This window comes from Billgrantia saliphila (assembly GCF_002930105.1).
In the GTDB taxonomy this organism is placed as follows: Bacteria; Pseudomonadota; Gammaproteobacteria; order Pseudomonadales; family Halomonadaceae; genus Halomonas; species Halomonas saliphila.
The window spans coordinates 1-55,760 of sequence record NZ_PJRN01000006.1; the positions used below are offsets into that span (position 1 = coordinate 1).

53 protein-coding genes and 1 rRNA gene (1 of these 54 running past the window's edge) are annotated in these 55,760 nt (G+C 65.4%); 31 read left to right on the forward strand and 23 right to left on the reverse strand.

Going from position 1 to position 55,760, the window contains the following annotated elements; translation table 11 throughout:
- The 5 genes from CYJ07_RS08150 to CYJ07_RS08170 all read right to left on the reverse strand — a co-directional run.
- Positions 1-916, reverse strand: a 16S ribosomal RNA gene (locus CYJ07_RS08150); the annotation flags it as partial.
- 680 nt (positions 917-1,596) lie between these two features.
- Entirely contained in the window at positions 1,597-4,470 is a 2,874-nt protein-coding gene (locus CYJ07_RS08155) for an FAD-binding and (Fe-S)-binding domain-containing protein (RefSeq protein WP_104203199.1), read from the reverse strand.
- Positions 4,467-5,135, reverse strand: coding sequence for a LutC/YkgG family protein (locus CYJ07_RS08160; RefSeq protein ID WP_104203200.1), 669 nt, complete (start codon positions 5,133-5,135; stop codon positions 4,467-4,469). The genes CYJ07_RS08155 and CYJ07_RS08160 overlap by 4 nt, the downstream gene beginning before the upstream one ends.
- The gene (locus tag CYJ07_RS08165; RefSeq protein WP_104203201.1) at positions 5,132-6,586 is read right to left on the reverse strand and encodes a LutB/LldF family L-lactate oxidation iron-sulfur protein; all 1,455 of its coding nucleotides are present in this window, start codon (positions 6,584-6,586) and stop codon (positions 5,132-5,134) included. The genes CYJ07_RS08160 and CYJ07_RS08165 overlap by 4 nt, the downstream gene beginning before the upstream one ends.
- Positions 6,583-7,338, reverse strand: coding sequence for a (Fe-S)-binding protein (locus CYJ07_RS08170; RefSeq protein WP_104203202.1), 756 nt, complete (start codon positions 7,336-7,338; stop codon positions 6,583-6,585). The genes CYJ07_RS08165 and CYJ07_RS08170 overlap by 4 nt, the downstream gene beginning before the upstream one ends.
- 312 nt (positions 7,339-7,650) lie before the next feature.
- Between CYJ07_RS08170 and CYJ07_RS08175 the strand changes: the two genes are divergently transcribed.
- The 3 genes from CYJ07_RS08175 to CYJ07_RS08185 are packed head-to-tail and all read left to right on the forward strand — an operon-like array spanning position 7,651 to position 11,735.
- Positions 7,651-8,424, forward strand: coding sequence for a GntR family transcriptional regulator (locus CYJ07_RS08175; RefSeq protein ID WP_104203203.1), 774 nt, complete (start codon positions 7,651-7,653; stop codon positions 8,422-8,424).
- Between the two features lie 10 nt (positions 8,425-8,434).
- Complete coding sequence (locus tag CYJ07_RS08180) at positions 8,435-10,360, forward strand: sensor histidine kinase (protein ID WP_231489571.1); 1,926 nt, start codon at positions 8,435-8,437, stop codon at positions 10,358-10,360.
- Positions 10,353-11,735, forward strand: a complete 1,383-nt coding sequence (locus tag CYJ07_RS08185; RefSeq protein ID WP_104203205.1) for a sigma-54-dependent transcriptional regulator — start codon at positions 10,353-10,355, stop codon at positions 11,733-11,735. The genes CYJ07_RS08180 and CYJ07_RS08185 overlap by 8 nt, the downstream gene beginning before the upstream one ends.
- On the opposite strand, the gene CYJ07_RS08190 is transcribed toward CYJ07_RS08185, so the two are convergent.
- From CYJ07_RS08190 to CYJ07_RS08200, 3 genes are all read right to left on the reverse strand, one after another.
- Positions 11,711-12,382 carry a metal-dependent hydrolase gene (locus CYJ07_RS08190; protein WP_104203410.1) on the reverse strand — a complete coding sequence of 224 codons (672 nt, stop codon included), beginning with the start codon at positions 12,380-12,382 and terminating at the stop codon, positions 11,711-11,713. The genes CYJ07_RS08185 and CYJ07_RS08190 overlap by 25 nt on opposite strands.
- Positions 12,383-12,500: 118 nt before the next feature.
- Positions 12,501-13,049, reverse strand: a complete 549-nt coding sequence (locus CYJ07_RS08195) for a gamma carbonic anhydrase family protein (RefSeq protein ID WP_104203206.1) — start codon at positions 13,047-13,049, stop codon at positions 12,501-12,503.
- 43 nt (positions 13,050-13,092) lie between these two features.
- On the reverse strand, positions 13,093-14,433 hold the full coding sequence (locus CYJ07_RS08200; RefSeq protein WP_104203207.1) for a sodium-dependent transporter: 1,341 nt from the start codon (positions 14,431-14,433) through the stop codon (positions 13,093-13,095).
- Positions 14,434-14,574: 141 nt separating this feature from the next.
- Here CYJ07_RS08200 and prlC point away from each other — a divergent pair, with 141 nt between their 5' ends.
- From prlC to CYJ07_RS08220, 4 genes are all read left to right on the forward strand, one after another.
- Complete coding sequence (gene prlC, locus CYJ07_RS08205; protein WP_104203208.1) at positions 14,575-16,626, forward strand: oligopeptidase A; 2,052 nt, start codon at positions 14,575-14,577, stop codon at positions 16,624-16,626.
- Between the two features lie 75 nt (positions 16,627-16,701).
- Positions 16,702-16,947, forward strand: a complete 246-nt coding sequence (locus CYJ07_RS08210) for a YheV family putative zinc ribbon protein (protein ID WP_104203209.1) — start codon at positions 16,702-16,704, stop codon at positions 16,945-16,947.
- Between the two features lie 484 nt (positions 16,948-17,431).
- Positions 17,432-18,421 carry a TAXI family TRAP transporter solute-binding subunit gene (locus tag CYJ07_RS08215; protein ID WP_104203210.1) on the forward strand — a complete coding sequence of 330 codons (990 nt, stop codon included), beginning with the start codon at positions 17,432-17,434 and terminating at the stop codon, positions 18,419-18,421.
- 91 nt (positions 18,422-18,512) lie between these two features.
- On the forward strand, positions 18,513-20,714 hold the full coding sequence (locus tag CYJ07_RS08220) for a TRAP transporter permease (RefSeq protein ID WP_104203211.1): 2,202 nt from the start codon (positions 18,513-18,515) through the stop codon (positions 20,712-20,714).
- An 86-nt stretch (positions 20,715-20,800) separates the two neighbouring features.
- Here the strand turns inward: CYJ07_RS08220 and sodC are convergent, their stop codons facing one another.
- Together sodC and metF are read right to left on the reverse strand one after the other, a co-directional pair.
- Positions 20,801-21,343: a superoxide dismutase family protein gene (gene sodC / locus CYJ07_RS08225; RefSeq protein ID WP_104203212.1), complete on the reverse strand. Its 543-nt coding sequence runs from the start codon at positions 21,341-21,343 to the stop codon at positions 20,801-20,803.
- A gap of 56 nt (positions 21,344-21,399) precedes the next feature.
- Entirely contained in the window at positions 21,400-22,254 is an 855-nt protein-coding gene (gene metF / locus CYJ07_RS08230) for a methylenetetrahydrofolate reductase [NAD(P)H] (protein WP_104203213.1), read from the reverse strand.
- A gap of 352 nt (positions 22,255-22,606) precedes the next feature.
- Here metF and CYJ07_RS08240 point away from each other — a divergent pair, with 352 nt between their 5' ends.
- The 5 genes from CYJ07_RS08240 to CYJ07_RS08260 all read left to right on the forward strand — a co-directional run bounded on the left by CYJ07_RS08240 (position 22,607) and on the right by CYJ07_RS08260 (position 25,200).
- Entirely contained in the window at positions 22,607-22,918 is a 312-nt protein-coding gene (locus tag CYJ07_RS08240; protein ID WP_104203215.1) for a hypothetical protein, read from the forward strand.
- A gap of 24 nt (positions 22,919-22,942) precedes the next feature.
- Entirely contained in the window at positions 22,943-23,284 is a 342-nt protein-coding gene (locus tag CYJ07_RS08245; RefSeq protein ID WP_104203216.1) for a hypothetical protein, read from the forward strand.
- A 94-nt stretch (positions 23,285-23,378) separates the two neighbouring features.
- Positions 23,379-24,308, forward strand: a complete 930-nt coding sequence (locus CYJ07_RS08250) for an AEC family transporter (protein ID WP_104203217.1) — start codon at positions 23,379-23,381, stop codon at positions 24,306-24,308.
- A gap of 67 nt (positions 24,309-24,375) precedes the next feature.
- On the forward strand, positions 24,376-24,726 hold the full coding sequence (locus tag CYJ07_RS08255; RefSeq protein ID WP_104203218.1) for a DUF6152 family protein: 351 nt from the start codon (positions 24,376-24,378) through the stop codon (positions 24,724-24,726).
- Between the two features lie 9 nt (positions 24,727-24,735).
- Positions 24,736-25,200: a hypothetical protein gene (locus tag CYJ07_RS08260; RefSeq protein ID WP_104203219.1), complete on the forward strand. Its 465-nt coding sequence runs from the start codon at positions 24,736-24,738 to the stop codon at positions 25,198-25,200.
- 12 nt (positions 25,201-25,212) lie between these two features.
- Here CYJ07_RS08260 and CYJ07_RS08265 read toward each other — a convergent pair whose 3' ends face one another.
- From CYJ07_RS08265 to metK, 4 genes are all read right to left on the reverse strand, one after another.
- Entirely contained in the window at positions 25,213-25,545 is a 333-nt protein-coding gene (locus CYJ07_RS08265; RefSeq protein ID WP_104203220.1) for a four-helix bundle copper-binding protein, read from the reverse strand.
- Positions 25,546-25,738: 193 nt separating this feature from the next.
- Positions 25,739-27,148, reverse strand: coding sequence for an adenosylhomocysteinase (gene ahcY, locus CYJ07_RS08270; RefSeq protein WP_104203221.1), 1,410 nt, complete (start codon positions 27,146-27,148; stop codon positions 25,739-25,741).
- 59 nt (positions 27,149-27,207) lie between these two features.
- Positions 27,208-28,899, reverse strand: coding sequence for an NAD-dependent DNA ligase LigB (gene ligB / locus CYJ07_RS08275; protein WP_104203222.1), 1,692 nt, complete (start codon positions 28,897-28,899; stop codon positions 27,208-27,210).
- Between the two features lie 97 nt (positions 28,900-28,996).
- The gene (gene metK, locus CYJ07_RS08280; RefSeq protein WP_104203223.1) at positions 28,997-30,217 is read right to left on the reverse strand and encodes a methionine adenosyltransferase; all 1,221 of its coding nucleotides are present in this window, start codon (positions 30,215-30,217) and stop codon (positions 28,997-28,999) included.
- 304 nt (positions 30,218-30,521) lie between these two features.
- Between metK and tkt the strand changes: the two genes are divergently transcribed.
- Positions 30,522-32,513 carry a transketolase gene (gene tkt, locus CYJ07_RS08285; protein ID WP_104203224.1) on the forward strand — a complete coding sequence of 664 codons (1,992 nt, stop codon included), beginning with the start codon at positions 30,522-30,524 and terminating at the stop codon, positions 32,511-32,513.
- A gap of 111 nt (positions 32,514-32,624) precedes the next feature.
- On the opposite strand, the gene CYJ07_RS08290 is transcribed toward tkt, so the two are convergent.
- The 3 genes from CYJ07_RS08290 to CYJ07_RS08300 all read right to left on the reverse strand — a co-directional run bounded on the left by CYJ07_RS08290 (position 32,625) and on the right by CYJ07_RS08300 (position 34,698).
- On the reverse strand, positions 32,625-33,677 hold the full coding sequence (locus tag CYJ07_RS08290; RefSeq protein WP_104203225.1) for a class I fructose-bisphosphate aldolase: 1,053 nt from the start codon (positions 33,675-33,677) through the stop codon (positions 32,625-32,627).
- Positions 33,678-33,800: 123 nt separating this feature from the next.
- Entirely contained in the window at positions 33,801-34,208 is a 408-nt protein-coding gene (locus CYJ07_RS08295) for an Hsp20/alpha crystallin family protein (RefSeq protein ID WP_104203226.1), read from the reverse strand.
- A 28-nt stretch (positions 34,209-34,236) separates the two neighbouring features.
- A complete protein-coding gene (locus CYJ07_RS08300; RefSeq protein WP_104203227.1) occupies positions 34,237-34,698 on the reverse strand; it encodes an Hsp20/alpha crystallin family protein in 462 nt (153 codons plus the stop codon).
- 214 nt (positions 34,699-34,912) lie between these two features.
- Here CYJ07_RS08300 and CYJ07_RS08305 point away from each other — a divergent pair, with 214 nt between their 5' ends.
- The 13 genes from CYJ07_RS08305 (at position 34,913) to CYJ07_RS08365 (ending at position 47,662) form a co-directional block, all read left to right on the forward strand.
- On the forward strand, positions 34,913-35,953 hold the full coding sequence (locus tag CYJ07_RS08305; protein ID WP_104203228.1) for a type I glyceraldehyde-3-phosphate dehydrogenase: 1,041 nt from the start codon (positions 34,913-34,915) through the stop codon (positions 35,951-35,953).
- 38 nt (positions 35,954-35,991) lie between these two features.
- Complete coding sequence (locus tag CYJ07_RS08310) at positions 35,992-37,155, forward strand: phosphoglycerate kinase (protein ID WP_104203229.1); 1,164 nt, start codon at positions 35,992-35,994, stop codon at positions 37,153-37,155.
- A gap of 83 nt (positions 37,156-37,238) precedes the next feature.
- Entirely contained in the window at positions 37,239-38,303 is a 1,065-nt protein-coding gene (fba, locus tag CYJ07_RS08315) for a class II fructose-bisphosphate aldolase (RefSeq protein ID WP_104203230.1), read from the forward strand.
- A gap of 181 nt (positions 38,304-38,484) precedes the next feature.
- On the forward strand, positions 38,485-39,546 hold the full coding sequence (locus CYJ07_RS08320; RefSeq protein ID WP_104203231.1) for a LacI family DNA-binding transcriptional regulator: 1,062 nt from the start codon (positions 38,485-38,487) through the stop codon (positions 39,544-39,546).
- Entirely contained in the window at positions 39,543-40,526 is a 984-nt protein-coding gene (locus tag CYJ07_RS08325; RefSeq protein ID WP_104203232.1) for a sugar kinase, read from the forward strand. The genes CYJ07_RS08320 and CYJ07_RS08325 overlap by 4 nt, the downstream gene beginning before the upstream one ends.
- 26 nt (positions 40,527-40,552) lie before the next feature.
- Positions 40,553-41,536, forward strand: a complete 984-nt coding sequence (locus tag CYJ07_RS08330) for a 2-hydroxyacid dehydrogenase (protein WP_104203233.1) — start codon at positions 40,553-40,555, stop codon at positions 41,534-41,536.
- Positions 41,537-41,637: 101 nt separating this feature from the next.
- A complete protein-coding gene (locus tag CYJ07_RS08335) occupies positions 41,638-42,714 on the forward strand; it encodes a LacI family DNA-binding transcriptional regulator (RefSeq protein ID WP_104203234.1) in 1,077 nt (358 codons plus the stop codon).
- 71 nt (positions 42,715-42,785) lie between these two features.
- The gene (locus CYJ07_RS08340; protein WP_104203235.1) at positions 42,786-43,799 is read left to right on the forward strand and encodes a TRAP transporter substrate-binding protein; all 1,014 of its coding nucleotides are present in this window, start codon (positions 42,786-42,788) and stop codon (positions 43,797-43,799) included.
- A gap of 54 nt (positions 43,800-43,853) precedes the next feature.
- A complete protein-coding gene (locus tag CYJ07_RS08345; protein WP_104203236.1) occupies positions 43,854-44,471 on the forward strand; it encodes a TRAP transporter small permease in 618 nt (205 codons plus the stop codon).
- Complete coding sequence (locus CYJ07_RS08350) at positions 44,471-45,778, forward strand: TRAP transporter large permease (RefSeq protein ID WP_104203237.1); 1,308 nt, start codon at positions 44,471-44,473, stop codon at positions 45,776-45,778. Before CYJ07_RS08345 ends, CYJ07_RS08350 begins: the two co-directional genes overlap by 1 nt.
- A gap of 54 nt (positions 45,779-45,832) precedes the next feature.
- Entirely contained in the window at positions 45,833-46,528 is a 696-nt protein-coding gene (locus CYJ07_RS08355) for an HAD family hydrolase (protein ID WP_104203238.1), read from the forward strand.
- Between the two features lie 108 nt (positions 46,529-46,636).
- The gene (locus CYJ07_RS08360) at positions 46,637-46,987 is read left to right on the forward strand and encodes a hypothetical protein (RefSeq protein WP_231489572.1); all 351 of its coding nucleotides are present in this window, start codon (positions 46,637-46,639) and stop codon (positions 46,985-46,987) included.
- A 96-nt stretch (positions 46,988-47,083) separates the two neighbouring features.
- Positions 47,084-47,662 (forward strand): COG4315 family predicted lipoprotein, encoded by a 579-nt coding sequence (locus CYJ07_RS08365; RefSeq protein ID WP_104203239.1) that lies wholly within the window; start codon positions 47,084-47,086, stop codon positions 47,660-47,662.
- Between the two features lie 295 nt (positions 47,663-47,957).
- Here CYJ07_RS08365 and CYJ07_RS08370 read toward each other — a convergent pair whose 3' ends face one another.
- A complete protein-coding gene (locus CYJ07_RS08370) occupies positions 47,958-48,392 on the reverse strand; it encodes a hypothetical protein (protein WP_104203240.1) in 435 nt (144 codons plus the stop codon).
- Between the two features lie 467 nt (positions 48,393-48,859).
- Between CYJ07_RS08370 and CYJ07_RS08375 the strand changes: the two genes are divergently transcribed.
- The 3 genes from CYJ07_RS08375 (at position 48,860) to CYJ07_RS08385 (ending at position 50,433) form a co-directional block, all read left to right on the forward strand.
- Entirely contained in the window at positions 48,860-49,558 is a 699-nt protein-coding gene (locus tag CYJ07_RS08375; RefSeq protein WP_104203241.1) for an HAD family hydrolase, read from the forward strand.
- Between the two features lie 89 nt (positions 49,559-49,647).
- Positions 49,648-50,022 carry a translation initiation factor Sui1 gene (locus CYJ07_RS08380; RefSeq protein WP_104203242.1) on the forward strand — a complete coding sequence of 125 codons (375 nt, stop codon included), beginning with the start codon at positions 49,648-49,650 and terminating at the stop codon, positions 50,020-50,022.
- A gap of 12 nt (positions 50,023-50,034) precedes the next feature.
- Entirely contained in the window at positions 50,035-50,433 is a 399-nt protein-coding gene (locus CYJ07_RS08385; RefSeq protein WP_104203243.1) for a YbaY family lipoprotein, read from the forward strand.
- Here the strand turns inward: CYJ07_RS08385 and CYJ07_RS08390 are convergent.
- On the reverse strand, positions 50,405-51,274 hold the full coding sequence (locus CYJ07_RS08390; protein WP_104203244.1) for an NAD-dependent protein deacetylase: 870 nt from the start codon (positions 51,272-51,274) through the stop codon (positions 50,405-50,407). The two genes, CYJ07_RS08385 and CYJ07_RS08390, sit on opposite strands and share 29 nt — an antisense overlap.
- A gap of 112 nt (positions 51,275-51,386) precedes the next feature.
- Here CYJ07_RS08390 and CYJ07_RS08395 point away from each other — a divergent pair, with 112 nt between their 5' ends.
- Positions 51,387-52,301, forward strand: coding sequence for a nuclease-related domain-containing protein (locus CYJ07_RS08395; protein WP_104203245.1), 915 nt, complete (start codon positions 51,387-51,389; stop codon positions 52,299-52,301).
- 6 nt (positions 52,302-52,307) lie between these two features.
- On the opposite strand, the gene CYJ07_RS08400 is transcribed toward CYJ07_RS08395, so the two are convergent.
- Together CYJ07_RS08400 and CYJ07_RS08405 are read right to left on the reverse strand one after the other, a co-directional pair.
- Positions 52,308-53,084 (reverse strand): ribonuclease T2 family protein, encoded by a 777-nt coding sequence (locus CYJ07_RS08400; RefSeq protein ID WP_104203246.1) that lies wholly within the window; start codon positions 53,082-53,084, stop codon positions 52,308-52,310.
- Positions 53,085-53,087: 3 nt separating this feature from the next.
- Positions 53,088-54,425 carry a deoxyguanosinetriphosphate triphosphohydrolase gene (locus tag CYJ07_RS08405; RefSeq protein WP_104203247.1) on the reverse strand — a complete coding sequence of 446 codons (1,338 nt, stop codon included), beginning with the start codon at positions 54,423-54,425 and terminating at the stop codon, positions 53,088-53,090.
- Positions 54,426-54,589: 164 nt separating this feature from the next.
- On the opposite strand from CYJ07_RS08405, the gene CYJ07_RS08410 reads away from it, so the two are divergent.
- Positions 54,590-54,769, forward strand: coding sequence for a hypothetical protein (locus tag CYJ07_RS08410; protein WP_104203248.1), 180 nt, complete (start codon positions 54,590-54,592; stop codon positions 54,767-54,769).
- A gap of 142 nt (positions 54,770-54,911) precedes the next feature.
- On the opposite strand, the gene CYJ07_RS08415 is transcribed toward CYJ07_RS08410, so the two are convergent.
- Both CYJ07_RS08415 and CYJ07_RS08420 read right to left on the reverse strand, forming a co-directional pair.
- Entirely contained in the window at positions 54,912-55,502 is a 591-nt protein-coding gene (locus CYJ07_RS08415; protein WP_104203249.1) for a hypothetical protein, read from the reverse strand.
- Between the two features lie 42 nt (positions 55,503-55,544).
- Positions 55,545-55,760: the 3' portion of a zinc-dependent alcohol dehydrogenase gene (locus CYJ07_RS08420; protein WP_104203250.1), read on the reverse strand. The gene runs 954 nt beyond the window's last position; the window shows 216 of its 1,170 coding nt (coding positions 955-1,170); the start codon falls outside the window, past its right edge — the gene reads right to left on this strand; it ends in the stop codon at positions 55,545-55,547.

The window sequence follows — 55,760 nt, forward strand, 5'->3', positions numbered from 1 at the left end:
TCATTTGAGTTTTAACCTTGCGGCCGTACTCCCCAGGCGGTCGACTTATCGCGTTAACTGCGCCACAAAGTCCGCGAAGGACCCAACGGCTAGTCGACATCGTTTACGGCGTGGACTACCAGGGTATCTAATCCTGTTTGCTACCCACGCTTTCGCACCTCAGCGTCAGTGTCAGTCCAGAAGGCCGCCTTCGCCACTGGTATTCCTCCCGATCTCTACGCATTTCACCGCTACACCGGGAATTCTACCTTCCTCTCCTGCACTCTAGCCTGACAGTTCCGGATGCCATTCCCAGGTTGAGCCCGGGGCTTTCACAACCGGCTTATCAAGCCGCCTACGCGCGCTTTACGCCCAGTAATTCCGATTAACGCTCGCACCCTCCGTATTACCGCGGCTGCTGGCACGGAGTTAGCCGGTGCTTCTTCTGTGGGTGATGTCCTTCCTGGCGGGTATTAACCGCCAGGCTTTCTTCCCCACTGAAAGTGCTTTACAACCCGAGGGCCTTCTTCACACACGCGGCATGGCTGGATCAGGCTTGCGCCCATTGTCCAATATTCCCCACTGCTGCCTCCCGTAGGAGTTCGGGCCGTGTCTCAGTCCCGATGTGGCTGATCATCCTCTCAGACCAGCTACGGATCGTCGCCTTGGTGAGCCATTACCTCACCAACCAGCTAATCCGACATAGGCTCATCCGATAGCGCAAGGTCCAAAGAGCCCCTGCTTTCCCCCGTAGGGCGTATGCGGTATTAGCCTGGGTTTCCCCAGGTTATCCCCCACTACCGGGCAGATTCCTATGCATTACTCACCCGTCCGCCGCTCGCCACCAGGGAGCAAGCTCCCCGTGCTGCCGCTCGACTTGCATGTGTTAGGCCTGCCGCCAGCGTTCAATCTGAGCCATGATCAAACTCTTCAGTTTAAGATCGTGCGGTTCTTGCTCGTCCGTAGACGAAAGCGAACCAAACTCGGCTCAAGGTCAAAGCTTCTCAAAAAGACCCGAAGGTCTTCGACGAGTCGCTTGCCTTGAAATGGTGTGACTTCTCACCACCTCATCGACAAGCGCCCACATGAATTACCTGATCGATTGTTAAAGAGCGGCTCCGAGCTCTCATAGAGAAGGGCGGAGCGTCTCGCTTGCCGTCGTGGCCAGTCACCGAAGTGGCGGCCCCGCCAGCGCCCTGCGAGGAAGGCGTATTCTACCGATCCGACCGAGCTTGTCAACTCCCTGCGAGGCCGTCACCGAAGTGAGCGTGGCGTCGAGGACCGGCGTCGCCGGCAGTCGCGAGAGCCCTTAGCGGGTCTCTGTCGAGAGCCCTCAGCGGGCCTCTCTCGAGTGGGGCGCATTCTACCGAATCCGCCGTGGGCGTCAAGGACGAATCTTGCGAAACGAGCCGAAAAATTCAAAGCGAGACAACCACTTACCACTCTTCCCACCGCTGGCAACGTGGCCCGTCGCCGGCAGCGGATGCGTACTTTACGGCTTTCCTCGCGCCCCTGCAAGGGTCGCCTGTCAAAAAATTTCAGGACGGTGACGGGGCGATGACGGCGAAGCTATCCACAGGCGGTGCGAAACGACCGCCTGTGAATATGCGAAGCGCATCAAGCCGCCGAACGCGCCCGGCTGGCCCGGTCCAATAACGACAGGATCGAGCGGTACGGGACACCGCCATGCAGCGAGAGTCCGATCTCGCAAGTGCGAGAATTGGAGTAGCCCGCATCGCACCCCTCCACCTGGTTCGCCAGCCCCTTCAGTGCCGAGGCGTTGAGTTCGGGGGTTACGAGCCCCTTATCGCCCGCGAAACCACAGCAGGTGATCTCGGCCGGCACTACCACCTCACGGGAGCAGGCACGCGCCAGCGCCACCATGCGCTCACCCAGCCCCATATGCGTACTCGAGCAGGTGACATGGACCGCCACCCGCTCATCGAGCGGCGTGATATCGAGGCGTGACAGTAGATGGTCGTGGGCGAAGGCTACCGGCTCCTGCATCGTGAGGCGCTCATCCAGGCGGCCTTGCATGTGCAGCACGCAGGGGCTGGTATCGCTGAGAATGGGATAGCGCCCGTTCTGGCTTGCCACCAGCAATTCGCGATTGAGCTCTCGCGCCTTGTGCGCGGCCTCGTCGAACTGACCCTTGGACTGGAACGCCATGCCACAGCAGAGATGCCCCGGCATTTCGGGCAGGATCACCTCGAAGCCGGCCTTGTCGAGCAACGCGAGGGTGATCTCCATGATCGAGCGGCGCTCGGCATCGCCATGCGCGGCGCCAAAGACGCGGGTGGCACAGGAGGGGAAATAGACCACCTTGTCCCGTAGGCTGTCATTGACCCGATCCCGGCTCAGCACGCGCACCGGGGCCGCCTTGGGCAAGGTGGGAATCCATTGCGGCACGCGCCCACCGCTGGCCTGGGTAATCGAGCCACTCACCTTGGAGAGCCCCTTTTCGCTCAGCAAGGCTCGCCCCGTGCTCGCCAGATTGAGCATGCCACGGGCAAAACGGGTCGTGCCCGAAAAATGCCTGCCGACTCGCCGCGCCATGTCGGCATGCTGCGCCAGCCGCTCGTGGCGCATCTCGCGAATCATTTCACCGGTATTGATGCCCACCGGACACTGGGTGGCGCATAGGCCGTCGACGGCGCAGGTTTCGTCGCCGGCATAGCGATAGTCCCTGCGCAACCGTTCCAGACGCTCGGCGTCCTGCTCGCCGAGGCTGCCGCCCAACGCCTCGAGTCGGGCCATTTCACGAGCGGCGACGATACGCTGGCGCGGCGTCAGGGTGAGGTCGCGGGAAGGGCAGACATGCTCGCAGAAGCCGCACTCGATGCACTTGTCGACGATGGCATCAGCAGCCGGCAGCGGCTTGAGGTTCTCCAGATGCACGCTCGGGTTGCGACTTAGGATGACGTCGGGGTTGAGCAGGTTCTCGGGGTCGAACAGCGCCTTGATCCGCCACATCAGAGCGTAGGCCTCGGGGCCCCACTCAAGCTCTACGTATGGGGCCATGTTGCGCCCAGTGCCATGCTCGGCCTTGAGCGAGCCGCCGTACTCTACGCCGACCAGCTGCGCGACCTCTTCCATCAGTGCCTGGTAGCGCTCCACCTCGCCGGGCTTTTCGAATCCTTGGGGGAAGACGAAATGCAGGTTGCCTTCCAGTGCATGGCCGAAAAGGATCGCCTCCGGGTAGCCGTGACGATGGAAGACCTCGGTCAGTGCCAGCACGCCCTCGTCGAGACGCTCGATGGGAAAGGCGACATCCTCGATGATCACCGTGGTACCGGTGTCACGCACTGCGCCGACGGCGGGGAAGAGCCCCTTGCGAATCTTCCAGTAGATCTCGTAGGTGCCCTTGTCACGGGTGAAGGCGACCGGCTCCAGGGTGTGGATACCCTCGAAGATGGCCTGCACCGCATCGAGCCTGGATTCGAGCTGCGCCTCGTCGTTGCCGCGCACATCGATGAGAAGCGCCGCCGCCCCGCCGGGCAGGGTCTTGAGCACTTCGGGCATGCCCGGCTTGTTTTCCACCGAGCGCAGCGCGGCGCGATCCATCAGCTCCACCGCGGAAACCGGGGCCGACTTGAGTGCGATGGTGGCACGGCAGGTCGTGGCCATGTCGGGCAGGAAAACCAGCGCCGCAGCCTTGTGCGGCTCGTCGACCACGGTGTCGTAGGTAATGGTGCTGATGAAACCGAGCGTGCCCTCGGAACCGATCAGCAGGTGCTTGAGAATCTCGATGCCGTCGTCGAAATCGACCAGGCTGTTGAGCGCATAGCCGGTGGTGTTCTTGAGCCGGTACTTGTGGCGAATCTTCTCGGCCAGTGGCGCGTTGGCCCGCGTCTCGGCAGCGAGCCGCTCGAGCCCCTCGACGAGTTCGGCGTGGCTACGGCGGAAGACCTCGCGACTGGCCGGATCGGCAGTATCCAGACGCGTACCATCGGCCAGGATCACACGCATGTCGCGCACTGTGCGGTAGCTGTTCTGTGCCGTACCGCAGCACATTCCCGAGGCGTTGTTGGCGGCGATGCCGCCCACCATGCAGCTGTTGATGGAAGCCGGATCGGGGCCGATCTTGCGCCCGTAGGGAGCCAGCAGCTGGTTGGCCCGCGCCCCGATCACGCCAGGCTGCAGACGGATCGCGCGCCCATTGTCGAGAATCTCGTGCCCCCGCCAACCCTCGCGCAGCTGGATCAGCACCGAGTCGGTTACTGCCTGGCCCGAAAGGGAGGTACCGGCAGCGCGGAAGGTCACCGGTAGCCCGCGCTGGCGACAACCGGCCAACACCGCCATCAGTTGATCCTCATCGGCGGGACGGACCACCAGCTTGGGTATCAGCCGGTAGAAACTGGCGTCGGTACCGTAGGCCAGGGTGCGCAGCGGATCGTCGATCAACCGCTCGGCGGGCATGACCGCGAGCAGCTCCTGCTTGAGCGCCTGCCAGGCGTCGGCCGTCGGCGGAGTGAGAGTCGCAGTGGTCATACACGCTCCTCGGCATTGCGCACCAGCACCACCAGCTCGCGGGGGCCGTGCACGCCGTAGGCCAGGGTCTGCTCGATATCGGCAGTCTTGCTCGGTCCCGAGACCAGCAGAGCATTGGTGGGCATGTCGTCGGCCCAGCCGTGGCGCTCGATCACATCGAAGAAGGTATCCTCGATGGTGTCGGCATCCAGCACGGCGATGTGAATCGGCGGCACCAGACTCAGCAGGCGCGGCTCGTCGGGCGTCGGCCACAGCCACAGGCTGCCGGTCTCGGCGATGGCGCCGCGGGTGGAGGTCAGCCCCGCCTCGGTGTCATGGAACTGCTCGCGCTGCCAGGCCTCGATGTCGCGATCGGCATCGATCAAAGCGACGCCCCGCTCGGCCAGAGCCGCACGGGCCTCGGCGGCGACGGGATGCTCCCGACCCAGCGCCAGGCGGCGAATGCCCTTGGCCTCGAGCACTTCGGCCAAGGTGGAAGTCCAGGCATCGCGGGAGGTATGGACCACCTCGCCGTGCACGGAGGTGATCCAGCGCTCGAAGCGGGCCAGCCGCTCTGCTTGTCCCCAGCCGCGCCCCGTGACCACGCCGAAATCGCTCTGGGGCGCCGTCAGCGGCCCGTCGGCGCGTTCGCGCAGGCGCTTGAGGATATTGTCGCGGGCGCTCATGAGCGTTCCTCCCCGCCGGCCCTTTCTGCCTGGTGACGCTTGACCAGAGCGTGCAGCGAGGTCTTCGCCGGCTTGGGTGCGGTACGATACTCCGTCCAAGCCCCCAGCTTGGCAGGCATCAATGCCTGCAGCTTGCCGACCATGGCCGTGCCGCTGCGCCAGACGCCCGGGTGCGTCGCCAGCCACTGGAAGCCCTTCCAGGCCGACGCTTCCTTCTTCGTTCGCTTGACCCCGGCACCGGGCACGTTGCCGCGCCCCTCGCCCACCGACTCGCGACGCAGGCGCACCAGCAGGTCGGGAATCGGTATCTTCACCGGACACACCTCACCGCAGGCGCCACACAGGCTCGAGGCGGTGGGCAGGTCCTTGGTCTGCTCCAGTCCCATCATGTGCGGCATGAGAATGCTGCCGATAGGCCCGGGATAGGTAGTGCCGTAGGTGTGGCCGCCCACCCGGGTATAGACCGGACAATGGTTCATGCAGGCGCCGCAGCGGATGCAGCGCAGGGTATCGAGCAGCTCATCGTCCTGATAGATATTGGAACGACCGCTGTCGACAAGCACCAGATGGACTTCCTTCGGTCCATCGTGCTCGCCCTCCTTGCGCGGCGAGCTGATCATGTTGAAGTAGGTGGTGACGTGCTGGCCGGTAGCCGAGCGGGTGAGCAGCGCATAGAGCGGCGGTACGTCGCGCAGGTGCTCGACCACCTTCTCGATGCCGGTCACGGCGATGTGCACCGGCGGCACGGCGGTAGTCATGCGGCCGTTGCCCTCATTTTCCACCAGACACAGGGTACCGGTCTCGGCAACGGCGAAGTTGACTCCCGAGATGCCCACGTCGGCGCCCATGAAGCGCTCGCGCAGCTGGGCGCGAGCCGCCGCGGTCATGGTGTCGACGTCGCGGGTACGCTCGATGCCCGTCTTGTCGTGCATGATCTCGGAGATCTCGTCGGTGTTGAGATGAATCGCCGGCATGATGATGTGCGAAGGCGTCTGCTCGTTGAGCTGAACCAGGTACTCGCCAAGGTCGGACTCCAGCGCCTCGATGCCTGCCGCTTCCAGATGGGCGTTAAGATGCATCTCCTCGGAGACCATCGACTTGCCTTTGATCACCGCCTTGGCCTCGTGGCGCTGGCAGATCTCGCGAATGATGCGGCACGCCTCGTCGCCGTTCTCGGCCCAGTGCACCTGGATGCCGTTGGCTTGGCAGTTAGCCTCGAGACGTTCGAGCAGGTCGGGCAGCCTGGCCAGCGCCCGTAGACGAATGTTGGCGCCCAGTTCGCGCAGGGTCTCGAGATCCCAGTCGCTGAACACATCGCGCCGCTTGGCCATCAGGCCGTCCATGGCGCGGCGGAAGTTGGCACGGATCTGCGGGTTGCCGAGGGCATCGTGAGCCTGACGATGAAAATCGCGCGGGGTGAAGGTCTGAACCGGTTCGTGCGCTGCGCTCATGAGGTCCTCCGCCACAGGTAACTGGCGATGTGCTCGCCCTCGACGCCTCTCTTCTGGTGCTCGAAGCGACCGGCGATGTTCATCAGGCAGCCGCAGTCGGAAGTTACGAAGCGCGTCGCGCCGGTGGCCTCGATCGCCTGGGTCTTGTCCTCGACCATGGCAGCGGAGACTTCGGGGTGGCGTACCGCAAAGGTGCCGCCGAAGCCGCAACATTCGGCGGCACGCGCCTGCTCCACCAATTCCACCTGGTCGAGACGGGCGAGGAGCGCCGGTCCGGTCTCGGTCAGACCCATTTCGCGTCGGGCGCTGCACGAGGTGTGCATGGCGATCTTTTCCGGGGCGCCGTGGTCCTCGAGCCGCAGGTGGCAGACATGTACCAGAAACTCGGTGAGCTCAAAGATCCGCCCCGCCACTTCATCCGCCTGGGCTTTGCGCTCGGTACCGGCGAACAGCTGCGGGTAGTGGATGCGCATCATGCCGCCGCAAGAGCCCGAAGGCACCACGATCGGCCAGGGCTCGGGGAACAGATCGAGCTGCGCCGATGCCACGGCACGCGCCTCGTCATGATAGCCCGAGGTGTAGGCGGGCTGGCCGCAGCAGGTCTGGTCCTGGGGAAAAAGCACATCGATGCCTTCGCGTTCCAGCAGACGAATGGCATCCAGGCCGGCCTGAGGGTAAAACAGATCGATGAGGCAAGTGCCGAAGAGATACACTTTCTCCGGTTTGGGCGGGTACAGCTTGACTGGCGTCATTAGGCTCCCTCGCTGTCGCCGCGGCGGCCACGGCAGTCGTCACATTCATGGTCTTGTTCTTTTTCGGTAAATTGGTTTTACCAATTTACCCACTAAAGTGGATGAACCTTAGGGTTCCGCCCCGTCAGTGTCAAACGCCAGCGGGGCTTTTGCTCACCCGATTCGTATAGACTTTGGTATAGCCTCCTTTGCCATTGGCGATGAATGGTCCAAGCGCGCTTGCTTCACCGAAGCACATCGTGGATTGCAAGGTCCGATTTTTCAGGCCAATATTGGTAAGACCAATTTTGTCTCATCGCCCCGGAACTCCGCATGACCTACCAGACCGTACGCCAGCCCCGCCTGGCCGATGTCATCACCGAACGCCTCGAAGCGATGATCCTCGAAGGCAGCCTGAAGCCCGGCCAGCGCTTGCCACCGGAGCGTGAACTGGCCGAGCGTTTCGGCGTATCGCGCCCTTCACTGCGCGAGGCCATCCAGAAACTGGCCACCCGCGGACTGCTGACCAGCCGGCAGGGAGGCGGCACCTTCGTCACGCATGAGCTCAACAGCGGCTACAGCGATCCCTTACTGGATATGTTGACCCGTCATCATGAATTCCATCTGGACCTGCTCGAGTTCCGCGACGCCATGGAAGGGCTCTCCGCCTACTACGCCGCCCTGCGCTCGACCCCCGCCGATCGCGCCATGCTGCTCAAGCGCTTCGAGGAGCTGGAAGCCTGCTTCGCCGGATGCGACCCCGAACTCGAAGCCAAGGCCGACGCCGCCTTTCACCTGGCGATCGCCGAAGCGGCACACAACGTGCTGCTGCTGCATACCATTCGCGGCATCTTCCACCTGCTGGAGAAGAGCATCGTCGACAACCTGGCCCACCTGTTCGAGAAGCCGCAGTCGCGTCCCGTGCTGATGAAGCAGCACCGCGCCCTGCTCGACGCCATTCTCGAAGGACGGGCCGAGGATGCTCGCGCGCGCTCCCATGAACACCTGGTCTTCGTCGAGGAGGAATTGCTCGAGATGGAGCGTGCCGAGACCCGCGCCCAGCGGGCACTGCGACGCGCCCAGGCGCTACCGGAAATCCAGCCCTGAGGATCGCCGCGTGAAAGGTCCGCACCGCCCGCCTCGCATCTCGGTTCGGCTGCGCCGGCTGCTGCTGTTACTGCTTCCGCTGGGCCTGGTCGTGGTCATGTGGCAGGCCGCCCAGATGGCGCGCGAACAGGCGTTGCAGACACTGATGCGCGAAGCCGAGAACGAGCTGCGCCTCTCCGCCGCCAGTCTCGAAGGTCACCTCACGCGCCATGACTACCTGCCTCAGCTGCTGGCCTCGCGGGAGATGGTGCGTCGCTTCCTGCTCAACCAGGGGCAACAGGATCCGATGCCGCTCAACCTGCTGCTCGACCAGTTCCGTGCCACCGCCGATGTTTCGGATGTTTACCTGCTGGATGCGAACGCGAATACCGTGGCGGCCAGCAACTGGCATCGACCCGACACCTTCATCGGCCAGAACTACGCTTTTCGCAGCTACTACCAGGACGCCATCGAGGGCAAACGCGGCCGCTTCTACGGCCTGGGCGTGCAGTCGCTAGAGCGTGGCTATTATTTTTCGGCTCCTGTATGGCTCGACGATACCGCCCCCGACGCCCGTCCCAGCGGGGTGATGGTGATCAAGGTGTTGCTCGACGCGATCGAAGAGAGCTGGGCCGAGCAGGACGCCGAGCTGATGGTGACCGACGAGGACGACATCATCTTCATGGCCAGCCACCCCGCGCTGCGCATGGCCGCCCTGCATCCGCTCTCCGAGGAGGAGCGGCAAGCGCTGCTGGCCACCCGTCGCTACGCCGACGAACCGCTCTCCCCGTCCGGCATCGAAGTCTTCGTGCAGCGCGACGACGGTAGTCAACTGGTGCGTTTCACTCGGGGAGCGCTGGACGGCAGCCGCTATCTCGGCCTGGCTCGACATATGGAGGCGTTCGGCTGGGACATGCATATCTTGAAGCCGCTGGATTCGGTCTACAGCGCCCAGTGGTTTTCCGCCCTGCTCGCCGGCGGCTTGTATGGCGTGGTCACGCTGGGGGGCGGCATCGGCTGGCAGCGCCTGCGCCTGCGCCGCGAGCGCGAGCTGTTCGCCGAGCGCGAACGGCAGACCCTGGCCCGTGCGCGGGACGAGCTGGAGCGCAACGTCGAACACCGCACCCGCGACCTGCTCGAAACCAACCGCCTGCTCTCCGACGAGATCGAGGAGCGACGCCGGGCCGAGGAGAACCTGCGCCTGACCCAGGACGAACTGGTACAGGCCGCCAAGCTCGCCGTGCTCGGCCAGCTCGCCGCCGGTATCAACCACGAGCTCAACCAGCCGCTGGCGGCGATACGCGCCTACGCCGAGAACGCCCGAGCCTTCCTCGAGCGCCAGCGGCTGGAGGCCGTCGACGCCAACCTGGCCCAAGTGGTGGAACTGACCGAGCGCATGGCGGAGATCAGTGCCCAGCTGCGCCAGTTCTCGCGCAAGAGCGACAGCTCGCTGACGGCGGTTTCGGTCCAGGCCTGCTTCGATTACGCGCTGCGTCTCTACCAGGCACGCCTACGCAGCAGCAATGTCCAAGTGGTGCGCCGCTGGGGAGAGGAGGAGGCCTGGGTGCATGCCGACCTGGTGCGCCTCGAGCAAGTGCTGGTCAACCTGATCGGCAATGCCCTGCAGGCAATGGCCGATAGCCCCGAGCCGGTGTTGATTCTCGGTGTCGACAGCGGAGAGCGTCAGGTAAGAATCAGCGTGACCGATACCGGCCCCGGCATACCGGAGCCACACCTTTCGCGCATCTTCGAGCCGTTTTTCACTACCAAGTCCCCCGGCAGCGGTCTAGGGCTGGGCCTGTCGATCTCGTCACGCATCATCGCCGACCTCGGCGGACGCATCGAAGCCACCAACCAGCCTGGCGCCGGGGCACGCTTTACCATTACCCTGCCGCGGGACGAAGGACCCGACAGCCAGCGTCTAACGCCTAACGAGGAGCAACGTTCCCATGCATGACCCGGCGGCCACTCCGGTCCTCATCATCGACGACGAGCCCCACCTGCGCATCACCGCCGGGCAGACCCTGGAACTGGCCGGCTACCAGCCGGAACCGCATGCCAACGCAGAGAGCGCTCTGGAGATTCTCACGTCCGACTTCGCCGGGGTGATCGTATGCGATATCCGCATGCCGGGCATGGATGGCATGGCGCTGCTGCGGGAAGTACGCCTGCGCGACCCCGACCTGCCGGTGATCCTGATCACCGGCCATGGCGACATCTCCACCGCCGTCGAGGCCATGCGAGAGGGCGCCTGGGATTTCCTGGAGAAGCCGTTCGCCGGCGAGCGTCTGGTCGAAATGGTGCGGCGCGGGGTCGACAAGCGCCGCCTGAGCCTGGAGAACCGGCGGCTCAAGGCCGAGCTGGAAGCGCAACAGGCCGCGCCCGGACCGCGCCTGGTAGGGCGCACCCCGGCCACCCAGCGGCTCGCCTCCATGGTGCAGCGCATCGCCCGAGTCGAAACCGACGTGCTGCTGTTCGGCGAGACCGGCACCGGCAAGGACCTGGTCGCCCGCGCCATTCATGAGCGCAGCCCGCGCGGCGGGCACCCCTTCGTCGCGATCAATTGCGGTGCCGTGCCCGAGAGCATCATCGAGTCGGAGCTCTTCGGTCACGAGAAAGGCGCCTTCACCGGGGCCGTGGAGCGGCGAATCGGCAAGTTCGAATACGCCAACGGCGGCAGCGTGTTCCTCGACGAAATCGAGTCGATGCCGCTGGCGCTGCAGGTCAAGCTGCTGCGAGTATTGCAGGAGCGCTGCATCGAGCGGCTGGGGGCCAACGAAGCCGTACCCCTGGATATTCGCGTGATCGCCGCCACCAAGGTCGACCTCAAGCTGGCAGCCGAGGCCGGGGAGTTTCGCGAGGACCTCTACTACCGGCTCAACGTGGTGACCCTGCCGATCCCGCCGCTGCGCGAGCGACGCGAGGACATTCCCCTGCTGTTCCAGCACTTCGCCGTGGTCGCCGCCAACCGCAGCGGACTGGAGGCACCGCCACTGGATACCTGCGACATCTCCACGCTGATGGCCCACGACTGGCCGGGCAACGTGCGCGAACTGCGCAACCTGGCCGAGCGTTACGTGCTGCTGGGCTCGGCCTTCGACTACCGCCTCGATGCCCTGCTCGAGGGCGCGGAGCCGGGCAGCGCCGAGCTGGCGCTGCCACAGCAGGTCGAGCTATTCGAGAAGAGCCTGATCAGCCAGTCGCTGGCCAACCATCGAGGACGCATCACCGAGGTCTGCGAGCACCTCGGCCTGCCGCGCAAGACGCTCTACGACAAGCTGCGCAAGTACAACCTGAAGGCCGAGGACTATCGCCACAAGGTAGCGCCCTGAGCCAGCAGCTCCATCAAGGGTGCCCATGGCGGCAACCAGGGCGTCAGCACAACCGCTATCCCCAGCATGGCCAGCGAGTTGCCCGGCGCCTTGAGGTCGAAAGGCTTGACCGCGGTACCGAAGGAGCGCTTGATGCGTGCCCCGGTGAGATCGACGCTGTACGCTTCGTCGAGTAGCAGGTGAATGATGTAGCCGACGGCCAGCGACACACCGTGCGTCCAGGCCAGCCAGGCTTCCTGCGTGAAGAAGCGATGGCTCAGCGCGGTGGTGATCAGGCCGCACAGGACGGCGGCCAGCAGCGAATGCCAGAGGCCTCGATGCACGGTGAAGCGACTGAATACACCGCCGGCCAGATAGCGCACGAACGCATAGATGACGCCGCATACCAGCAGAAGCGGCCCGAGTGCCATCCTGGCCTGCAACAGCAGCGCACCGACCACAACGGCCGGTATCGCCAACAAATTGAAGATCAGCCGGATCGCCTTGGAGCTATCCGCGTCGATATCGGGCAGGATGCCGCCGAAGGTAACCAACCCCAGCATCACCGCACCCTGCCATAGCTCCCAAAATCCCGCCTGCCAGCCGCCGTAGGCCAGCACGGCGCCACCAGCGGCGGCCACGCCGAGGTGGGTGTGAAAGTCGGCCATGCCGGACAAGCCCCGCAAACTGTATATATTTACAGATTATGACGTGTCGCAGCTCGTTAAAACAATGGCTTGCCTGACAAAGTGCAAGAAAAATCGTCACCGATTGTAGCGCTGCCGCTCAGTCCCGAGCGGCCAGATACTCGTCCTTGAGCTTGACGTAGTTGCCGGCGGTATAGGGGAAGAATTCCCGCTCCCGCTGCTTCAGCGGGCGCAGCGCCTTGGCCGGATTGCCAGCATAGACGAAACCGCTCTCCAGCCGCTTGCCCGGTGTCACCACGGCACCAGCGGCAATGATCACCTCGTCCTCGACGACAGCGCCATCCATGACGATGGCGCCCATGCCCACCAGGATGCGGCTACCCAGCGTGCAACCGTGCAGGATCGCCTTGTGCCCGATGGTCACGTCGTCGCCCACAGTCAACGGGAAACCGTCGGGGTTGAAGTCGCTGGCGTGGGTGATGTGCAGCACGCAGCCATCCTGCACGCTGGTGCGAGCGCCGATGCGGATCCGGTGCATGTCGCCCCGAATCACCGCCATCGGCCATACTGAACAGTCATCGCCCAGCGCCACGTCGCCCAGCACCATACTGGTCGGATCCACATAGACCCGCTCCCCCAGGGTCGGCCACTTACCCTGCCAGGAACGAACAGGATCGATTGTGTTCATGTCAGTCTCCCGGGCCGGCGGCATGCCGACCGTCTCAATGTCGTCACAGCAGCCCGGCGGCCAGTACCAGAGCCGCCAGGGGAATCGATATCCAGCGTACCATCGTCCGCCACAGGCGAAAGCCCGGCTCACCGACGCCCAGGGCAGCCTGCGCCTCGCGATGCGGCATCACCCAGGCGGCAAAGACGGCGATGAGCAGCCCCCCCACCGGCAGGAATATCTCGGTGGGGATGGTCGTCACCAGATCGAAGGCACTCATGCCGAACAGCGGCCGCCACTCGGCCAGGGTGGAGAACGAGAGCGCCGATAGCAGTCCCATCAGCCACACCAGGACGCCGACGATGGCCGCGGAACGACCGCGCCCGAGGCCACGCCCCTGTAGCGTGGCGACCATCGGCTCGGCCAGGTTGATCGACGAGGTCCAGGTCGCCAGCAGCAGCAGCAGGAAGAAGACGCTGAGCCACAGCGCCCCCCAGGGCAGCTCGGCGAAGGCGATCGGTAAGGTGACAAACATCAGACCCGGCCCTTCGCCGGGATCCATCCCCTGCGAGAACACCACCGAAAAGATGGCGATGCCGGCCAGCAGCGCCACCCCAACGTCGAGCAGCGCCACCGCGCCGGCGGCATGCGGCAGGCTCTGGCGTTCCGGCATGTAGGCGCCGTAGGCCATCAGTGCGCAGGCTCCCACCGCCAGCGTGAAGAAGGCATGCCCCATGGCGTGCATCACCACCATCGGGGTGATCGCCGCCAGATCGGGGCGGAACAGCCAGCTCAACGCTGTGCCGAAGCCGTCGGTGGTGGCGGCATAGCCCGCCAGCAGCACCAACAGCAGATAGAGCAGCGGCATCAGTAAATTGTTGAGCCGCTCGAGCCCCTTGGCGACGCCAGCAGCCACCACGGTCATGGTCATGAACAGGAACAGAGTGTGGTTGAAAGTCATGCGCCACGGATCGGCCAGGAACGCCTCGAAGCCGGCACCGATCTCGGCAGGGTTGCGGCCCACGAAACCACCATTGATGGCAGTAATGAAGAATTCGATCGACCAGCCCGAGACCACCGAATAGAAGGAGAGAATGCAGAAAACGGTGAAGGCGCCGAACAACCCCAGCAGTCCCCAGTGGCGGCTGGCGCCGGCCAGTGCGGCCAGATGGCCCAGCGACTGCACGGGCGAGCGCCGCCCGGCGCGCCCGATGAGGATCTCGGCCATCATGATCGGCAGCCCCAGCAGCAGCACGAAAACCACATACAGCACCAGAAAGGCGGCGCCGCCATTCTCCCCGGTGATGTAAGGGAAGCGCCAGATATTGCCCAGCCCCACAGCTGCGCCGGTCACTGCCAGAATGAAGGCTCGCCGGGTACTCCAGCGCTCCAGGGTTGCGTTCATGCCATCACCTCGACTTTCATGGAGGCGCAAGCCTATCAGGCCGCCCCGCCGCCACCAATCCTCGGCGGGCATTGAAACCTGCGGCCTCCGGCCGCATCTAATCGCTAACCCTTCCCTAGACGACCGCTACCCGAGGTGCGCATGTCCCACAACCCGCTGCTCGAACCCCACGACCTGCCGCCCTTCGATGAGATCAAGCCGGAGCACGTGGTCCCAGCGATCGAGAAGCTGCTGGCGGACAACCGTACCGCCATCGAGGCGCTGGTCGAGCGCGCACAGCGGGAGACGCCAACCTGGGGCAGCCTCGCCGCACCGCTGGAGGCGCTCAATGACCGGTTGTCGCGGGCCTGGTCGCCGGTGTCGCACCTCAACGGCACGATGAACTCGCCCGCCCTGCGCGAAGCTTATCAGGCCTGCCTGGCCAAGCTTTCCGACTACAGCACCTGGCTCGGACAGCACGAGGGGCTGTTCCGCGCTTGGCAGGCGCTGAAGGAAGGCCCCACCTGGGTCGAGCTGGACGAGGCTCAGCAGCGCAGCGTCGACAATACCCTGCGCGACTTCCGCCTGGCTGGCGTCGACCTGCCGGCCGACAAGAAACGGCGCTACGGTGAAATCCGGGCGCGCCTCTCCGAATTGGCCAATACCTTCTCCAACCAGTTGCTCGATGCCACTCAGGCATGGCACAAGGACATCGAGGACGTCTCGCAACTGGCAGGACTCCCCGAGAGCGCCCTGGCGACCCTGGCGGCCAATGCCGAGGCCAAGGGCATTAAGGGCTATCGCATCACCCTCGACTTTCCCAGCTTCTATCCGGTATTGACCTTCGCCGACGATCGCGGGCTGCGCCGCGAGGTGTACACCGCCTTCGTCACGCGCGCCTCCGACCAGGGCCCGCATGCCGGCGAGTACGACAACGCGCCGATCATCGAAGAGACCTTGCGCCTACGTCGCGAACTGGCCGAGCTGCTGGGCTTCGGCAGCTACGCCGAGTATTCGCTCTCCACCAAGATGGCCGAGTCGCCGCAGCAGGTGCTCGATTTTCTGGAAGACCTGGCGCGCCGCGCCGTGCCCCAGGCGCACGAGGAGTTCGCCGAGCTCGAGGCCTATGCGCGCGATACGCTGGACCTTCCCGAGCTGGCGCCGTGGGACATCGGCTATGCCAGCGAGAAGCTGCGCGAGGCGCGCCACGCCATCTCGCAGGAGCAGCTGCGCCCCTACTTTCCCGCCCCGCGCGTGGTCGACGGCCTGTTCCAGGTGATCGAGCGACTCTATGGCGTCACCTTCGAGGAGAAGAGCGACGCGCCCCGCTACCACCCCGAGGTTCGCTACTTCCACATCCTCGAAAATGGCGAGGCCATTGCCGGTTTCTACCTCGACCTCTATGCCCGCGAAGGCAAGCGCGGCGGCGCCTGGATGGACGAGTGTCGCGTACGCCGTCGTCACGAGGACGGCGCCCTGCAGTTGCCGGTGGCCTATCTCACCTGCAACTTCACCCGTCCGGTGGGCGACAAGCCCGCACTGCTGACTCACGACGAGGTCACCACGCTGTTCCATGAGTTCGGCCACGGTCTGCACCATATGCTGACCCGGCAGACCGTCGCCGATATCTCCGGCATCAACGGCGTGGCCTGGGATGCGGTCGAACTACCCAGCCAGTTCATGGAGAACTACTGCTGGGAACCCGAGGGGCTAGACTTGATCGCCGGCCACGTGGAGAGCGGCGCGCCGCTGCCCGCCGAGCTGCTCGAACGCCTGCAGGCAGCGAAGAACTTCCAGTCGGCCATGGGCCTTGGGCGCCAATTGGAATTCTCGCTGTTCGACCTGCGTCTGCATCATGAACTCGCCGCCCCGTCGGCGGCCGACGTGCAGGCCCTGCTCGACGAGGTTCGCGACGCGGTCTCGGTGGTGCCACGCGCCTCCTTCAATCGCTTCCAGAACGGCTTCAGCCACGTCTTCGCCGGCGGCTACGCGGCCGGCTACTACAGCTACAAGTGGGCCGAAGTGCTCTCCGCCGATGCCTGGAGCGCCTTCGAGGAGGCCGGTATCTTCGATCCTGATACCGGGCGACGCTTTCGCAGCGAAATCCTCGAACAGGGGGGCGCCCGCGACGCCGCCGAACTGTTCCGCGCCTTTCGCGGCCGCGAGCCCAGTGTCGAACCGTTGCTGCGCCACAGCGGCATCCGCGCCGCCTGACAGCGCTGACCGGGCGCGGTATCGTAAGGGCCTTGACTTGCCACCGGCGCCCGGTGGCCGACATACGGAGTTTACATGGCCGTTCAGAAACGTTTCATCGCCGGCGCCATCTGCCCCCGCTGTGCCGCCATGGACCGCATCCGGGCCTGGGAGCAGAACGGCATACGCTATCGCGACTGCGTGGCGTGCGACTTCTTCGAGCAGGCGCCCATCGAAGACGAGACAGCAGTAGAGCTCGAGACGCGCGTCAACCGCGAGCGTGAGGAGCAGCGGCGCGACACCATTCAGACCGTAAGGATTCTTGACCCCGGGAGCCGCTGACGTGGCAGCTCCCGCCGGCGCTTCGTCGCCATCACGACGGCGTCGGCTGGAATTGCTGAGGCTGGCCGTTGCCGTCGCGCCGGCATCTGGCTTGATGCGTTTCGATACTTCCTTCCCCCGAGACTCATTTCCAGCAGATGAGCGTCTGCACCAGGCCAGTCGCCTGATTACCGCCTCGGCGGACCCCTTCTCACTCTGAATCATCATCTCGCCATCAGAGTGTGTGGATTTCCGCATAGAGAGCAACCGCACGTGTGCGAGACTCCAGCCCCAACCGGCATTACAAGGTTCGACCTTGGTCGAAATAACGAATGGCAACATATTGTTGCTCATAGGTATGTCTCACAATGGCACAGCGCCTGCTTAGACCTCCTGCCATACGCGAGTCCGGCGCCCGGCGCGCCAGGACACGTTCTGCACCATACTAACTGACAGCGTGTCGAGAGGCCGCTGACGCATAATCACAACTGTAACGGAGATAGCCATGCGCAACGTCACTCCCAAAGTGCTCACCGGAACGCTGGCCAGCGCCCTTCTGGTCGCCGCGGCCTCAGCCTCGGCCCAGGACCGCTCCGACTGGCCGAGCAATTTCACCGTAGGCACTGCCAGTCAGGGCGGTACCTACTTCGTCTATGGCTCCGGCTGGGCCAATCTGATCGCCGACGAGCTGGGCATCTCCGGCGGCGGCGAAGTCACCGGCGGCCCCAACCAGAACCTGGCGCTGGTGCACACCGGTGATATCGCCCTGGGCCTGACCACCATGGGCCCAGCTGCCGAGGCGCTGGCCGGCGAGAGCCCGCTCGCTCCTGGCGTGTCCATGGACAACGTCTGCGCGCTGTTCCCGATGTACGAGACGCCTTTCTCCATCACCGCGCTATCGAGCAGCGGCATCGAATCGATCTCAGACATTCCCGATGGCGCCAAGATCGGCTTCGGCCCGGCGGCCTCCACCTCCGATACCTACTTCCCGCTCATCCTCGAGGAACTGGGGGTGAATTTCGAGCGTCGCAACGGCGGCTGGACGGATCTGGGCGGACAGCTGCAGGACGGCCTGCTCGACGTCATCGCCTTCGCTGCCGGTATCCCTGTGCCTGCGGTGAGCCAGCTCGAAGTGCAGACCGATGTGAACATCATCGAGTTCACCGAGGAAGAGCAGCAGCAGACCATCGAGAATTTCCCGGTTGCGGCCTTCCAGATCCCGGCCAGCACCTACGAGACCCTCGAGGAGGATGCCCGCGCCGTCTCCATGTGGAACTTCACCATTGCCGGCTGCGACCTGCCGGAAGACTTCATCTATGAAGTCACCAAGGTGAGCATGGAGAACAACGATCGCATGCGTGACGTGCACCGCAGCGCGGCCACGAGCACTCCCGAGCACCTCGACAAGAATAAGGTGCTGCCCTTCCACCCGGGCGCCGTACGCTGGTATGAAGAGAACGGCTACGAGATCCCCGAAGAGCGTAAGCTGAACTGAGGCACGCTTCGCTCCTGATGTCCCGCCTCGTGCCGCACGGCACGGGGCGGGGCCGGCACTCTACCGTCTAACACCCGAGGGTTAATTCCCCATGAGTCACACACCCGACACCCGCCCCGGTGCCGATGCCGATGCCGATGCCGTCGACACGGTTCCTGAGAGTATTGCCGAGGGGGTCGATGAAGATATCGTCGAGCCCAATCGTCGGCTCTACACTGGCTGGCAATGGATCCTATTTGCCGTCCTGGCCATTGTCTATTCCAGCTTCCACCTGGTGTCGCTGAACGTCTACCCGATGGAGACCTGGTCGTTTCGTATCGTGCACATTGCTGGGGCGCTCATACTAGGCTATGCCCTCTATGCTGGGAGCCGTTTCGCCGATTCGAAAGGTACCGACCGCTCACCCGCCTGGCTGGCCTGGGCGAGCTATGCGCTGCTGATTCCCGCCCTCTATGCCTTGGTCCAGGTCTTTCTGATGAACCAGACGATCAGCGGCGGTGCCATGCGCATCGACCCGCAAGTCGAGACCTGGCACTTCGGCTATCCGCTGGTTGCCGCTACCGTGGGTGGCATTCTGCTCGCCTGGAGCTATCGCCAGGCGCGGGAGAAACTGTCGCCCGCCGATCTGGTACTAATGGTCTGCGCCGTGGCCAGCGCCGGCTATCTGCTGGTGATCTTCAACACGCCGCTGCGGGCTTCTACCGGCACCACCTTCGCTCCGACCGGCATCTCCTGGGCGGCCCTGGCCGGCTCGCTGCTGATTCTCGAGCTGACCCGCCGCGTCGCCGGCCTGGCGCTGGTGACAATATCGGCTATTTTCCTTGCCTACGTCTGGGCCGGCCCCTACCTGCCGGGCTTCCTCGGCTATCCCGGCCTGTCGTTCAATCGTTTCTTCAGTCAGGTCTATACCGACACCGGCATCCTCGGCCCGACAACGGCAGTGTCTTCCACCTACATCATCCTGTTCATCATCTTCGCTGCCTTCCTGCAGGCCTCTAAAGTCGGCGACTACTTCGTCAACTTCGCCTTCGCCGCCGCCGGGCGCGCCCGTGGCGGCCCCGCCAAGGTAGCGATCTTCGCGTCCGGCCTGATGGGTATGATCAACGGCACCAGCGCCGGCAATGTGGTCTCTACCGGCTCGCTCACCATCCCGCTGATGAAGAAGGTCGGCTACCCCGGGCGTAGCGCGGGCGCCATCGAAGCCGCCGCCTCGACCGGCGGCCAGATCATGCCGCCGATCATGGGCGCCGGCGCCTTCATCATGGCCGAGATCACCGGCATTCCCTATACCGAAATTGCCGTGGCTGCACTGATCCCGGCGATCCTCTACTTCGCTTCGATCTACTTCATGGTGGACTTCGAGGCGGCCCGCAAGGGCATGCGCGGCATGCGGAAGGACGAGATTCCGCAGTTCCGTCGCCTGGTCAAGCAGGTCTATCTGTTTGCTCCGATCATCATCCTGATCGCCGCCCTGTTCATGGGCTACTCGGTGATTCGCGCCGGCACCCTGGCGACCGCCTCGGCCGCCGTGGTGAGCTGGATCTCACCCAACAAGATGGGGCTTGGTGCTATTCTCAGAGCCCTACAGCTGGCCGGCACCATGGCGATCCAAATCATAGCCGTGTGTGCCTGTGCCGGCCTCATCGTCGGCGTGATCTCGCTGACCGGCGTCGGCGCGCGCTTCTCCTCGCTGCTGCTGGGCCTGGCCGGGGTCAGTCAGCTGCTGGCGCTGTTCTTCGCCATGTGCATCAGTATCCTGCTGGGGATGGGCATGCCCACCACGGCGGCCTATGCCGTGGCGGCTTCGGTCGTGGCACCCGGCCTGATCAACATCGGCATCCAGCCGCTGGTGGCACACTTCTTCGTGTTCTACTTCGCGGTAGTGTCGGCGATCACGCCGCCGGTGGCGCTGGCCTCCTATGCGGCAGCTGGCATCTCCGGCGACAATGCCATGTCCACTTCCGTAGCGTCGTTCAAGATCGGCCTCGCCGCCTTCATCGTGCCGTTCATGTTCTTCTATAGCCCCGCCATGTTGATGGAAGGGTCCTGGCTGCAGATCCTGCGCGTCGGCGTCACCGCGACGCTGGGCATCGTGCTGCTCTCCGCAACCGTTCAAGCCTGGTTCTTCGGCCCGGTGAAGGCCTGGATGCGCCTGGTGATGTTCGTGGGGGCGCTGTTCCTGATCTATGGCGGCATCTATACCGACATCGTCGGCCTGGCCATCGGCGCGGCACTGTTCCTGTTCCAGCGCAGCATTCACGGGGGAGGCGCCAAACCCGTCACCTCGAGCTGACGCTACCCACGTAGCACTGCATAAAGGAAGGGCCCCGCCAACATGGCGGGGCCCTTCTCGTCATGGCGTACCCGAATTGCGACGAATCAGGACTCGATCACACCGCAGGCCATGCGGCTACCGCCGCCACCCAGCGGCTCGGGCTCATCCGAATAGTTGTCGCCCCCTTCGTGGATCATCAGGCTGCGGTCCTTGAGGTCCTCAACGCTGAGCCTCGGGGCCAGTACCGGCAGGGTCGCTTCTCCATTTTCGTTGACGATCAGTACCGGCAGGTCACCCAGATGGCCCTCGCCGTAGGGGCCCTCATGGCTACCCGCATCTTCGGGATCGTAATGACTGCCCGCCTTCCCGGCGGCCTGCATTTCGCCCGAGTCGTTCTCGCCCGGTTCACAGCTGGCGTTCTCGTGTACGTGGAAGCCGTAGACGCCGGGAGGCAGCTCGCTCAGGTCGGGAGTGAGAAGTAGGCCGTGATCGGTATCCTCGAGACTGATGGTCCCGATGGATTCCTCGATACCATCGGTCTTGACCCAGTTCATCTCGACTTCCTGGCTCTCCTGGGCCAGAGCCTGGCCGAGACCGGCGAGCAATAGAGAGGCAACGGCGGCCCCTGCAAGGTTGGCATGGCGCATCTAGCGTCCTCCTGTTCCTGGATCCATGGACATGCAGGAACAGGCTAGACCCAGATTCAGCGTGCCGCCAGAGGACTTCCCAGGTTGTCGAGAATCCGCAGGCACGGATCGGCCTGGTTGAGGGTATAGAAGTGCAAACCGGGGGCGCCGCCCTCGAGCAGCCGCTGGCATAGGCGCGACACCACCTCCGTACCGAAGTCGGCGATCGTCTCGCTGTCATCGCCGTAGGCTTCGAGTTGCTTGCGGATCCAGCGGGGAATCTCCGCCCCGCAGGCGTCGGAGAATCGCGCCAGCTTGGTGTAGTTGGTAATCGGCATGATGCCGGGCACGATGGGTGCATCGACGCCAAGGGCGCGGGCGCGGTCGACGAAGTGAAAATAGGCGTCGGCGGAAAAGAAATACTGTGTGATGGCAAGGTTGGCCCCGGCCTTCACTTTACGCGCGAAATTCTCCAGGTCGCGTTCGAAGCTCGGTGCCTGGGGATGGGATTCGGGATAGGCGGCCACGGCGATTTCGAAGTGATCGCCGGTCTCGGCGCGAATGAACTCGACCAGCTCGTTGGCATAGCGCAGCTCGCCGATGCCTCCCATGCCCGACGGGAGATCGCCACGCAGGGCGACGAGGCTGTCGATGCCCTCTTCCCGGTACTGCTCAAGCAGATCGCGCAGCTGCGCTTTCTCGCTGCCGATGCAGGAGAGATGCGGCGCCGTGGTGATGCCCGCTTCGCGTACCCGGCGAACCGTGCTCAGCGTCCGCCCTTGGGTCGAACCGCCAGCGCCATAGGTCACCGAGAAGAAGCGCGGCTCGCGCACGGCCAGCGCATCACGCACGCCGATCAGCTTCTCGCGTCCCACGTCAGTGTTGGGTGGGAAGAATTCGAAACTGATACCCAGCGGATGTGACGTACTCATGCCGACCTCTCTCCAATCCTGCCTAGGGCGTGCGCAGCTCCTGCGGCCCATGGCGTATTTCATTGCGTTGCCTGCATTCTGCCGTTCGGGTGACCCTCTGACCAATGAAAAGTTTCACCGCCACGCATGAGTTTCGGTCATATAGAAATCGGTTCTTATAGCCTGATCCGTTAAAAAGGACGCCCCGCCGCGGGGGTCGCCAAGGATGCAAAAAAGCCGAATCAGGTTACAAAAATTCATCCTGCCGATTTGACCGCCGGCCAAGGGCTGACGACCTTGAAAGGACTCCATGGCGTCACTGGCCTGGACAGGGAAAGACCTGGCAATCAACCGAGTGAACGAGGAGGGCACCATGACACAGGACATTCTCACCGGCACCCCTGTGTTCGATGACACGGGCGATCAGGTCGGCAAGGTAGCCGACACCAGCAATGCCGAGAAGATCGGCATCATTACCGAAACGGGAAGCCGTTTCTGGGTGCCCAAGCAGATGTTGGCTCATCGCGATCAGCGCTGGACTTTGGAACCGGGATATACCGAGATTTCCACGGCCGAAGCCGAGGCTCAACAGGATGAGCGCGACCTGGACGAGGCCAATGCGGAAACCTTCCCGGCAAGCGACCCTCCCTCCTTCACCATGGGTGACGAAGGCAAGGGCAACTGAAGCCACACGATGGAGGAGCGTCACATGGAAAAGCCACGCCATGACCCGTCGACCCGACAGAGTACCGACATACCTGAAGAGGAACGCGAAACGCTGCGCAAGGAAGCACGCCGGCTGACCGACCGCGACATCCCCGAGGAAGGTGCAGGGCACAAGGGAGGCCGCAGTGGGCCCGCGCAGGATGATGTCTATCGTCCCGATGCCAACGTCGACGATCAGAAGCACAGCGCCAAGAAACCGGGCATCGACACGCGGCGGGACGTCACTCCCGTTTCAGGCGCCCAGGCGACGCGCGACAAGACGGCTCACAAGGAAAATATCGACGACAAGGCGGAGCAAGCCAAATCGAATCGGCGTAACGGCTAAGGAGCGGGTCAAAGGCGGACTCGACACGCCTCGCTGACAACAGCGCAACCAACAGGCATCATATCGTCTTTCGGCTAGGGACCGGCAGGAGACGATGATCGACCCAAGCGCCCTCATGGGCCCGCTCTGGACATTGCTTGCCTTCGTCGGGCTGGGTTGGATTGCGGCCCGGCGCCTGGCCATCGATCCGCGCCCCATCGCCACGCTGCTGATCTATTTGATCGCTCCGCTGACCTTCTTCCGCGGGCTGGTGCTGGGAGGGCCCACACCCCAATACCTGTTGCTCACCGCTGCGCTGTTCTGCCTGGCCAGTCTGGTCGCCATTGCCGTTAACCCCATCGCCAGGCGCTTTTTCGCGCCTCAGGAGAGCGCCGTCCTGGCGTTCTCCTCCGGCACCGGCAATACCGGCTACTTCGGCCTGCCGGTCGCCATGGTTCTGCTGCCTCCGGAAGGAGTGACGCTCTATCTCTTCTGTCTGCTGGGCATCACACTCTATGAATTCACGGTCGGCTTCTACATCAGCGCCCGCGGCCAGTTCTCCGTACGTGAGAGCCTGGCCAAGATCGTTCGACTTCCGCTGATCTACGCCTTCGTCGCAGCGCTGGCGGTCAGTGGCTTCGGTATCGACCTGCCGGACGCGCTCATGGACAGCCTGACGGTGTTCCCCGCGACCTATACGCTACTCGGCATGATGATCATCGGCATGACCCTGGGTCGGGTCACGATCCGCGAGTTCGACCTGCGCTTCATCATCGGCTGCGTGGCAGTGCGCTATGGACTTTGGCCGCTGCTGTCGCTCGCTGCCGTGCTCCTGTTGCAGGTCTGGCTACCGGTATCGACCGAGCTTGCCTTGGCGCTGCTGCTGCTTGGCGTGGTACCCATGGCCGCCAACGTGGTGGTGGTGGCCATGGAGCTGGGCATCAAGCCCGAAAAGGGCGCCATGGCGGTGCTGGCTACGACCCTGGCCGCCCCGCTGCTGATTCCCTTCTATCTGCAGGGGTTGATGCGACTCGTGGGGCTATGAGCCATTGCCCTTGCAGCTCATCTCGGGAGGGCTAGCCTGAAGGAAACCCCACGGCAGGAGTCCGATCATGCGCCAATCGCTAACGTGGCTGCTCCCCTTCGTCATGCTGCTGTCGCTGTCCCCCGCCCAGGCCCACCATGGCTGGACCGGCGGCGAGACGATCGAGATAGAAGGCACGATCACCGCCGTACGCCTGGGCAACCCTCACGGCGAACTCACGCTCGACGTCGACGGCGAGTCGTGGACAGTCGAAGTCGGCCAGCCTTGGCGCAACGAACGCGCCGGCCTGGAAGAGGGCGACCTGGCCGAAGGCGTCGAGCTGCGCCTATCGGGCGAGCATTCCGGCGAACGCTTGATGAAAGCCGAGCAGCTCTGGATCGATGACGAGCACTACGTGCTCTACCCCGGAAGGATCTGATCGCACACCGTGGACGCCTTGCTGGCCTGGCTCGGCGAGACCGCCCTGGCCGAATGGATGCGCCTGTCGCGCTGGGGATACGCCGCGATCAATACCCTGCACGTGCTCGGTATTTCTCTGCTGATCGGCACCATCGTGGCGCTCGATCTGCGACTTTTGGGCTGTCGGCGGCAGCTGCCGCCAGGGGAACTGGGTCGCCTGTTGCAGCCGCTAGCGGTCGCAGGGCTGCTGCTCGCCATGGCGACCGGCTCCCTGCTGTTTCTCGCCGACCCCGGCGGCTACGCAGAATCGTGGCTTTTTCGTCTCAAGCTGGTGCTGATTGCACTGGCTGTCGCCAATGCCTTGTGGCTTGGCCTGGGGCCGGGGCTGGCAGGCGCCACACCCCGACGTTTGCGCCTGGCCGGCATGCTCTCGCTGTTACTCTGGCCGGCGGTACTGCTGGCCGGGCGCTTTCTCGCCTTCGTCGATGATTGACGGAGGGAGGGCTTAGTGTGATGCCATGGCGATGCACGCCTCGGCACAGCGGTGGCATGCCTCGGCGCACTGCTGGCAATGCTCGGCCTCGTGCTTGGCGCATTCGTCGCCGCATGCCTTGCAGATATCGGCGCACAGGCGGCAGAGCTGATTGGCGTACTCGCTGTCCTGGGCCATGAAGGAAGCTGCCAGGCGGCAGATCTGTGCGCACTGCATATCCAAACGGATACACTCCGCCATCATCTTGACGTCGTCTTCCTGCAGGCAAGAGGTGGCGCAACGATCACAGTAGGCCGCACACACGTGGCAGGCTTCGATACACGACTTGTAGTGACCAAAATCCATCTCGTTCACTCCTAATATCGGTTTTTTGGGCCGGTCTGGTGGGGGCTCGAAGAGGCCGCCCGGCGCCCCCTTCGAGTAAGAAGAAAGCTAGTCGACGCCAAGTTGGCTCACAAGCGAGCCGCCCAAAGCCCAAGGGGCGAACGCAAGACGCCGCCCCATGGGCGGCGTCTGCGAGGAGTGGCTGCCGGGAGCCTCAGTAGCGGTAGGCGTCCGGCTTGTAGGGCCCTTCCACCGGCACCCCGGTGTATTCGGCCTGCTGCTCGGTCATGCGCGTGAGCACCCCGCCGAAGCCCTCCACCATGTAGCGCGCCACCTCCTCGTCGAGATGGCGCGGCAGCACCGTGACCGCCAGACCGCCCTGCTTATCCGCCGGCGGCAGGTCGGCGAAGCGCTGCTGGTACAGATGGATCTGGGCCAGCACCTGGTTGGCGAACGAGCCGTCCATCACCCGCGAAGGGTGGCCGGTAGCGTTACCCAGGTTGACCAGGCGCCCCTCGGAGAGCAGCAGCAGATAGTTGCCGCTGGTCGGATCGAAATGCCCCGGCGTGCTGTCGCGATAGACCTTGTGCACCTGCGGCTTGACCTCCTCCCAGTGCCAGTGATGGCGCATGTAGGCGGTATCGATCTCGTTGTCGAAATGGCCTATGTTGCACACCACGGCGCCGGACTTGAGCGCCTCGAGCATGGCGGCGTCGCAGGCCTGGACGTTGCCGGTACAGGTCACCACCAGATCAATGCGCGAGAGCAACGCCCGGTCGACACTGTCGCTGCCGCGGTTGATGCCGTCGATATAGGGCGAGACCACCTCGAAGCCGTCCATGCATGCCTGCATGGCGCATATCGGGTCGATTTCGGCGATCTTGACGATCATGCCCTCCTGGCGCAGCGAGGCCGCCGAACCCTTGCCCACGTCGCCGTAGCCCACCACCAGCGCCTGCTTGCCTGCCAGCAGATGGTCGAGCCCGCGCTTGATGGCGTCGTTGAGCGAATGGCGACAGCCGTACTTGTTGTCGTTCTTCGATTTGGTCACGGCATCATTGACATTGATCGCCGGCACCCGCAGGTTCCTGTCGCGCAGCATCTCCTGCAGGCGATGCACGCCGGTGGTGGTCTCCTCGGAGATGCCGTGGATGGCGTCGAGCAGCTCGGGTCGCTTGTCGTGCAGCAGTGCGGTGAGGTCGCCGCCGTCGTCGAGCACCATGTTGGGCGTCCAGCCGTCGGACCCCTCCACGGTCTGCTCGATACACCACCAGAACTCCTCCTCGGTCTCGCCCTTCCAGGCGAACACCGGGATGCCGGCGGCGGCGATGGCGGCGGCGGCATGATCCTGGGTGGAAAAGATGTTGCAGGAGGACCAGCGTACCGATGCCCCCAGATCGATCAGGGTCTCGATAAGCACCGCCGTCTGGATGGTCATGTGGATGCAGCCGGCGATGCGCGCGCCCGCGAGGGGCTGTTCGTCGCGGTACTTGGCGCGAATCTTCATCAGCGCCGGCATTTCGGTCTCGGCGATGCGGATCTCGCGGCGCCCCCAGTCGGCCAGGCCGATGTCGGCGACCTTGTAGTCCTGCGCGGTCGGGGCGGAAACGGCGGGCTGATTCATGCGTTACCTCTCTCGAGCGAAAAACGGTAAGACTCACTATAGGCTGGGATCACGGAGGGCTACAATCCATCGCCGAAACCCGCCACCCCGTGAGCCGCAAGCCGTGAGGCCAGGCGCCGAATCTCGGGGTGAGCGAAGAACTCCACCAGCGCCGCGACACGACCGGGTCCCATCCCGTCCAGCGCTGCCCAGTCGCGGCGGTCGTATTCGGTCAAGGTCGCCCAGTCCGCCGGCAGGGCGGTCTCGAATCCCGGCGGTGCTCCAAGCGCTTGCAGCCAGCGTGACATGGAGGCCGCCCGAGCCGCATCGAAGGTAGCCGCCAAAGCCCCGCCACGAACGTCACCGATCCCATGGGCACGCCGCAGCGCCCGTTCATCCAGCGCCAGCCAGTCGAGCAGCGTCTCTACCAGCCCGGCCTCAATCAACGCTCGCCAGGTTCCTCGCCCCACTCCAGACAGATCAAGAGCCTCGGAGCCGGAAAGCCACGCCAGACGCTCCAGGAACTGCCCCTCGCAGCCCGGCGTCGCCTGCAGGCAGCTCAACGCATGGTAGGCCTCGGCATCGGGCGTCTCCACCATCGCTCGCTCGGGGACGCGCCAGGCCACGCCCTCCAGCCGTGGAATGGTCAGCCCCGCCAGGGCGATCACCACCTGATCGCCGGGACGGATATCCAGCTCCCGCCACTTGGCCAGGGAGCCGAGGCTGACTCGGCGGATCGTGCGTCCCTCCAGCTCCACCGGGTAGAGGTGCAACAGCGGCGTGACGCGCCCGGTGCGGCCGATACGGAACTCCACGCCGCGCACCTCGGCCAGCGACTCCCGGGGCGAATGCTTCCAGGCCACCGCCCAGGCCGGCGGCTCGGCCTTCCATCTCTCGCCGGACGGGCGCGAGGTCTGGCGCAGCACTACGCCGTCGGTAGCGAAAGGCAGCGGACTCCGAAACCAGGCGTCGCGCCACTGCTCGATACTCGCCAGGTCGGCCACGGAGTGGGTGAAGGTGACCGTGTCTACGAAACCCAGCGCTGCCAAGCCTTCCAGACGCGCCGGCATCGCAGCGGGGCCGTCCGGCCACTCCCAGACGAACAGCCCCACCTCGGCGGCTTCGGCAGCCGTAAGGGACTCGCGGGCCATCAGACCGATCACTCGAGCTCGAGCCCCGGCATCGCCGACCTCCGCTTGCACGTGGGCGTCTCTGCGCAGGTAGAGCTCCCCCTGCAGCACGGCGTCGTGCGCCTCGGGCAGGCGAGTCGGCACTGCCGGAAGACGCCTCACCCGCTCGGTCCAATCCTGCCCCCTCACACCATCGCCACGGCTGATGGCTTGCGTGAGTTCCCCCTGCGCATAGACCAGGGTCACCGCGACGCCATCGACCTTGGGCTGGATCCAGACATCGTCGCGGCGTGACATCCAGCGCCCCACCGCCGCCGCGTCGGCCAGTTTCTCGAGCCCCGTCTGGAGCACGGGATGAGGGACGTCGCCACGCGGATGCCTGGGTGTGAGCACCGCGGGCACATGCTCGGGATGACAGCGCCGCCAGGTCTCGAGCCGTGACCTGGCTTGATCATAGACGCTGTCGCTGACGGCGGACTCACCGCGCCGATAGTAGGCGTCATCCCATTCAGCGAGGCGCTCGACCAATGCCGCCACCGCATCGGGCGCGGGCGCCGCCTGACAGGATTCGTCCGCGAATGCCCCCAGGGATGGCCACCAGCCGAACAGGCAGAGCAGGCCGACGACGAGACGCTGAATCATGGGTAGCCTCCGAAAAAAGCTACCACCATAGCAACGAGCCCCGCGCGACGCTGTCGGCGGGGCTCGTCATGTAACGTAAGCCTGATCCTACAGGAGCTTACAGACCGGCGGCCTGACGCAAAGCCGCGGCGCGGTCGGTGCGCTCCCAGGGGAAAGCGGTGAAGGTCTCGGTATGCTCCTGCCCCTTGGTGTCCTTCCAGCTGTAGCTGGCCTCGAAGGGCTCGCGGCCGAAGTGGCCGTAGGCCGCGGTGAGCTGGTACATGGGGTGCAGCAGGTCGAGCATGCGGGTGATGGCGAAGGGGCGCAGATCGAAGTGCTCGCGCACCAGCTCGATGATGTGCGCCTCGTCCACCTTGCCGGTGCCGAAGGTATTGATCGATACCGAGGTGGGCTCGGCCACGCCGATGGCGTACGACACCTGGATCTCGCACTTGTCGGCGAGTCCCGCGGCCACCACGTTCTTGGCCACGTAGCGCCCGGCATAAGCGGCGCTGCGGTCGACCTTGGAAGGATCCTTGCCGGAAAAGGCGCCGCCGCCGTGGCGTGCCATGCCGCCGTAGGTATCGACGATGATCTTGCGCCCGGTCAGGCCGCAGTCGCCCACCGGACCGCCGATGACGAACTTGCCGGTGGGGTTGATGTGGAATTTGGTCTGCTCGGAGAGCCACTCGGCGGGGATCACCTCCTCGATGATCTCGCGCCGGACCATGCGCCGCAGCTCATCCTGATCGATCTCCGGGGCATGCTGGGTCGACAGCACCACCGCCTCGACGCCGCAGGGCATGCCCGACTCGTCGTAGCGGAAGGTGATCTGGCTCTTGGCATCCGGGCGCAGCCATGGGAGCAGACCGTGCTTGCGCAGCTCGGCCTGACGCTCCACCAGGCGGTGGGCGTAATGGATCGGCGCCGGCATGAACGAATCAGTCTCGTTGGTGGCGTAGCCGAACATCAGGCCCTGATCGCCCGCTCCCTGGTCCTCCGGCTTGCTGCGGTCGACTCCCTGGGCGATGTCCACGCTCTGCTTGCCGATCAGGTTGAGCACCCCGCAGGTCTCGCCGTCGAACCCCACCTCCGAGGAAGTGTAGCCGATGTCGATGATCACCTGACGCACCAACTCCTCCAGGTCGACCCAGGCGGAAGTGGTGATCTCGCCGGCGACGATGGCCACGCCAGTCTTGACCAGCGTCTCGCAGGCCACCCGGGCGTGCTTGTCGCGAGCGATGATGGCGTCCAGCACCGCATCGGAGATCTGATCGGCGATCTTGTCCGGGTGCCCTTCGGAGACGGACTCGGAGGTGAACAGGGAGTATTCGCTCATGCGTGTCGACCCTTCTGTGTATCGGCAAAGCGCAGCGGCGCCGCCCGAACCGGTTTGGCAGCCCGTGACCGCACGGTGCCTGGCTTCCTGGCCCGGCAGGCGCGCAGCGGTGGGGCCCGAGTTTACATGCTGGTCCCCCGAGAGGCACCCGTCATTTGATGCCCGGGGGCAAGTCGGCGACAATAGGCGGCCGAATTCGACCGCGCCGTGCCACCCTGCGGCGCCCAGCCAGAACGCTACCGGCGGGCTCGTCAGGCCGCCATTGACTTGCCCCATTCTGCCGCAGGCGAGGAGCTAACCCAACATGCCGTCCCGATTCGAACTGGCCAATGCCATTCGCGCCCTGTCCATGGATGCCGTACAGCAGGCCAAGTCCGGCCACCCCGGCGCGCCCATGGGCATGGCCGACATCGCCGAAGTGCTGTGGAACGACTATCTCAAGCACAACCCCAACGACCCGAAATGGCCCGACCGCGACCGCTTCGTGCTCTCCAACGGCCACGGTTCGATGCTGCTCTACTCCCTGCTGCACCTGACCGGCTACGAGCTCGAGCTGGAGCAGCTGCGGGCATTCCGCCAGCTGCACTCCAAGACCGCCGGTCACCCCGAGTTCGGCTATGCGCCGGGCATCGAGACCACCACCGGCCCGCTGGGCCAGGGCCTGGCCAATGCCGTGGGCATGGCCATCGCCGAGAAGACCCTGGCGGCACAGTTCAACCGCCCGGGACACGAAATCGTCGACCACCAGACCTACTGCTTCGCCGGCGACGGCTGCATGATGGAGGGCATCTCCCACGAGGTGAGCTCGCTGGCGGGAACCCTGGGCCTGGGCAAACTCACGGTGTTCTACGACGACAACGGCATCTCCATCGACGGCGAGGTCGAGGGCTGGTTCACCGACGACACCGCCAAGCGCTTCGAAGCCTACGGCTGGCACGTGGTGCCCAACGTCGACGGCCACGACCCCGAGCAGATCACGGCCGCCATCGAACTGGCCCGCAGCCACGACGACCGCCCCAGCCTGATCATCTGCAAGACCATCATCGGCTTCGGCGCGCCCAACAAGCAGGGCAAGGAGGAGAGCCACGGCGCCCCGCTGGGCGAGGAAGAGGTCGCCGCGGCACGCCAGCAGCTCGGCTGGCCGCACGCCCCGTTCCACGTGCCCGAGCCGATCTATCAGGCCTGGGACGCCCGCGCCGAGGGTCAGTCGCGCCAGGACGACTGGCAGGCCCGCTTCGCCCGCTACCGCGACGAACATCCCGAGCTCGCCCGCGAGTTCAGCCGCCGCGTGCAGTGCAAGCTGCCGGCGGAGATCACCAGCGAAGCCTTCATCGAGAAGATGCAGCAGAAGGGCGAGACCCTGGCCACACGCAAGGCGTCGCTGCTGTGCCTCAACGAGCTCGGCCCGCAGCTGCCCGAGCTGCTCGGCGGCAGCGCCGACCTGGCGCCCTCCAACCTGACCTTCTGGAGCGGCGCCAAGCCAATCTCCCGCGAGAACCCGGGCGGCAACTACCTGCACTACGGGGTGCGCGAGTTCGGCATGGGCGCGATCATGAACGGCATCGTGCTGCACGGCGGCTTCATCCCCTACGGCGCCACCTTCCTGATCTTCATGGAGTACATGCGCAATTCGGTGCGCATGGCATCGCTGATGGGCAAGCGCGCCATCTACGTGTTCACCCATGACTCCATCGGCCTGGGCGAGGACGGCCCCACCCATCAACCGATCGAGCAGCTGACCAACCTGCGCAGCACGCCCAACCTGTGCACCTGGCGCCCCTGCGACGCGGTGGAGACCGCCGCCGCATGGGATGCCGCGATCAAGCGCAACTCCGGCCCCACGGCGCTGGTGCTGTCGCGCCAGAACCTGCCGCACCAGGAGCGCAGCAAGCAGCAGCTGGCCGAGATCCAGCGCGGCGCCTACGTCCTCAAGGAGTGCGAGGGAACGCCCGAGCTGATCCTGATCGCCACCGGTTCCGAGGTGGCGCTGGCCATGGACGCCGCCGCCGAGCTGGAAGGCCAGGGCCGCGCGGTCCGAGTCGTCTCGATGCCCTCCGCCTACCGCTTCGACGGCCAGGACGTCGAGTATCGCGAGAGCGTGCTGCCGAGGGCGGTGACCAAGCGCATCGCCATCGAGGCCGGCCACGCCGACTACTGGTACAAGTACGTGGGCCTCGACGGCCGCGTGATCGGCATGACCACTTTCGGCGAGTCCGCCCCGGCGGGCGACCTGTTCAAGTACTTCGGCTTCACCGTGGAGAACGTCCTCGAGCAGGCCCAGGAACTGCTCGGCTGACAAGTTGCGGCATGGAAGCAAGCGGCACAAAAGAAGGGCACGACCGCGCGGTCGTGCCCTTTTCATTTCCAATGGCGATTCGCTCGCTCAGGCGTTTGGGGCAGTGTTTCCTCAGGCCACCGTCACGCTCTTGTCCAGGTACACGTCCTGAATGGCCTGAAGCAGCTCGACGCCCTCGCTCATGCTCTTCTGGAACGCCTTGCGCCCCGAGATCAGCCCCATTCCGCCGGCGCGCTTGTTGATCACCGCGGTACGCACCGCCTCGGCCATGTCGGAGTTGCCCTTGGAGCCGCCGCCCGAGTTGATCAGCCCGGCACGCCCCATGTAGCAGCAGGCCACCTGGTAGCGGGCCAGATCGATGGGATGATCGGAGGTCAGCTCGCTGTAGACCTTGGCGTGGGTATGACCGAAGCCGATGTCCTGGAAGCCGCCGTTGGTCTCGGGCAGCTTCTGCTTGACGATGTCGGCCTTGATCGTCGAGGCGAGGTGGTTGGCCTGGCCGGTGAGATCGGCCGCCACGTGGTAGTCCTTGCCTTCGTGCTTGAACGCGGGGTTGCGCAAGTAGGCCCACAGCACCGTAGCCATGCCCAGTTGGTGGGCGCGCTCGAAGGCCTCGCTGATCTCCATGATCTGGCGGCGGCTCTCGGGGGAGCCGAAGTAGATGGTCGCCCCCACCGCCACGCAGCCCATGTCGTGAGCCTGTTCCACCTCGGCGAACAGGGTCTGGTCGTACATCGCCGGGTAGCTCAGCGTCTCGTTGTGGTTGAGCTTGAGCATCATCGGGATGCGATGGGCGTAGCGGCGCGCCACCGACGACAGCACGCCCAGGGTGGACGCCACCCCGTTGCAACCGCCCTCGATGGCCAGCTCGACGATGTTGGCCGGGTCGAAATAGCGCGGGTTGGGCGCGAAGGAGGCCCCGGCGGAGTGCTCGATGCCCTGGTCCACCGGCAGCAGGCTGAGGTAGCCGGTGCCGGCCAGACGGCCATGGCCGAACATCGCCTGCAGGCTGCGCATCACGGCAGGGCTGCGGTCGCTGTCGGCGACGACCCGGTCGACGAAGTCCGGGCCCGGCAGGTGGAGCTGCTCGCGGGGAAAGCCACGGCAGCGGTGGTCGAGCAGGTATTCGGCATCGTCACCCAACAGTTGGGGTATATCGGTCATGTCTTCCTCTCCATGGTGTCGTGATTCGCTATTCCCAGCGTAGTGAAAACCGTACCGAGCGTACGCCTCGCTTGCAAACGGAAGCGCCCTTCCCATGCGGGAAGGGCGCTTGCCGGGGTTCGCTCAGGCCGCCCTGACCTCGATGCGGCGACGCTGGTGCGATGGCTTCTTCGGTAGTTGCAAGTGCAGCACCCCGTTCTCGATGCGCGCCTCGATGGCGTCGCTGTCGATCTCGTGGCTGAGCGTGAAGCGGCGTGCGAAGCGCTGGGCCCGTACCTCGGCGTAGATGGCCGACATGCCTTCCGGCATCTCCAGCCGGATCTCGCCCTCCAGGCTCAGCAGATTGTTGTCCACCTCGATGCTCAGCGATTCCGGCGTGACGCCGGGAAGATCGGCCAGCAGGTGCAGGGCATTGCCCTCCTCGAAGATATCGACCGGCGGTTGCAGCGCCCGGTCGCGCTCGTCGCGGGAACCCTCGCTCTCCTGCACCTGGGGCTGACGGGTCGCTTCTTGCCGAGTGATCTCGTTCATTGCCGTTCACCTCCTTCAGGCTCGACCATCATGCCGACTGGATCTCGATACGCCGCGGCTTGAGCTCCTCGCGCTTGGGCAGCGTGATCTCGAACACGCCGTTGCGCCAGCGCGCCTCGGCCCGGTCGGCATCCAGACCCTCGGGCAGGGCGATGGAGCGGGCGAAGCTGCCACCCGCACGCTCGCGGCGAAAATAGGGGCGCCGCTCGTCGCCTTCCGGTTCGTCGGGCACGACCTGGCGTTCCCCCCTGACGGTCAGGACATTGTCCTGAAGGCTGAGTTCGAGATCGCCCGCCGTGAGACCGGCGGCGAACACGTAAACGCGCACCGCATCGTCGGTACGGCCGATATTGATCATCGGGTAGGTTCCGCGCGGTACCGCGCGGATGTCGGTCGCCCCGGGCTCGGGAAGTATCTCGTCCAGCCATTCCCGAAACCAGTCCACACCCCAGGGAGACCCGGTATCGTAACGCCTGAGATCTCCGAACATGACGAACACCTCCTACGCTTTGCCTAACCAGGAAACGGGATGCGACCGGCCGCGGCAACCTCGTCGGCCGGCGACGTCCCGTAAGGGAAAATAGGGGCTCGCAGTGCGCTTTCAAGCCCCGCGCGACGCGCCATGCCCCGCTGCCGCGAGCCGGGACGTCGCAGCGCTTTTACGGTAGAATCTCCGCTTTCCGTTCGAGGAGAGCCAGGCAAGCATGGCCCAGCGCATCGCCATCAATGGATACGGACGAATCGGCCAGTGCGTGCTGCGCGCGCTGGTGGAGCGCCGGTTGACCCACCCCGACGTCGCGGCGCTCGAGGTGGTGGCGATCAACGAACTCTCCGACCTGGACACCATCGCCTACCTCACCCGCTACGACACCACCCATGGCCGCTTCCCCGGCCGGGTGAGCACCGCAGCAGGCCGCCTGGTCATCGATGGCCGGCCCATCGAGGTGCTGAACGAGCCCGCCCCCGCGCGCCTGCCCTGGCGCGAGCTGGGCATCGATCTGGTACTGGAGTGCTCGGGCAGCTTCAAGGAGCGCGCCACCGCCGCGCATCACCTCGCCGCCGGTGCCGGTCGCCTGCTGTTCTCCCAGCCGGCCGAGAGCGACGTCGACGCCACCATCGTCTGCGGCATCAACGAGGACGAGCTCTCCGCCGAGCATCGCATCGTCTCGGCGGCGTCGTGCACCACCAACTGCCTGGTGCCGGTGCTCACCGTGCTCGACGAGGCGCTGGGCATCGAGCACGGCGTAACCACCACGGTGCACTCGGCAATGAACGACCAGCCGGTGATCGACGCCTACCACCAGACCGACCTGCGGCTGACGCGCTCGGCGATGCACTCCATCGTGCCCGTCGACACCAGCCTGGCGCGCGGCATCAACCGCCTGATGCCGCACCTGGCCGGACGCTTCGAGTGCCTGCACATGCGCGTGCCAACGATCAACGTCTCGGCCATGGACATGTCTATCTGCGTGCGCCGCGACACCTCGGCCGGCGAGGTCAACGAGCTGCTGCGCCGCGCCAGCGAGTCGCGCCTGGCGGGGCTGCTCGGTTACACCGAGGAGCCCATGGCGTCGGTCGACTTCAACCACGATCCCCGCTCGGGTATCGTTGACGCCACTCAAACCCGGGTAGCGGGCAAGCGCCTGATCAAGCTGTTGTGCTGGTTCGACAACGAGTGGGGCTTCGCCCATCGCATGCTCGACGTCGCCCAGCGCCTGGCGACCCTGCCGCCGCCGGCTTCGTGAACCCGGTTTCGGTTCCCCATCAACGAGGATGATGCCTGATGAACGTGCTCAAGATGACCGACCTCGACCTGCGCGGTCAGCGCGTGCTGATCCGCGAGGACCTGAACGTTCCCGTCAAGCACGGCAAGGTGAGTAGCGACGCCCGCCTGCGGGCCAGCCTGCCGACCATCAAGGCGGCCATGGAGGCCGGCGCCAAGGTGATGCTGATGAGCCACCTGGGGCGCCCGACCGAAGGCGAACCGGCCGAGGAGTTCTCGCTGGCCCCGGTGGCCGAGCGCCTCGGCGAGCTGCTTGGCCGCCCGGTGCGGCTGGTCGAGGAGTACCTCGATACCGCCCTCGACCTGGCCGACGGCGAGGTCGTGCTGCTCGAGAACGTGCGCTTCAACGTGGGCGAGAAGAAGGACGACGAGACGCTGGCCAAGCAGTACGCCGCGCTGTGCGACATCTATGTGATGGACGCCTTCGGTACCGCCCACCGCGCCCAGGCCTCCACCCACGGCGTGGCCCGCTTCGCGTCGCAGGCCTGCGCCGGCCCGCTGCTGGCCGCCGAGCTCGACGCCCTGGAGAAGGCCCTGGCCACGCCCAGGCGCCCCATGGTCGCCATCGTCGGCGGCTCCAAGGTATCGACCAAGCTCGAGGTGCTCAACGCCCTCTCCGAGAAGTGCGACCAGCTCATCGTCGGCGGCGGCATCGCCAACACCTTCATCGCCGCGGCCGGCCACAATGTCGGCAAGTCGCTGCACGAGGCCGACCTGATCGACCAGGCCAAGGCGCTAATGACCAAGGTCGAGATCCCGCTGCCCACCGACGTGGTAGTGGCCACGGAGTTCTCCGAATCCGCCGAGGCGGTGGTCAAGCCGGTCGACCAGGTGGGCGACGACGAGATGATCCTCGACATCGGTCCCGACACCGCGGGCCGATTGGCCGGCCTGCTCAAGGACGCCGGCACCATCCTGTGGAACGGCCCGGTGGGCGTGTTCGAGATCGACCAGTTCGGCCACGGCACCGAGGCGCTATCGCGCGCCATTGCCGAAAGCAACGGCTTCTCCATCGCCGGCGGCGGTGACACCCTGGCCGCCATCGACAAGTACGGCATCGATGACAGCGTCTCCTACATCTCCACCGGCGGGGGCGCGTTCCTCGAATACGTGGAAGGCAAGACCCTGCCCGCCGTCAAGGCCCTGGAAGACGCTGCACGCTGATATCCCCGGGGCCGATCGGCGCATGCCGGCCGGCCCCGACCGCCCTGCCCCAGACAGACTGCATAGAGAGAACAGGTGAGTTCATGGCACTGATCAGCATGCGCCAGATGCTGGACCACGCCGCCGAGCGCGGCTATGGCATTCCAGCCTTCAACGTCAACAACCTCGAACAGATGCGCGCCATCATGGAAGCGGCCGACGCAACCGACTCCCCGGTGATCGTCCAGGCTTCCGCCGGTGCGCGGAAGTACGCTGGCGCGCCCTTCCTTCGCCATCTCATCCTGGCCGCGGTGGAGGAGTTCCCCCACATCCCGGTGGTGATGCATCAGGACCACGGCACCTCGCCGGCGGTCTGCCAGCGCTCGATCCAGCTCGGCTTCTCCTCGGTGATGATGGACGGCTCGCTGGGCGAGGACGGCAAGACACCGATGGACTACGACTACAACGTCGACGTCACCCGCCGCACCGTCGAGATGGCGCACGCCTGCGGCGTCTCGGTGGAGGGCGAGCTGGGCTGCCTGGGCAGCCTGGAGACCGGCATGGCCGGCGAGGAAGACGGCATCGGCGCCGAGGGCGTGCTCTCCCACGACCAGCTGCTCACCGACCCGGAAGAGGCCGCGGACTTCGTCAAGGCGACCCAGGTCGACGCCCTGGCCATCGCCATCGGTACCAGCCACGGCGCCTACAAGTTCACCCGGCCGCCTACCGGCGACACCCTCTCCATCCAGCGCATCAAGGAGATTCACGCCCGCATCCCTGACACTCACTTGGTGATGCACGGCTCCTCGTCGGTGCCCCAGGAGTGGCTCGCCATCATCAACGAGTTCGGCGGCGAGATTCCCGAGACCTACGGCGTGCCGGTCGAGGAGATCGTCGAGGGCATCAAGCACGGCGTGCGCAAGGTCAACATCGACACCGACCTGCGCCTGGCCTCCACCGGGGCGGTGCGGCGCTTCCTGGCCAAGAATCCCAGCGAGTTCGACCCGCGCAAGTACCTCAAGGAGACCGTGACCGCGATGCGCGATATCTGCATCGCCCGCTACGAGGCCTTCGGTACCGCCGGCAACGCCAGTCGCATCAAGCCGATCAGCCTCGAGGCGATGTTCGAGCGTTACGCCCGCGGCGAGCTCGACCCCAAGGTGAAGTGAGCGTCCCAGCTCGAGGCTGACAGGGCGGCCCTTGGGCCGCCCTTTCTCTTGCTCACGTTAACCCTCTTTCCTCGCCCTGCCCTGCCCCTCTCGGCGCTTGCCCGCTCGCCCGCTCGAACTTGCCCCGACGCCTTTCGCGGCCTAGGATGGGAACGTTCCCATCCAGAGCAACGCCTTGCCCATGCGCCCTTCTCGACACGCCACCCTGCTCGAAGTGGCACGCGAAGCCAACGCCTCGAAGACCAGCGTGTCGCGCTACTTCGGCGGCGAACGCGAGCGGCTCTCGCCGTCGCTTCAGCGGCGCATCGCCCAGGCGGCGCGTCGGCTCGACTATCGACCCAATCAGATGGCACGGGGGCTGAAGGGCGGTCGCTCACGACTGATCGGCATGCTGGTGGCCGACATCCGCAACCCCTATTCGGTGGCGGTGATGCACGGCGTCGAACAGGCCTGCCGTGAGCGCGGTTATTCGCTGCTGGTGGGCAACACCGGTAACGACCCCGCCCAGGAGCGCACTCACTTGGCCCTGCTGGCCTCCTACCGGGTGGAGGGGCTGGTGATCAATGCCGCCGGCAGCCCCGGCCGCGAACTGCAGTCGCTGGCCGACCAGGGCTTGCCGCTGGTGCTGCTCGACCGCTGGCTGGAAGAGGTGGAAGCGGACGTGGTCGGGCTCGACAACGCCTTGGCCGTCGACATGGCGATCGACCACCTGCGCCGGCAGGGCTATCGCTCGCTGCTGTTCCTCAGCGAGCCCCCGGGGCAGGCCAGCCCACGCCAGCAGCGCTGGCAGCGCTTCGAGCAGCGCCTGGCCGGCGAGCCGAACCTGCACGGTGAGCGCCGCGACCTGTCGCCGGGCGAGCCGGATGCGGCACGCGAGATCCTTCAGGATTTCCTCGCCTGGGCCGAGCGCCCCGCCGTGCTCTGCGCCAATGGCAACGTGACCCTGGCTGCCACCCGCGCCTTGCAGGCCCTCGGTGCGCGCCTCGGCGAGGTCGGCCTGCTGGGTATCGACGAACTCGACTGGTGCGAGCTGGTTCCCCCCGGCATCACGACGCTGGCCCAGCCCACCGAGGCCATTGGCCGGGCCGCCGTGCAGCAACTGCTGGCACGGCTTGACGACGGTACGCCCCCGCAGCCGCCCCGCCGCACCCTGTACCCGGCCCGGCTGAACGCCCGCGGCTCGACCCGTCTCGCAGCTTTCGCCAAAAACCACGACAACGACTGTGACAAGGAGCAGCGATGAACGACGATACTCTCCCACCGGAAGTTCTCGCCTTCGGCGAGGCCATGGCCCTGTTCGTGGCCGAGACCCCCGGCGCGCTGGCCGACGTGGAGTGCTTCCGGCGCGGCATCGCCGGGGCCGATACCAATGTCGCCATCGGCCTGGCCCGGCTCGGTTTTCGCGTCGGCTGGCTGAGCCGCGTCGGCAGCGACGGCTTCGGGGCCTACCTGCGGCGAGCCCTGGAAACCGAGGGGCTCGATTGCCGCTACCTGCGGGAGGACCCCGATCAAGCCACCGGCCTGGTGTTCAAGGAACGCGCCGAGGGTGGCGCCGATCCCAGGGTGGCCTACTTCCGTCGCGGCAGCGCCGCCAGTCATATGGCGCCGGGGGATGCCGAGCAGATCGACTTCACCGCCGCGCGCCACCTCCACGCCACCGGCATTCCACCGGCGCTCTCCGACAGCTGCCGGGAGCTGACCCGACACATGCTCGATCAGGCCCATGCCCACGGCGCCAGCATCTCCTTCGACCCCAACCTGCGCCCCAGCCTGTGGCCCAGCGAGGCAGCGATGCGCGATACCCTGAACGCCATGGCGGCCAAGGCCGACTGGGTACTGCCGGGCCTGGCCGAGGGACGCCTGCTGACCGGGCTCGATACGCCTCGCGACATCGCCGATTTCTATCTCGAGCGCGGCGCCAAGGCCGTGTTCCTCAAGCTCGGACCGGAGGGCGCCTACTACCGCGGTGTACTGGACGGCCGCGAGGCGGAAGCCACCGTGCCGGGCTTCCCGGTCGCGCACGTGGTGGATACCGTGGGCGCCGGGGACGGTTTCGCCGTGGGCGTGATCAGCGCCCTGCTAGATGGCCTCTCTTCACAGGCCGCCACACGCCGCGGCAACCTGATCGGCGCCGAGGCCGTGCAGGTGCAGGGCGACATGGAGGGCCTGCCGAGCCGTACGCGCCTGACCGAGCTCGAGCGCAACCTGCCAGACTTGCCGTAACTGACCGCCAACATCGGAGCGAGACAATGACAAAACGCATCGTCGCCTACAGCCGCCTCAAGCCGACGCATCTCGATCAGCTCAGGCAGCGCTTTCATGTCGACTACTTCGAAGCCCTGAAGAACACCGACGATCCCGGCTTTCGCGAGGCACTGGGCAGGGCCCACGGTATCGTCGGCTCGAGCCTTGCCATCACCCCCGAGCTGCTCGACCAGGCGCCGCACCTCGAGGCCATTGCCAGCATCTCGGTGGGCTACGACAACTACCCCGTCGAGGCGCTGACCCAACGCGGCATCCTGCTGTGCAACACCCCGGACGTGCTCACCGAAACCACCGCCGACACCGGCTTCCTGCTGATCATGACCACGGCGCGGCGCGCGGTGGAGCTGGCCGAGTTCGTCAAGCGCGGCGAATGGCGGGAGAGCATCGGCGAGGCACAGTTCGGCAGCGACGTGCACGGCAAGACGCTGGGCATGATCGGTTTCGGGCGCATCGGCGCCGCCGTCGCCCGCCGTGGTGCGCTGGGCTTCGGCATGCAGGTGCTCTATTCCAACGCCTCGCCCAAGCCGGACCTGGAGCGGGAACTCGGCGCCACGCGCTGCGAGATGGACGACCTGCTGGCCCGCGCCGACTTCGTCTGCGTCACCGTGCCGCTGTCGGCCGAGACGACGCACTTGATCGGCGCTCGCGAATTCGGGCTGATGAAGCCCTCGGCGATCTTCGTCAACATCGCCCGAGGCAAGGTGGTCGACGAAACCGCGCTGATCGCCGCTTTGGAGACGGGCGGGATCCGTGCCGCCGGACTCGACGTGTTCGAGCGCGAGCCGCTCTCGCCGGAGTCGCCGCTGCCGCACATGAGCAACGTGGTGGCCCTGCCGCACATCGGCTCGGCGACCCACGAGACCCGCGATGCCATGGCCCAGCGCGCGGTGGACAATATCCTGCTCGCGCTCGAGGGCAAGCGCCCCATCAGCTTGGTCAACGAGGCGGCCTGGCGGGAGCGCAGCTGACGCCGCCGGCGCAGCTCTACGACTAAAGGAGCCTTGGCCCGCTCCTTGGCCTCTTCTAGTTTTGGATCAATCCAAAAACAACCGTGCGAGACAGCGAACCGATGACCGACGAGACACAGCGCCCTCACCGTACACGCCGCGATTCCGGCAACGTGACGCTGCAGGATATCGCCGCGCACGCGGGCGTCTCGCGTTCCACGGTCTCGCTGGTGCTGCGCGAGAGCCCGTTGGTCGCCAAGCGCACCCGCGAACAGGTCCGCCGCTCGATCAAGGCGCTGGGCTACGTCTACAACCGGGGCGCTGCCGCCTTGCGAGCTACCCGCACCTCGACCCTGGGCGTGGTGGTCTACGACATCGCCAACCCCTTCTTCGGCGCCATGGTGGCGGGTATCGACGCCGCCCTGAACCGCGAGGGCTATGTCTCCTTCCTGGCCAACAGCGAGGACTCCCCCGAACGCCAGCAGCGCTTCCTGGAACGCATGCGCGAGCATCGCGTCGACGGCATCCTGCTGTGCCCGGCGGAAGGCACCGACCCCGCCCTGGTCGCGACGCTGGAAGCGTGGAAGCTGCCCTGCGTGCAGGTGCTGCGCCATATCGGCACACCGCCCTACGACTACGCCGGTACCGACTTTCGCCAAGGTGTCGGGTTGGCCATCGATCATCTCGTCGCACGCGGCCACGAGCGCATCGCCTTCATCGGCGGTCATACCGAGCACTCGGCGACCCGAGAGCGCTGGCAGGGCTACCGCGAGGCCATCTCCCGTCATGGCCTGGGCTATCAGCGCCTGCTGCGCTCGACCGTGACCCGCCGCGACGGCTTCGAGGCCATTCAGCAACTGCTGGGCGAATCGCCGCCACCGACCGCCGTGGTGTGCCACAACGACCTGGTCGCCTTCGGCGCCATGCTCGGCCTGCAGCGCCAGGGCCTCACCCCGGGGGTGGACTGCGCGGTGATCGGCACCGACGACGTCGAAGAGGCGGCGCTGAGCGCCCCGGCACTGACCAGCATCGCCACCCACCCCTACGCAGTAGGCCGGGAGGCGGCCCGCCTGGCCCTGCGGCGCATCCAGACCCCCGACGGGGCGCGCGAGCAGGTCGTGCTCGCCCCCCAGCTCAGGGTACGCGAGTCCTGCGGCGCCTCGCTGGCCCACGACAGGCCACTCGCCGCGACTCCCTGAAGCGGCAACCGCCGCGAACGCCAGCCACCCCACGCCACCCATGTGGCTTCGACATAACAAGAGGTGTTTTTATGACTCACAGCTGGATCGATCCAAAAATCGCCCCCCGGCCCATCGCGGCCGGACTGCTCGCCGGTGCCACGCTGGTCGCCGCCCTGGGCATGGCCGGCACGGCGCAAGCCGTGGAGCTGCGCTTCGGTCACGGCGGCACCGAGGACACCGCCTACCACCTGGGCGCAACCCGGTTCAAGGAGCTGCTCGACGAGAAGAGCGAAGGCGAGATCGGCGTCGAGATCCTAGGCAACTCGGTGCTCGGCCACGAGACCGAGATGTTCGAGCAGCAGATGGCCGGGGCGCTCGACCTCTCGATCATCAACCCCGGGCTGATCACCGACTTCTCCTCCACCGCCAACGTGTTCTCGATCCCCTTCCTCTATCGCGACGAACAGCATTGGCAAGCGGTGCTTGACGGAGAGGTGGGCCGGGAGATCGCCGATCGCATCAGCGCGGAGACCGATGTGCGCATTCTCGCCTTCTACGGCGGCGGCAAGCGTCAGATCGTCAGTACCGAGCCGCTGGAGAGCCTCGACGATCTCGAAGGCTTGAAGCTGCGCACCAATCCCACCAAGCCACTGATCACTGCTTGGGAGGCGCTGGGCGCCGATCCCACGGTAATGGAGTGGGAAGAGATCTATACCGGCCTGCAGGTGGGCGCCATCGACGGCCTGCTCAACGAGGCCGAGTGGATTCATCGCATGCGCTTCCACGAGGTCGCGCCGCACATCGGGCTCTCCGAGCACGACATCACCGTACGTCTGCTGACCATGTCGCAGATGAGCTGGGACCGACTCTCCGAGGAGCAGCAGCAGATGGTGCAGGAAGCCGCCGAGGAGTCGGCAAGCTATGCCCGCGAGGTACAGCTCAAGCAGGACGCCGAGGCGCTCGACCTGCTGGCCGAAGAGGGCGCCACCCTGCATGAGCTCGATCGGGAGCGCATGCAGTCAGTGGTGGAGGAGCCGTTGCAGAGCGTAATCGAGGAAATGGGCCTTGCCGATCTGCATCGCATGATCGTCGACGCCGAGTGAGCACCCGCGCCCGGCAGTGCCGGGCGCCCCTCTCACGACCCACAGGAAACCGTCATGTCCCGTTTGCTTCAAGGCCTGGCATGGCTCAATCGCGGTATCGAGCGTCTGCTGCATGTGCTGCTGCTGGCGCTGGTGTTCGGCTTCATCCTGTTCATCATCTACCAGGTGCTGAGCCGCAACCTGCCCTTCATGCCACGTCTCTACTGGACCGAGGAGTTCAGTCGTTTCGCCTTTCAGTGGATGGTCATGCTGGGTGCTGCCGTCGGCGTTCTGCATGCCGACCACTTCGTGCTCGAAGCCTTTCCTCGCGGCACGCGGGCCGACCTTTTTACCCGCGTCGTCCGCGATCTGGCCTGCCTGCTGCTCGGCATTCTCTTCGTCGTATACGGCAAGGACTTCGGCCTGTCCGGACTGCGCCGCAACGCCACCGCCTCGGGGCTGTCGATGGTCTACGTCTATTCGGTCTTCGCCGTCAGCGGAGCGTTCATGGTGCTGTTCAGCCTCCAGCGATTGCTGCACGCCGCGCTGTACGGCATGGACGACATGGAGCGGAGCCTGAACACACCGAGCGATCTCGACGCCATCGATGTCAGTGAGTCGGGCAACACACCGCTGAACGTCAAGCACGGCGACACTCCTCTCGATCCCAACCGGCATGGAGGCGACCGCTGATGCTGCCCATGGAGTGGATATTCTTCTTGCCCTGGCTGCTGTTCGGCCTGCTGGGGGTGCTCATCGTAGCCGGCGTGCCGATCGCCATGGCGCTGATTCTCACCGCCGCCGGCATCATCGTGCTCGACCCACGCCTGACCTTCTGGGTGATGTTCCAGCGCATGTACAACGGTATGGATTCGTTCGTGTTGCTGGCCGTGCCGCTTTTCCTGCTGGCCGGCAACCTGATGAACGCAGCGCGCATCACCGACCGGCTGATCACGCTGTGCATGCTGCTGGTCGGTCATTTCAAGGGCGCGCTGGCCCATGTCAACGTGATGGTGAGCATGCTCTTCGCCGGGGTATCCGGCTCCTCCACCGCCGACAGCGCCGGAGTAGGCACGGTGCTGATACCGGCCATGAAACGCGAGGGTTACCCGGCACACTTCGCCGTGGCGGTCACCGCCGCCTCGTCGGTGATGGGCATCATCATTCCGCCCTCGATCAACATGATCGTCTGGGGCGCCTTGACCAATACCTCGATCGCCGGGCTGTTCCTCGGCGGCATCCTGCCAGGAATCATGATCGGCGTGGCCCAGCTCGCCCTGAACCTGGTCTATGTGCGCCGCTACCAGGTGCCGGTGCGCCCACGCGCTTCGTTCGGCGAGCTGCTGCGTTCGGGCAAGGACGGCATGATGGCGGCAGGCATCCCGGTAGTGATTATAGGCGGCATCACGCTCGGCATCGTCACGCCCACCGAAGCGGCCATGATCGCGGTACTCTATGCATTGGCACTGGGTTTCATCGTCTATCGCGAACTCCGGTTCCGCGACGTCCTCGACGCTTCCACCGCCACCGTGCGGCTGTGCTCGCTGTCGCTGTTCAGCCTGGTGGGGGCAGCGATCTTCGGCTACCTGATCAGCTTCTACCAGATCCCGCCCAAGCTGATGGACGGGGTCAATATTTCCGACCCGGTCGTGCTGCTGCTGATCATGACCGCGGTGATGCTGGTCATCGGCACCTTCATGGATTCGCTGCCGGCGATGGCGATCATGGCGCCGATCTTCCAGCCCTTGGCGATGCAGGCCGGCATCCATCCAGTGCAGTTCGGGGTGATCGGCGTGATGGCGCTGGGGCTCGGCCTGATCACGCCGCCCTATGGCCTGTGCCTGATGATCTCGGCCAAGATCGGCGGCATCCCGCTGCTCAAGGCGCTGGGGACCACCATGCTTTACCTTGCCATTATGCTCGCCGTGATCCTGCTGCTGATTCTTTATCCTCAGTTGATCCTGGCGATTCCCGAACTGCTGGTGCCGGATTTCGTCTAACCCCCGCGTCACGCCGCCTCGTACAGGCGTGACGCCTCTCTCAAGAGGCTTCGTATGTCCGCTCCGCTCTGTCTGCTCTTCGATTCCGACGGCACCCTGGTCGATAGCGAGATTCTGCTCGCCGAGGTCATGGGCGAGGTCCTGCCCCGCCATGGCTTACCCTTTACGGCCGCGCAGTACATGGAAGAATTTCGAGGCGTTCGCTTCCTGACCATCGTGCTCGAGCTGGAACGTCGTCATCGAGCGCTGGGCGAGGCTCAGCGGCAGGCCATGGAAGCGGCGATGCGCGAGGCGATGGAAGTGCGCATGCGCGAGCAGCTCATGCCCATCGCCGGCATGACTGAAGCGCTGGAGGCGCTAAGCGACCATCCTCGCGCGGTGGTATCCAACGGTCCGGAGCGCAAGATTCGCTGCGCCATGGAGTGCGTCGGTTTCACTCATCACTTCAGCCAGCTGTTCAGCGCCTACACCTTGGGCGTATGGAAGCCGGACCCCGCGCTTTACCTCAAGGCGGCCGAGGCCATGGGCCACCCGCCGGAGCGCTGCGTGGTGATCGACGATGCCGCCGTCGGCGTCGCCGCGGGCCTCGCCGCCGGTATGCAGGTAATTCACCTCAATCATTTCCCCGCCGAGGAAACAACGCCGGCCGGAGCCACCGCCATTCATCACGCCAGTGAATTGCCCGCGGCCGTGGCACGCCTGTCCCGGTCGTTGCGCCACCCAAGCACCGAGTGTCCCGATCGGGCCTGACGGCTCTGATCGATTTTTTCTTTCGCCAAGCTATATTGCATTGCAGCATAAAGTGGCTTAGTTGTGTTAGGGTGTAGCTGTCACCAAGACCCGGACAAGGAGGTCACGATGCAACACGCTCAATTTCCCCTGGTACCCGCCACGCCGGCGGCGATGATGGATGTCTGGAAGCTCGGCGTGATGATGACCGAGCTCTGGACATCGTCCTTTTCGACCATCGCCATGCGCCACAACCTGTGGCAGACCCAGCCCCCTACCAGCGCAAGAATGATCAAGGAAAACCAGCGCATGGTGAGCGAGAAGATCGAGGCGGGTATGGAAACCGGGCTCGTTTGGCAGAAAGCCATGCTTGGCATGATGTTCGGCCAGACCACCCCCTGGTGGGTGACGAGCCGCCGCTCCATGCAGCCCTATCATCGTCGCAGCAGCGCCAACTCCCGTCGCCTTTCGCGGAAGTGAACGGGAAGTGGCCCATCGGCGCTCGCATGCTTGCTTGCCACCCTTCGGCCCCTCCTCCTAGAGTGAGAGCTATCGCACCAGGGAGAGGTTGATACGATGTCGAGCAAGCGACTCTTGTGCCTGGCGAGTGCCAGCATGCTGATGTTCGGGTTGTCTCCGGCCATGGCCGCGCCGGAGACCGCCGAAACCGATGGCGACGATCCCATGAAGGTAGAGGGCATGAGTCCCGAAGAAGCGGAGGATCAGCTGGACGCCACGCCGGAGCCGGTCGACCAGGCCAAGCTGACGGTCAGCGAGAAGGAGCCCTACGGACGCTACCTCACCAATCAGGACGGCAAGAGCCTCTACATGTTCGATCGGGACGAACAGGACGGCGACTACAGCACCTGTGAGGAGAGTTGCGCCATCGCCTGGCCACCCTACACCACCGAAGACACTCCGGCCGCCAGTGGCGGTGTCGAGGACGATCGGCTCGGTGTCATCGAGCGCGACGACGGCACGCTACAGGTCACCTACGAGGGTTGGCCGCTCTACTTCTTCGCCCGCGACGTCTATCCTGGCGACGCCCTCGGCCAGAGCGTCGAGCACATGGGCGGTCATTGGTATCTTCTCTCGCCGGACGGCGAACCCATCGTGGCCGAGACGCGCGAGCCGGCTGAGCCGGCCGATTCCTGAGTTCAACCGCTACGGTGCGAAGGTGTCACTTCGTGTCGTGAGCGGAGTCAACTGTTAGTTAAAAAAGCGAAAAACCCGCCCCCGGCGCATGCCGGGGGCGGATCCGAGGCAGCTGATATTCAGCTTGCAGGAGACATCGCCACATCCCTGTTGGCTACGGCCCATCCTTGAGCCCTGGTCTGGTTCTGTTCCGATCTTCACTGCCCTCCTTGGCAGTTCGTGTCTTCATGACGCTGCGAAGATCGGAACAGACGGCATCCTCCTTGATGCCAAGCCCATCCGTGGGCGTCAGACCTTACCAGTCCTGGTTTTCGTCATCCTGCTCCTCTTCCCATTCTTCTTCTTCGTTCTCTTCTTCCCACTCGTCAGTCTCGAACTCGTTATCGGTTTCGAAACCGGCATCGCCTTCCGCACCGGCCCCGGCGCCTACGTCGGCACCTGCCCCGGTATCGCCACCGACGCTTGAATCGGTACCCGCGCCAGCGCCAACGTCGCCTTCGGCGCTACCGCCCATTCCGGCATCGCCACCAGCGGAATCGGTGCCAACACCCATGTCGCTATCTGCACCGGCACCTACGCCAGCGCCAGACTCAGCTTCCGGTACCGTTTCCTGGGGCACGGCACCCTCGTCCTCTTCTTCATGGAAGTCGGCAAGCACCAGCGGGCTGGCGGTCAGACCAAACGTGATACCGACAATGCCGATTTTCTTGAGAAATTCCTTGGACATCATGTTCGCACCTCCAATGGAACGCGAGTTTTCAATTTTGAAGCCTTGGGCTTCATGTCATGCCGGCTGGCGTTCATGCCGACATGTCGTACTCACCCTGTGCTTGCACCTGTTGGGCCAGCCTGGCCAGATTAAGAAAAAATCCTTTCTAATCAATATATTGAAAAAGGGTAAATTACACCTTGCGGAGCGAGGAAGACGCTCGTGCGTTGACCATTTCTGACACATGAGTCTCTTCTAGGCAGGTATGGCCCGCCCACCGACCACGGCTTTTGAGCGATGGGCGCCATGCTTTGTCCTCGCTGGGCTTGAAGCGGCGGCGGTATGGCGCAATACTTAGGAAACAGCGTTCACTAACCTGGCAGCGCGGTGAAATGGAAATGGGCCTGCCTCAGCCTCAATTTTTTCCGGCGCTTGCCGATACCATGAGTATGGTGCTCGACAGTCCCTGACTGCGAAGGATATTGGTGATGATCCGCCCCCTCTGCCTGTTATTCGATTGCGACGGTACGCTGGTTGACAGCGAGCCTCTGCTGGCGGCCGAAATGGCCGTCAGCCTGACCCGGCTGGGGCTACCCTTCCAGGCCAGCGACTACATGGGCGAGTTTCGCGGCAGCCGCTTTCGCAATATCGTGGCCGCCCTCGAGGATCGCTATGGCAGCGTCGACCCGCTGCACTTGGCTGAAACCGAGACCGAGATGCGCAGCAATCTCAATCGACGCCTGGAAACTGAGCTGACTGCCATTACCGGCGCGCGCGAGGCACTCCACGCCCTGGCCGATTTCCCCTGTGGCGTGGTCTCGAACGGTCCGGAGAACAAGATTCGCACCTCCCTCGAGGCGATCGGTCTCGCCGACGTCTTCGGCCGCCACCTCTACAGCGGTTACACCGCCAACTGCTGGAAACCCGACCCTCGCCTCTACCTTCATGCCGCCCAAGGCATGGGGTTCGATCCCGAGGATTGCATCGCTGTGGACGATGCCTTGGTCGGGGTACGGGCTGCACTGGATGCCGGCATGACGGTGGTTCATCTCAACCGCTTCCCCGATGCCGAGGAAACCCCCGAAGGCGCCATCATGATCAGCAGCATGTACCAGCTGCCCACGGTCATCGAGAACCTCGTTCACACCCGGGCCATGGAGTACCGTCAGGTGGCGCTCGGCCGTTGAGCATGCAGGTCTGAGAACCGCCCCGCGACATGCAGAACCCGCGCCGTGGCGTTATCATCACGCCACATCGACAGCGCAAGGAGCCCCACATGGCCTCTCTGCAGGATCAGTTGCGCGGCCTGGTCTACTCCACCGAACATGGTGATATCTGCCCTGACTGCCGCTCTCCCCTGGCCGAGTGCCGCTGCGCCGCACTGGCCGAGCAGCAGCGCATCGCGACGCTCGACGGCATTGTGCGAATTCGTCGGGAAACCAGCGGGCGCAAGGGCAAGGGTGTTACCACGGTGAGCGGCGTGCCGCTGACCGACACGGAACTCAAGGCACTGGCCAAGACGCTAAAGCAGCGCTGCGGCACCGGCGGATCGCTGCGTGACGGCATCATCGAGATCCAGGGCGATCATCGCGAGACGCTCAAGGCCGAACTCGAGCGCCGCGGCTATCGCGTCAAGCTGGCCGGCGGCTGAGCAGGAACGACCATGTTCGCCACGATCACGCCTCGCCGCCTTCGCCAAGCCTCCATCGCGCTGGGCCTGCTGGTGCTGGCCGGATGCGCCGGCACGCCCGACTTCGCCGAGGTTCCCATTCGGGTCGAGCCGCCCGCCCAGCTTCGGCTCACCGAAGACGCCGAGCTGCGGGTACGCCTGAGCGGTGCCGACGGTCCCTTGGCCGAGACCCATGTCGAGCCGCGCGACAGTGGCCCCTGGTCGGTCGTCCTGCGCTACGACCGACGCGCCATCGAAACAGCCCCCGCACCGCGACTGAGTGCGACGCTACGCCAGCAGGGCCGCCTGACCCATGCCACGGCCGAGCCCGTGGCGCTGGAAGCGACACGACCGGACGCGCCGATCAGCCTATCGCTCGATCCCTACCGGTGACCGCGGCTGTCAGCGCCGTCAGCGCGTCTCCCACCGGGGCCTCCAGCTTCAGCGTGTAGAGCGGGTCGGCGCGGGTGCGCCCGAGATTGAGACAGGCGACGGGCTTGCCCGCCTCGACCGCCTGGCGCACGAAGCGGTAGCCGGAATAGACCATCAGCGACGAGCCCACCACCAGCAGTGCTTCGGCGGCATCGACCAGTGCCCTGGCGCGCGCCACCCGCTCGCGGGGCACGCTATCGCCGAAGAACACCACATCGGGCTTCCAGATACCCGTGCCGCAGCGCCGGCAGCCGGGCACGTCGAAATCGGAGAAATCCGTTTCCAGGTCGGCATCCCCATCCGGGCGCACGCCGGCTTCCACCTCCCGCCAGCGCGGGTTGCGCTCGGCCAGCTCGGTATGCAGATCGTGACGCATGCGCAGCGCACCGCATTCCATGCAGCGCACCTGTTCGGCACGGCCATGCAGGTCGATCACCCGGCGCGAGCCGGCTTTTTGATGCAGCCCATCGACATTCTGCGTGATGAGCCCCTGCACGATGCCGATGGCTTCCAACCGGGCCAGGGCCCGATGAGCGGCACCGGGCCGCGCCCCGTGAAGCGTGCGAAATCCCACCAGAGCCCGCGCCCAGTAGCGCTGACGGGCCGCATGGCTGGTCATGAACTGCTGATGCTGCATGGGCGGCGCGCTTTTCCACGCCCCGCTGGCGTCGCGATAGTCGGGTATGCCACTCTCGGTGCTGACGCCGGCACCGGTCAGCACCGTCAGGCGCGGGTGACGCGCCACGAACCCCCGCAATCGCTCGATGCCGCTTGCCGTGTCAGGCTGTCGTGTCTGGTCCATCGTCTCTCCACGGAATCGGCGCCGAACGCCTTGCATTGAACATGGCCCTGGGCCCCTCGGGTTGTCTAGAATGTAGTGCTTATATGATGCTTACAGGCAAGGACGAACGCCGATGGCCTGGCTGGAATACCTCTTACCCCTCATCTTCCTGTTCCCGCTTGGGGCCATGGCCGTCATCGTCGTCGCCCTGCGCAACCTGCACGACGCCCGGGTAAGCTCACCGTTCAACGCCCGTCAGCTGCGCGAACCCGGCCAGGCATTGCGCGACCGGCTCGACCGCGCCTTCGCCACGCTGTTCCTCAACGGCGCCCTGGGGCCCATCGTGACGCTCGCCCCGCTGGTCTACGGCATGGGACGCATGCTCTTCGCCAGCCAGCAGAACTGGCTCGAGTGGGCGCTCTACGGGGCGCTGAGCACCGTCTTGGTGTTGATCTACTGCTTCCTGCTGATTCGCGACTTTCAGCATATTCGCCGCATCAAGCTGGGGCTGGCCTGCGAACTGGCCGTCGGCCAGGAGCTCGAGCGTCTGGTTCATCCCGAAGCCCACCCCTATTTCGTGTTCCATGACGTGCCGTCCAATACCGGCATCATCGATCACGTGGCCGTAACGCCTCACGGCGTCTTCGTGGTCGAGACCCGCGCCCGAACACGGCCGTTCACCGCGGACGGGCGCGAGATCAACATGGTCACCGTCGAGCCGGAACGCCTGCGCTTCCCCGGCTGGAGCGAGCGCCGCCCCCTGCTCGAGACGCTGCGAGCCGCGCGCTGGCTGGCCGGCTGGCTGGAGCAGCGCTGCGGCAGGCCGGTACCGGTGGAAGCCGTGCTCGCCCTGCCGGGCTGGGACATCGCCTGCGACGGCGCGCCGGAGGGCCTGCTGGTCGTCAGCGGCGAGTCGCTCTCCCATCAGCTCAGCGAGCGCAAGATTGGCGAACTCGATGATGCGCTGCATGACGAGGTCATCGCCGCCCTCATCGAACGTACCGCCGAGCTGGAGAGGTATGCGGCCCTGAATCCGCCCTCTATTTGATCCGCTTCAGTCGAGCGTGGCGATGTGCACGCGTGTGGCGCAGCGCCCCCGCCTCTGGCGCACCAGGCTTTCACCGGAAGGAAAGTCGGCCAGCCGCTGGGCGTCGATACCGATGCGCACCTCGGTCAGGGTCCGGTTGCCGCGACCGCGGCACTCCAGACGCAGGGCGCGCCCGGTGCCTTCGCCGAAGGCCGCCTCGAAGGCGGCCAGCAGGTCGTTGCGGCTCACCTCTCCGCCCTGATTGAGCGCCACGAAAGCGCCGAAGGCGCTGTCGTTGACGGTCTCGAGCAGCGCCACGGCCGCGGCGAAGTAAGCCGCTTCAGGAAGCTCGAAGCAGGCGGCATGCTTGGCATACTGGTAGCGGTCGAGGCAGCTCGCCCGCCCCGGCATGGCGTCGTCCAGCTTCTGCCCCAACGCCTCGTCGAAGCCGAAGGGGGGATGCGCACGACAGAAACCGCCATCCGCGCGAGGCCGCTCGAGAAAGCACCCCTCTTGCCACCAGCGCTGCCTGTCGATCCCCCGCTCGGCCAGCCGCTCGGGCAGCGAGGGCCACAGGCCATGCAGCACGAAGCCGCGCTGCGTGCCCTCACGCAGCTTGGCTTCACGGCATTCCCGCGGTGGGTCGCGATGGGTGTCGCAGAAACCCGGATGCCAGGTCAGCGCCAAGGTGTAGTGATCGAAGTTCTCCGCATGCAGCCGCTCCAGTGCCGCATCGGCCAGGGCCGCCGTCGACAGCAGCAGGAGCACCAGGCTCGCGGCAACTCTCCCGTACGCGTTTCCCATCGTTCAGTCCCCCCGCAGCCGCCCGCCCATCTCCTGGGCCAGGTCTACGGCGTAGTGGTCGGTCATGCCGCCGATGAAATCGAGCATACGCCGGTAGCTGTCGTAGAGGGTCCAGGAGGGGCGCGGCGTGTTCTCACCGATCAGCGCCAGCACACGCTGGTGCTTGAAACTCGACTGGCCCGTGTAGTGGAGCTCGTGGGCAGCACCGATAAAGGCTTCGAGCAGGATACCGAGGGTGGTATAGGCGCCGATCTCCAGCTTGGCCTTGCGCTCGTTCTGGAAGATGCGCTCGCGAGCCAGTTGCTTGGCCGCCGCCACGCCCCAGCCCAGGTCGGGGTGGCAGAGTTCGAGCAGATCGGAGGTCAGCGCTCCGTTGAGCAGCGCGGTCTCGTGTTCGACGAACACGGCACCGACGTCGTTCACCGCCCGTTCCATGGCGGCACCGCGCAGGGCGGCGATGCGCCGCCGCTGCGACACGCCGTCACGCGCCATGCTCGGGTAGTCCGGAGGGGCGTCGCCGGCGATCTGCAGCAGCACGTCGGCCACTTCGTCGAAGCGCAGGATGCCCATTTCCAGGCCGTCCTCGAGGTCGAGCAGCGCATAGCAGATGTCGTCGGCGGCCTCGACCAGCCAGGCCAGCGGATGACGGCACCAGCGCCCCTCTCCCCGCGGCAGCAGTCCCAGGCACTGGGCGACGTCGGCAAGCATCGCCTTCTCCGACTGGTAGCAGCCGAACTTGCCGGCGCTGCCGCCGTATTCCACCGTCCAGGGGTATTTCAGCAGCGTTCCCAGCGTCGCCGCAGTCAGGCGCATGCCGCCGCGAAACTGGTTGTACTCGATCTGGGTCACCACGCGGAACCCCTGGGCGTTGCCCTCATAGGTCAGCAGGTCGGCCCGCTCGTTGTCGGAAAGTCCCTCGAGCAGCCCGCTGCCGTCGCGTTCGGCGCGCTTGAACCAGTCGCGGATGGCGTACTCGCCGGCATGGCCGAAGGGCGGGTTGCCGATGTCGTGGCCCAGGCAGGCGGCCTGCACGATCACGCCCAGGTCGGCGGGTGTGATCCAGCTCGGCAACCGCTCGCGCAGCAGCTCGCCGACGATCATGCCCAGGCTGCGGCCCACGCAGCCCACCTCCAGCGAGTGGGTCAAGCGGGTGTGGATATGATCGTTGTCGGTCAGGGGATGGACCTGGGTCTTGCGTCCCAAACGACGAAACGAGCCCGAGAAGACGATGCGATCATGGTCCTTGTGGAACGGGCTGCGGCCGATCTCGTCGCGGCCGCTGGTGCGCTGGCCGTGCAGCCGCGAGGGGTCGAGCAAGTGCTGCCAATGCATCTGCGTCATGGACGTCCTCCTTGAGCGCCCATTCTGGCACTGCAGGGGGTGGCTGGCTATCCACACGCCCCACGCCGACGCTTCGCTTGTCGCCCTGCGCGGGCTTGCCTAAGTTGACAGGGCAAGCCCCAACCCCGCTACTGGCGGGATCACCCACCGGCAAGGAGGTGGACATGGCAGACAAGCCCGATGCGACCCGGCCGGAGCAGCCGGGCGACGAGGCCCCACCCGGCACCCCGGGAACCGGTCAGAACGTGTGTCCCAAGTGTAAGGGCGACGGACGAATCGACGATCGCACCTGCCCCGAGTGCGGAGGCTCCGGCTACGTCATCGAGGGCATCGGCGGCGGCTGAGCCCGCCGCTCTCTCATGGCAATGGGCAGAACGCAGGAAGGCCGAACCCGAAGGTTCGGCCCTCTCTTTATTTACTCTTTACTGTTGGCTTGGCGACGGCCTGGCCGAACTTGCGGCATGGCTCGGGCAGGCCGCGCGGCGCTCAGTAGTCGTAGTCGCTGCCGCGAACGTAGCCCGTACTGGTGGGGCGCGACGTCGAGGCCGGCGTCCTCGTGCCCGGCGAGCGGGCCGGCGACGGCAACGCGGCAGGGCGTGCCCCGCCGCTTCTAGCCGCCGCGCCGCGGGCCTGGGCCACGCCTTGAGGAAAGCCGCTGCGACCGCTGTAATCGGGGGTGCGCCCGCCCTGGTAGGCGTGCCGCTCGGTCTGCGCCCGCGCGCAGTAGAGGGTGGCCGCGGCCGACGCGCCGACCATGCCCATCGCCAGCTTGACGCTGCCGCGCTTGGGATGGTCGCGATCGGCGAGCAGGAAGCTCAGCGCCGCCAGATCGAGGATATCACCGGCCGCCTTCGCCCAGAGCGCCGGCTTGGGGTCCTCGGTCAGTGCGCCGATGCCGGTCACCACGCCGCGCGCCCCGCAGGTGCGTACCAGCGCCTCCGATCCTTCGACACCCAGCGACCGAGTCACGCTGCGTGGCGCCAACAGGCCATATAGCCCCAGCCCGATACCCAACAGACCGATTCCACGTGCCAGTCTATCGGTGCCCTGCAGGGAACGACTCCTATCGAGATTCATGCTCACCTCCTTGTTCATTCATGGCTCGGATGCGATCGACGCTCAAGGCTTGAGCACCACCTTCACGCAGCCGTCCTGCTTGTTGCGGAACGTGTTGTACATGTCGGGCCCCTGTTCAAGTCCAGCGGTATGCGTCACCACGAAGGAAGGGTCGATCTGGCCCTCGTCGATCAGGCGCAGCAGGTCGTCCGTCCAGCGCTTGACGTGAGTCTGCCCGGTACGCACCGTCAGTCCCTTGTTCATCAGCGGCCCCATGGG

What these genes read in the sequence shown, in the direction of transcription:
- CYJ07_RS08355 (WP_104203238.1), top strand. Translation starts at nt 45,833, where the DNA reads ATGTCCGCTCCGCTCTGTCTGCTCTTCGATTCCGACGGCACCCTGGTC.
- CYJ07_RS08395 (WP_104203245.1), top strand. Translation starts at nt 51,387, where the DNA reads ATGGCCTGGCTGGAATACCTCTTACCCCTCATCTTCCTGTTCCCGCTT.
- CYJ07_RS08185 (WP_104203205.1), top strand. Translation starts at nt 10,353, where the DNA reads ATGCATGACCCGGCGGCCACTCCGGTCCTCATCATCGACGACGAGCCC.
- CYJ07_RS08160 (WP_104203200.1), bottom strand. Translation starts at nt 5,135, where the DNA reads ATGAGCGCCCGCGACAATATCCTCAAGCGCCTGCGCGAACGCGCCGAC.
- CYJ07_RS08360 (WP_231489572.1), top strand. Translation starts at nt 46,637, where the DNA reads ATGCAACACGCTCAATTTCCCCTGGTACCCGCCACGCCGGCGGCGATG.
- CYJ07_RS08310 (WP_104203229.1), top strand. Translation starts at nt 35,992, where the DNA reads ATGAACGTGCTCAAGATGACCGACCTCGACCTGCGCGGTCAGCGCGTG.
- CYJ07_RS08245 (WP_104203216.1), top strand. Translation starts at nt 22,943, where the DNA reads ATGGAAAAGCCACGCCATGACCCGTCGACCCGACAGAGTACCGACATA.
- CYJ07_RS08240 (WP_104203215.1), top strand. Translation starts at nt 22,607, where the DNA reads ATGACACAGGACATTCTCACCGGCACCCCTGTGTTCGATGACACGGGC.
- CYJ07_RS08380 (WP_104203242.1), top strand. Translation starts at nt 49,648, where the DNA reads ATGGCCTCTCTGCAGGATCAGTTGCGCGGCCTGGTCTACTCCACCGAA.
- CYJ07_RS08345 (WP_104203236.1), top strand. Translation starts at nt 43,854, where the DNA reads ATGTCCCGTTTGCTTCAAGGCCTGGCATGGCTCAATCGCGGTATCGAG.
- CYJ07_RS08415 (WP_104203249.1), bottom strand. Translation starts at nt 55,502, where the DNA reads ATGAATCTCGATAGGAGTCGTTCCCTGCAGGGCACCGATAGACTGGCA.
- CYJ07_RS08390 (WP_104203244.1), bottom strand. Translation starts at nt 51,274, where the DNA reads ATGGACCAGACACGACAGCCTGACACGGCAAGCGGCATCGAGCGATTG.
- ahcY (WP_104203221.1), bottom strand. Translation starts at nt 27,148, where the DNA reads ATGAATCAGCCCGCCGTTTCCGCCCCGACCGCGCAGGACTACAAGGTC.
- CYJ07_RS08290 (WP_104203225.1), bottom strand. Translation starts at nt 33,677, where the DNA reads ATGACCGATATACCCCAACTGTTGGGTGACGATGCCGAATACCTGCTC.
- CYJ07_RS08210 (WP_104203209.1), top strand. Translation starts at nt 16,702, where the DNA reads ATGGCCGTTCAGAAACGTTTCATCGCCGGCGCCATCTGCCCCCGCTGT.
- CYJ07_RS08405 (WP_104203247.1), bottom strand. Translation starts at nt 54,425, where the DNA reads ATGACGCAGATGCATTGGCAGCACTTGCTCGACCCCTCGCGGCTGCAC.
- CYJ07_RS08200 (WP_104203207.1), bottom strand. Translation starts at nt 14,433, where the DNA reads ATGAACGCAACCCTGGAGCGCTGGAGTACCCGGCGAGCCTTCATTCTG.
- CYJ07_RS08215 (WP_104203210.1), top strand. Translation starts at nt 17,432, where the DNA reads ATGCGCAACGTCACTCCCAAAGTGCTCACCGGAACGCTGGCCAGCGCC.
- metF (WP_104203213.1), bottom strand. Translation starts at nt 22,254, where the DNA reads ATGAGTACGTCACATCCGCTGGGTATCAGTTTCGAATTCTTCCCACCC.
- CYJ07_RS08410 (WP_104203248.1), top strand. Translation starts at nt 54,590, where the DNA reads ATGGCAGACAAGCCCGATGCGACCCGGCCGGAGCAGCCGGGCGACGAG.
- CYJ07_RS08265 (WP_104203220.1), bottom strand. Translation starts at nt 25,545, where the DNA reads ATGGATTTTGGTCACTACAAGTCGTGTATCGAAGCCTGCCACGTGTGT.
- CYJ07_RS08170 (WP_104203202.1), bottom strand. Translation starts at nt 7,338, where the DNA reads ATGACGCCAGTCAAGCTGTACCCGCCCAAACCGGAGAAAGTGTATCTC.
- CYJ07_RS08190 (WP_104203410.1), bottom strand. Translation starts at nt 12,382, where the DNA reads ATGGCCGACTTTCACACCCACCTCGGCGTGGCCGCCGCTGGTGGCGCC.
- fba (WP_104203230.1), top strand. Translation starts at nt 37,239, where the DNA reads ATGGCACTGATCAGCATGCGCCAGATGCTGGACCACGCCGCCGAGCGC.
- tkt (WP_104203224.1), top strand. Translation starts at nt 30,522, where the DNA reads ATGCCGTCCCGATTCGAACTGGCCAATGCCATTCGCGCCCTGTCCATG.
- CYJ07_RS08325 (WP_104203232.1), top strand. Translation starts at nt 39,543, where the DNA reads ATGAACGACGATACTCTCCCACCGGAAGTTCTCGCCTTCGGCGAGGCC.
- CYJ07_RS08330 (WP_104203233.1), top strand. Translation starts at nt 40,553, where the DNA reads ATGACAAAACGCATCGTCGCCTACAGCCGCCTCAAGCCGACGCATCTC.
- CYJ07_RS08320 (WP_104203231.1), top strand. Translation starts at nt 38,485, where the DNA reads ATGCGCCCTTCTCGACACGCCACCCTGCTCGAAGTGGCACGCGAAGCC.
- CYJ07_RS08370 (WP_104203240.1), bottom strand. Translation starts at nt 48,392, where the DNA reads ATGATGTCCAAGGAATTTCTCAAGAAAATCGGCATTGTCGGTATCACG.
- CYJ07_RS08400 (WP_104203246.1), bottom strand. Translation starts at nt 53,084, where the DNA reads ATGGGAAACGCGTACGGGAGAGTTGCCGCGAGCCTGGTGCTCCTGCTG.
- CYJ07_RS08220 (WP_104203211.1), top strand. Translation starts at nt 18,513, where the DNA reads ATGAGTCACACACCCGACACCCGCCCCGGTGCCGATGCCGATGCCGAT.
- CYJ07_RS08250 (WP_104203217.1), top strand. Translation starts at nt 23,379, where the DNA reads ATGATCGACCCAAGCGCCCTCATGGGCCCGCTCTGGACATTGCTTGCC.
- CYJ07_RS08255 (WP_104203218.1), top strand. Translation starts at nt 24,376, where the DNA reads ATGCGCCAATCGCTAACGTGGCTGCTCCCCTTCGTCATGCTGCTGTCG.
- CYJ07_RS08340 (WP_104203235.1), top strand. Translation starts at nt 42,786, where the DNA reads ATGACTCACAGCTGGATCGATCCAAAAATCGCCCCCCGGCCCATCGCG.
- CYJ07_RS08335 (WP_104203234.1), top strand. Translation starts at nt 41,638, where the DNA reads ATGACCGACGAGACACAGCGCCCTCACCGTACACGCCGCGATTCCGGC.
- CYJ07_RS08300 (WP_104203227.1), bottom strand. Translation starts at nt 34,698, where the DNA reads ATGTTCGGAGATCTCAGGCGTTACGATACCGGGTCTCCCTGGGGTGTG.
- CYJ07_RS08375 (WP_104203241.1), top strand. Translation starts at nt 48,860, where the DNA reads ATGATCCGCCCCCTCTGCCTGTTATTCGATTGCGACGGTACGCTGGTT.
- prlC (WP_104203208.1), top strand. Translation starts at nt 14,575, where the DNA reads ATGTCCCACAACCCGCTGCTCGAACCCCACGACCTGCCGCCCTTCGAT.
- sodC (WP_104203212.1), bottom strand. Translation starts at nt 21,343, where the DNA reads ATGCGCCATGCCAACCTTGCAGGGGCCGCCGTTGCCTCTCTATTGCTC.
- CYJ07_RS08305 (WP_104203228.1), top strand. Translation starts at nt 34,913, where the DNA reads ATGGCCCAGCGCATCGCCATCAATGGATACGGACGAATCGGCCAGTGC.
- CYJ07_RS08165 (WP_104203201.1), bottom strand. Translation starts at nt 6,586, where the DNA reads ATGAGCGCAGCGCACGAACCGGTTCAGACCTTCACCCCGCGCGATTTT.
- CYJ07_RS08365 (WP_104203239.1), top strand. Translation starts at nt 47,084, where the DNA reads ATGTCGAGCAAGCGACTCTTGTGCCTGGCGAGTGCCAGCATGCTGATG.
- CYJ07_RS08195 (WP_104203206.1), bottom strand. Translation starts at nt 13,049, where the DNA reads ATGAACACAATCGATCCTGTTCGTTCCTGGCAGGGTAAGTGGCCGACC.
- CYJ07_RS08385 (WP_104203243.1), top strand. Translation starts at nt 50,035, where the DNA reads ATGTTCGCCACGATCACGCCTCGCCGCCTTCGCCAAGCCTCCATCGCG.
- metK (WP_104203223.1), bottom strand. Translation starts at nt 30,217, where the DNA reads ATGAGCGAATACTCCCTGTTCACCTCCGAGTCCGTCTCCGAAGGGCAC.
- ligB (WP_104203222.1), bottom strand. Translation starts at nt 28,899, where the DNA reads ATGATTCAGCGTCTCGTCGTCGGCCTGCTCTGCCTGTTCGGCTGGTGG.
- CYJ07_RS08295 (WP_104203226.1), bottom strand. Translation starts at nt 34,208, where the DNA reads ATGAACGAGATCACTCGGCAAGAAGCGACCCGTCAGCCCCAGGTGCAG.
- CYJ07_RS08155 (WP_104203199.1), bottom strand. Translation starts at nt 4,470, where the DNA reads ATGACCACTGCGACTCTCACTCCGCCGACGGCCGACGCCTGGCAGGCG.
- CYJ07_RS08175 (WP_104203203.1), top strand. Translation starts at nt 7,651, where the DNA reads ATGACCTACCAGACCGTACGCCAGCCCCGCCTGGCCGATGTCATCACC.
- CYJ07_RS08350 (WP_104203237.1), top strand. Translation starts at nt 44,471, where the DNA reads ATGCTGCCCATGGAGTGGATATTCTTCTTGCCCTGGCTGCTGTTCGGC.